Below are 57,452 nucleotides of genomic sequence, written 5' to 3'. Positions count from 1 at the left end.
GTGCCCGGCGGTGGCGACCCGGCTGATCGACACACCGGTGACCCGTACGCCGGTCAGCACCGTGCCCGGCGGCAGCGCGGCCTCGAGCAGCGAGGGCACCGTCACCGCACCGCCCTCCGGTACGCACAACCCGCCCCGGGCGAAGGCCCGCAGGGCCAGATCGGCGCAGCGGCTGGAGGTGCTGAGGTCCGGGTCGCCGAGCAGCGCGGCGAGCAGCGGCCGCAGGAAGCCCTGCACGGTACGGGCCGGCAGCCGGGCGTTCAGTGCGTCGAGCGCCGTCCGCTCCGGCCGGGCCAGCAGCCGCGGCACGGGCGTGGCCGCGAGCCGGGCGAGGGCCGCGCCGAGGCGGGCCTGGTCCAGCGAGCGGGGGGCGCTCGCGAGGGCGCGCGCGACGGTGAGCGCGCCCCCTACGCCCCAGAGCCCGTGTCCGGACCCCTTCCCCCAACGGCCGTGGTACGTCCCCACGTGCGGCGGCTCCACGGTCCTGACGAGCCGTCCGTCGTGGTGGACCAGCACCCCGGACGAGAACGGACGCAGCCTCAGACCGGCCAGGCCCGGCGTGCCGAGCAGCTCGGGCGCGGACGCCCCGAGCAACTGCCCCACCCGGTCGAGACGGAAGCCGTCCACGACCTCGGTGTCCATCCGTCCGCCCGTCCGGGCCGAGGCCTCCAGGACGGTGACGTTCAGTCCTGCGGCGGTGAGCCGGTGGGCCACGGACAGCCCCGCTATCCCGGCTCCGACGACGACGACGTCCGTGTGGCGTGCGCTACTGAGCACGTGCCCCTCCCCAGGTCGGCGCGACTGGTGGGAGGCTCATGCCCCCAACAGACCGACGGAATGCCCGAGTTCGGATCGATCCCGGGGATCGAGCCTAGGAGCGGCACCACACCGGCGACCCCCAAGCGTCCGGAAAACCCGGAGCACGGGGGTCGCACGGACCTCCCCTAGGCGGCGCGGATCGACTCGTCGATCGTCGGGAAGGCGAAGTCGAAGCCCGAGTCCAGGAGGCGGGAGGGCAGCACGCGCTGGCTGCCGAGGACGTCGGCGGCGAAGTCGCCGAGGGCGAGACGGAGCGCGGCCGCCGGGACCGGGAAGGGGGTGGGACGGCGCAGCACGCGGCCCATCGCTGCGGTGACCTCGCGGTTGGTCACCGGCTCGGGCGCCGTGAGGTTGAACGGCCCGGACAGGCCCTCGGTGTCGAGGAGATGGCGCAGCGCGGCGATCTCGTCGTGCAGCGCGATGAAGCTCCAGTACTGGTGACCGTCGCCCATCCGCCCGCCGAGCCCGGCCCTGAAGATCGGGAACAGCCGCCCCCAGGCCCCGCCCCGGCGCGCCACCACCAGGCCGGTGCGGGCGTACGCGACGCGCACCCCGGCCTCCTCCGCCGGCGCCGCGGCGGCCTCCCACTCCACGCACACCGACGGCAGGAAACCCTCGCCCGCCGGCGCGCTCTCGTCCACCGCGCGCGAGCCGGTGTCGCCGTAGTAGCCGAGCGCCGTGCCGCAGACCAGGACCCGCGGCGGCTCCGCCAGCGAGGCCACGGCCTGCGCGATCGCCCGGGTCCCGAGGACCCGGCTGTCCCGGATCTCCCGCTTGTACGCCTCGGTCCAGCGCCGCTCGCCGACACCCGCCCCGGCGAGGTGCACGACCGCCTCGCAGCCCACCAGGCCGGAGGTGTCCACGTACAGGCGCTTCGGGTCCCACTCGACCTCGTCCGCCGTCCGCGCGGGGCGGCGCACGAGGCGGCACACCTCGTGGCCGTCGGCGCGCAGGGAGCGCACCAGGGCCGTGCCGATGAGTCCGGACGCGCCGGTGACCGCGATACGGGAACGCTGCATGCGACCATCCTGCCCCGCCCGACCCTCGTGGCACAGTTACGGGCATGAACACGCCGCGCATACGGACCGCCCGCCCCGCCGACCAGGACGCCCTCGGCGCACTCGACCGCGCCGTCTGGTCCCCGCTGCACGCCGTGCTCCCCGCCCCACAGCCCCCGTACGACCCGTTCTTCGACTCCACGCACCGGCCCGAGCACTACCTCGTCGCCGAGGGGGAGCAGGGCACGGTCGACGGCTATCTGCGGCTCGTCCGCCCCACCCCGCTCGCCAGCAACGCGCACGTCCGCCAGATCCAGGGCCTCGCCGTGGCCCCGCACGCCCGCGGCCGGGGCGTCGGCCGGGCGCTGCTGCGGGCCGCGTGCGACGAGGCGCGACGCCAGGGCGCGCGCCGGATCACCCTGCGGGTCCTCGGCCACAACGCGCCGGCCCGCGCGCTGTACGAGGCGGAGGGCTTCGCCGTCGAGGGCGTGCTGCGGGACGAGTTCTTCCTGGACGGCGGGTACGTGGACGACGTGTTCATGGGCCGGGCGCTGTAAGGGAGCCGTACTCGGCCCCCTGGAGGAGCCGTACTCCGCCCGCTACGTCAACGGGCCCATCCCGCCCATCAGTTCGCGCAGGCAGCGCACCGCCAGCTCGGCCGGTGCCCCCTTGCCCCGTACCGGCGCGTCCGTCTCTGCCCAGGCCTCCAGGGCCACCCGGATCGCGTCCGTGGCCGCCGCCGCGGCGAGCCGTACCTCCAGCGGGTCCGCGTCGGGGCCTGCGAGCCCGGCCACCACGGCCCGCAGCTTCTCCTCCGACTCCTGGTTGACGCGGTACCAGACCGCGCGCAGCGCCGGGTCCGCCGCGGCGGCCCGCAGCAGTCCGCGCGTGCGGCGCAGGCCCTCCGCCGCCTCCTCGTCCGCCCCGGCGAGCGCCTCCGCGATCGAGCGCTCCAGCGCCGCCGGCACCGTCGCCCCCGGCCCGATCGCGGCGAGCGACTCCCGCCAGCGGTCCGCGCCGACCGCGAGCAGCGGCGCGACCGCGTCCTGCTTGGAGCGGAAGTACCGGTAGAAGGTGCGCAGCGCGACCCCCGCCCGCTGGGCGATGTCCTCGGCCGTCGTGCCGTCAGGACCGCGCTCGGTGAAGAGCTCGGCGGCCGCGCGGGCGATGTCGAGCTGGGTCGCGGCCTTGCGCCGCTCGGTGAGGGAGGGGGAGGGGGGCTTGGTGCTCACCGGACGAAGCCTACGCGCACGCCCGGCCGTGTGCCGGATGGGCACATCATGCACATGTGGCAAAACGTGCCACGTGGGCGTACGGTGTCTTATGTGCCGAGGCGACACCGAGGCACACCGAGACACGACGACTGCGAGAGGTCGGACAGGGACATGAACCGCTACGAAGGCCGCCGCGCGCTGATCACCGGCGGGGGTTCCGGCATCGGCCAGGCCACCGTGCTGCGTCTGCTGGCGGAGGGCGGCACCGTCGTCGCCGCCGACATCAGCGAGGCCGGACTGAAGGACACCGTGGACAAGGCCGGCGACACCGCCGGCCGCCTCACCACGCTCGTCGTCGACATCGCCGACGAGAACTCCGTACGCGCCGGCGTCGCCGCCGCCGTCGAGACCCTCGGCGGCCTGGACGTCCTGGTCAACGCGGCCGGCATCCTGCGCTCCTCGCACACCCACGAGACCCCCCTCGACGCCTTCGAGCAGGTCGTCCGGATCAACCTGACCGGCACCTTCCTCGTCATCCGCGAGGCGATCCCGGCGCTGCTGCGGGGCGACGACGCGGCCGTGGTCAACTTCTCCTCGACCTCGGCGATGTTCGCCCATCCGTACATGGCGGCCTACGCGGCCAGCAAGGGCGGCATCCAGTCGATGACCCACGCGCTCGCCGCCGAGTACGCCAAGCAGGGCATCCGCTTCACCGCCGTCCAGCCCGGATCGATCTCCTCCGGCATGACCGACGGCAGCGGCGCCAGCCGGCAGTCCGCCGGCCCCGGCCTGCCCGAGGACGCCGACATGAGCCTCTTCATGAAGCTCGCCCCCGCGCTCGGCCAGGGCTTCGCCGGGCCGGAGACCGTCGCGGGCGTCGTCGCCATGCTGGCCAGCGCGGACGGCCGGTTCGTCACCGGCACCGAGGTCCGCATCGACGGCGGCACGCACTTCTGAGGCCCCCGTACCGGGACCGTTTCGGGGGACCCGCCCCCTCCTCATCCCCCGAAGCGGTCCCACAGCCGGGGATACCGAGCCGCCAGCTCCCCGTCGTCCGTCACGTCGAACGCCACACCCTCCGGCTCACCCGGCTGCGGCGGGATACCGAGCTCCGGGGCCTCCGTGCCGGTCAGCCGCTCGTACGCCTCGTCCGCCGCGAACCCGACCTCCTCGCCGTCCCCGTCCAGCTCCGCGTCGAAGTCGCCGAGCAACTCCGCGAGCGCGTCCGGATCGTGCACCGCGCCCTCGAACACCTCCCGGCCCTGGGCGATCAGCCAGCAGCGGAAGTAGTCGAACGACTCCTCGCCCGCCCCGTCCATCAGCACCGACGCCGCGCCCCACAGATCCCACCGGTAGGCCCGGTTGTACCGCGCCTCGAAGTGCCGGGCGAAGTCCAGGACGGCATCCGGGTCCAGCTGCAGCAGCCGCTCGGTGAGCAGGTCGGCATGCTCCTCCGGATCGCCCTCCGCCGCGACCCGGGTGGAGTCGATGATCTCCCAGAACTCCGTCTCGTCCATCACGGGAACCAGCATCGGGCCTCGCCCAGGGCGACGCACCCGGAGCGACGGAAATGAAACCGGACAGCAGATGTCTGTATTCACTGTCACCGTCGAGACATGACGACAGACACGAAGCCGCTCGGCGGCAGGATCGCACTGGTCGCCGGTGCCACGCGGGGTGCGGGGCGGGCCATCGCCGTGGAGCTGGGCGCGGCCGGGGCCACCGTGTACGTGACCGGGCGCACGACCCGCGAGAAGGCCAGCGAGGTCGGGCGGACCACCGAGACCATCGAGGAGACGGCCGAGCTCGTCACCGCCGCGGGCGGCGAGGGCGTCGCCGTACCCACCGACCATCTGGAGCCCGACCAGGTCGCGGCGCTCGTCGAGCGGATCGACCGGGAGCAGGGCCGGCTCGACATCCTCGTGAACGACATCTGGGGCGGGGAGCACCTGGTGGTGGCCGGGTTCGGCAAGAAGATCCACGAGATGGCGCTGGCCGACGGGCTGCGGATGCTGGAGCTCGGCGTGAAGAGCCATCTGATCACCAGCGCGGCGGTCGTGCCGCTGCTGATCCGGAACCCGGATTCCCTGCTGGTGGAGGTCACGGACGGCACCGCGGAGTACAACGGCACTCACTACCGCGAGAACATCTTCTACGACCTCGCGAAGACCGCCCCGATCCGGATGGCGTTCGCGCTCTCCCACGACCTGAAGCCCTCCGGCGGCACCGCGGTGTCGGTCACGCCGGGCTGGCTGCGGTCGGAGCAGATGCTGGACCACTTCGGGGTGACCGAGGAGAACTGGCGGGACGCCACCGAGAAGCTCCCGGACTTCGCCGTCGCCGAGTCCCCGGTGTACCTCGGCCGCGGGATCGCCGCCCTCGCGGCGGACCCGGACCGGGCGCGCTGGAACGGGCAGTCGCTGTCCAGCGGGCAACTGGCGAAGGAGTACGGCTTCACCGACGCGGACGGGTCGCGGCCGGACGCGTGGGGCTTCATCGTCGCGAAGGAGACGGACGAGAACGTGTCGGTGGACGACTACCGCTGAGCGCCCCGCGCGCTTGGCCGGTGTGGGTGCGTCGTGGTTGCTCGCGCAGTTCCCCGCGCCCATGACGGGGCGCCTGTGTGGCTGGTCGCGCTCGTGCGGCGGAGCCGCATACGGACGCAGCCCCACGCCCCTGACGGGGCCTATCCGTAGAGCCGCGCCATGTCCCTGGCCGCTGCCGCGAAGCGACGCCGCAGGCTCTCCGGGGTCAGTACCTCCGCATCCGCGCCCAGGGGGAGGAGTTGGGTGAGGGCGACCTCCTCGCTCTCCATTCTCAGCGTCGCCGTCAGACGGCCCCGGGCGTCCCGGTCGGCCGTCGCGAGGGCCTCCTCCGCCGCCGCGCGGTCCGTCACGTACGGGAGGCGGGCGGCGCCGGCCTCCGTCAGGCGGAGGGTCACCTCCGTGCGGAGGATCGAGCGGGTGAAGGCGGCCGCCTGGTCCGACCAGAACGCCGGGAGGTCGAAGTCCGAGGCGCGGGCGAAGGGTTCGCCGGTGACGTCCACCGAGGTGAAGCGGTCCACGCGGTACGTGCGCCACGTCGTGCCGACGCGGGCGCACAGGTACCACACGCCCGCCTTCAGGACCAGGCCGTACGGGTCCAGCTCGCGCGTCACCTCGCCGTCCGGGCGCCGGTAGCGGGCCGTCACCCGGCGGTCGGTCCAGACCGCCTCGGCCAGCGGGGGCAGAAGCTCCGGGGTCTCGGGCTCCTGGTACCAGCCGGGGGCGTCCAGATGGAAGCGCTGGGCCGCCGAGCTGGGCGCGTCCCTCAGGGCCGGCGAGAGCGCGGCCGCCAGCTTCAGGCGAGCCGTCGACGACGCGTCCGCCAGGCCCATGTCGCGCAGCGCGCCCGGCAGTCCGGACAGGAACAGCGCCTCGGCCTCGTCGCGGGCCAGGCCGGTGAGCCGGGTGCGGTAGCCGCCGATCAGCCGGTAGCCGCCGGCCCGGCCCCGGTCCGCATACACCGGAACCCCCGCCTCCGAGAGGGCGAGGGCATCACGGGTGATGGTCCGTTCCGAGACCTCGAGCTCCGTCGCCAGCTCCGCCGCTGTCATCGACGGGCGGGACTGGAGGAGCAGGACCATCTTGATCAGGCGGGCGGCACGCATCCCCCCATGATGCGCGCCGCCACCGACACGGCCGGTCAGAGGCCGTAGCGCTCCCGCGCCTCCTTGACCGCCGAGGCCGGGACCTCGCCGCGGCGGGCGAGCTGGGCCAGGGCCGCGACGACGATGGACTGCGCGTCCACGCCGAAGTGGCGGCGGGCCGCCTCACGGGTGTCCGACAGACCGAAGCCGTCGGCGCCCAGCGAGGACCAGTCCTGCTCGACCCACTGCGCGATCTGGTCCGGGACCTGGCGCATGTAGTCCGAGACGGCGAGGACGGGGGACTCCACGCCCTCCAGCGCGCGCCGGACGTACGGGACGCGCTCCTCGCCGCGCAGCAGCGCCGCGTCGGCCTCCAGCGCGTCGCGCCGCAGCTCGGTCCACGAGGTGGCCGACCACACGTCCGCGCCGACGCCCCACTCCTCGGCGAGCAGCTTCTGGGCCTGCAGGGCCCAGTGGATCGCCGTGCCGGAGCCGAGCAGCTGGATGCGGGCGGCGTTCGCGGGCAGCTCCAGACCGGCGGACTCGGCGGTGTTGAAGCGGTACAGGCCCTTGAGGATGCCCTCGTCGACGCCCGCCGGCTTGGCCGGCTGCGGCATCGGCTCGTTGTAGACCGTGAGGTAGTAGAAGACGTCCTGGTCCTCGCCCGGGGCGGCCTCGCCGTACATCCTGCGCAGACCGTCCTTGACGATGGCCGCGATCTCGTAGGCGAACGCCGGGTCGTACGACAGGGCCGCGGGGTTGGTCGCCGCGATCATCGGCGAGTGGCCGTCGGCGTGCTGCAGGCCCTCACCGGTCAGGGTGGTGCGGCCGGCGGTCGCGCCGACGAGGAAGCCGCGGCCGAGCTGGTCGCCGAGCTGCCACATCTGGTCGGCGGTCCGCTGCCAGCCGAACATCGAGTAGAAGATGTAGAACGGGATCATCGCCTCACCGTGCGTGGAGTACGCGGTGGACGCGGCGATGAAGTCGGCCATCGAACCGGCCTCGGTGATCCCCTCGTTGAGGATCTGGCCGTTCTTGGCCTCCTTGTAGTACATCAGCTGGTCGCGGTCGACCGGCTCGTACGTCTGGCCCTTCGGCGAGTAGATGCCGAGCGACGGGAACAGCGACTCCATACCGAAGGTGCGGGCCTCGTCCGGGACGATCGGGACCCAGCGCTTGCCGGTCTCCTTGTCGCGGACCAGGTCCTTCACCAGGCGCACGAACGCCATCGTCGTGGCGACGTTCTGCGAGCCGGATCCCTTGTCGAAGGAGGCGAAGGTCTTGTCGGCCGGGGCCGGCAGCGGGGCGAGCGCGTGGCTGCGGCGGGCCGGGGCCGGACCGCCGAGGGCCGCGCGGCGCTCCTGCAGGTAGCGGACCTCGGCGGAGTCGGCGCCGGGGTGGCCGTACGGCACGACGCCGTCGGTGAACTGCGCGTCCGAGATCGGCAGGTCGAGCAGGTCCCGCATGTTCTTGAACTCGTCCGTGGACAGCTTCTTCATCTGGTGGTTCGCGTTCTTCGACGCGAAGCCCTCGCCCAGGGTGAAGCCCTTGACGGTCTGCGCCAGGATCACCGTCGGCGCGCCCTTGAACTCCAGGGCGGCCTTGTACGCGGCGTACACCTTGCGCGGCTCGTGACCACCGCGGGAGAGGTGGAAACACTCGAGGATCTTGTCGTCGCTCAGCAGCTGCGCCATCGCGACGAGCGCCGGGTCCTTGCCGAAGAAGTCCTGGCGGATGTAGGCGGCGTCGCGGGTCTGGTACGTCTGGACCTGCGCGTCCGGGACCTCGCGGAGGCGGCGGACCAGGGCGCCGGTGGTGTCGAGCGCGAACAGCTCGTCCCAGGCGTTGCCCCAGAGGGTCTTCACGACGTTCCAGCCGGCGCCGCGGAACTGGGCCTCCAGCTCCTGCACGATCTTGAAGTTGGCGCGGACCGGGCCGTCGAGGCGCTGCAGGTTGCAGTTGATGACGAAGGTCAGGTTGTCCAGACCCTCGCGGGCCGCCAGCGCGAGGGCGGCGGTCGACTCGGGCTCGTCCATCTCGCCGTCGCCGAGGAAGGCCCACACGTGGGAGGCGGAGACGTCCTTGATGGCGCGGTTGGTCAGGTAGCGGTTGAAGCGCGCCTGGTAGATCGCGGAGAGCGGGCCGAGACCCATGGAGACGGTGGGGAACTCCCACAGCCAGGGGAGGCGCCGCGGGTGCGGGTAGGAGGGCAGGCCGTTGCCGCCGGACTCCTGCCGGAAGTTGTCGAGGTGGGCCTCGTTCAGACGGCCGTCGAGGAAGGCGCGGGCGTAGATGCCGGGGGAGGCGTGGCCCTGGATGTACAGCTGGTCGCCGGAGCCGGGAGCGTCCTGGGCCTCCTTCCCCTTGAAGAAGTGATTGAAGCCGGTCTCGTAGAGCCAGGCCGCGGAGGCGAAGGTGGCGATGTGGCCGCCGACGCCGTGCTTGGCGCCGCGGGTGACCATCGCGGCCGCGTTCCAGCGGTTCCAGGCGGTGATCCGGCGCTCCATCTCCTCGTCGCCGTCGATGCCCGGCTCGGCGGAGGTGGGGATGGTGTTGACGTAATCGGTCTCCAGCAGCTTGGGCAGCGCGAGACCGGCGCCCTCGGCGTGCTGGAGGGTACGGCGCATCAGGTAGGCGGCCCGGTGGGGGCCGGCGGCCTTGGTGACGGCGTCCAGGGAGGCCGCCCACTCGGCGGTCTCCTCGGTGTCACGGTCCGGGAGCTGGTCGAGCTCGCTCGGAATCTTGCCTACGGGATCGGTCATGATCGCCGCCTTCCGGACAGGGATTGGGGGTGGAGATGGGGCCTTGTCTGGCAGGACAGGGCGAATGGGCCGGGTGAGGCCCGCCGAAGACTCTAAGCTCTCGATCGATGATCGATCAAAGGGTTGAGAGGAAAACCTCTCCAGATCGAGAAAGTCGGCACAGGGTGCCGCGAAAACGGGCACCGGGTGCCTTGTTTTCGCAGGTGAGGGTCGAGGTGAGTGCGTCCGCGCACGCATGAGCGGGCCCGCCCTGAGGGCAGACCCGCTCGGAGGGGAGACCCGCTCGGAGGGGAGACCCGCTCGACGAAGGCGCGGCGGAGCGCTACGCCCGCGGGGCGCAGCCCAGGACGTGGGCCTTCACCAGAGCGCCGATCTCCGGGTCGCGGCGGCGGAACGCCTCCACGAGGTCCTGGTGCTCCTCCGCGTACGACTTCTGGACCGTGCCCAGCCAGCGGATCGACAGCGCGGTGAAGACCTCGATGCCCAGGCCCTCCCAGGTGTGCAGCAGCACCCCGTTCCCGGCCGCCTTCACCAGCTCCCGGTGGAAGGCCACCGTGTGCCGCACCTGAGCCGTCCCGTCGGCCGTGGCGTCCGCCTCGTACAGCGCCGCCACGTGCGGCTCCAGGGCCGAGCAGTCGGCCGCCAGCCGCTCGGCCGCCAGCTCCGCGGCGATCTGCTCCAGGCCGGCCCGGACCGGGTAGCTCTCCTCCAGGTCGGCCGCGGTGAGGTTCCTGACCCGTACGCCCTTGTTGGGGGCCGACTCGATCAGCCGCAGCGACTCCAGCTCCCGCAGCGCCTCCCGGACCGGGGTCTGGGAGACCTCCAGCTCCGTCGCGATGCGCCGCTCCACGATCCGCTCGCCCGGCTTCCAGCGACCGCTGACGATGCCCTCCACGATGTGCTCGCGGATCTGCTCGCGCAGCGAATGGACGACGGGCATGGTCATGGGGGCAGCTCCTGAAAATAATCCGTGGCCCGAAGGGCCTCCTTGAGGGGCGGTGGTCGGGCGACGGGAGGGCCTTTGACTCTTAGACAATACGGCGGTGTCCCCGTCCGGAAACACATCCGGACGGGGACACCGCAGGTGAGGCTCGTTACGTTGCCCTTACAGGCCGAGGTCCACCTCGAACTCGCCGGCCTCCAGGATCGCCTTGACGGCGGTCAGGTAGCGGGCCGCGTCGGCGCCGTCCACCAGACGGTGGTCGTACGACAGCGTCAGGTACGTCATGTCGCGGACGCCGATGACGGTGCCCTCGGCGGTCTCGATGACGGCCGGACGCTTGACCGTGGCGCCGATGCCCAGGATGGCGACCTGGTTCGGCGGCACGATGATCGTGTCGAAGAGCGCACCGCGCGAGCCGGTGTTGGAGATGGTGAAGGTCGCACCGGCCAGCTCGTCCGGGGTGATCTTGTTGCCGCGGACCTTGGCGGCCAGATCGGCGGTCGCCTTGGAGATACCGGCGATGTTGAGGTCGCCCGCACCCTTGATGACCGGCGTCATCAGACCCTTCTCGGAGTCCACGGCGATGCCGATGTTCTCCGAGTCGAAGTAGGTGATGGTGCCCTCGTCCTCGTTGATCCGGGCGTTGATGACCGGGTGGGCCTTCAGCGCCTGGGCCGCCGCCTTCACGAAGAACGGCATCGGGGAGAGCTTGACGCCCTCACGGGCGGCGAACGCGTCCTTGGCACGGGCGCGCAGCTTCATCAGCTTGGTGATGTCGACCTCGACGACCGAGGACAGCTGGGCCTGGCCGTGCAGCGCCTTCATCATGTTGTCGCCGATGACCTTGCGCATGCGGGTCATCTTGACCGTCTGACCACGCAGCGGGGAGACCTCCAGGGCGGGGGTCTTCGGAGCGGCGGCAGCGGCGGTGGGGGCCGGGGCGGCAGCGGCGGCCTTCTTGGCCTCGGCGGCCGCGAGGACGTCCTGCTTGCGGATGCGGCCACCGACGCCGGAGCCCTTGACGGCTCCCAGGTCCACGCCGTTCTCCGCGGCCAGCTTGCGGACCAGCGGGGTCACGTACGCGCCGTCCTCCGCCGGTTCGGCGGCGGCGGGAGCCGGGGTGACCGGGGCCGGGGCGACCGGCGCCGGGGCGGCGGGCGCGGCCGGAGCCGGAGCGGCGACCGGGGCGGCCGGAGCCACCGGGGCGGGCGCCGGAGCCGGAGCCGCGGGGGCGGCCGGGGCCGGGGCGGCCGGAGCAGCGGCGGCGGGCGCCGGAGCCGGGGCGGCCGGAGCCGGAGCGGCGGCCGGAGCCGCGCCCGGGGCGCCGATGACGGCCAGCTTGGCGCCGACCTCGGCGGTCTCGTCCTCGGCGACGGTGATCTCCAGGAGAACGCCGGAGACCGGCGCCGGGATCTCGGTGTCGACCTTGTCCGTGGAGACCTCGAGCAGCGGCTCGTCGGCCTCGACGGTCTCGCCGACCGACTTCAGCCAGCGGGTGACGGTGCCCTCGGTGACCGACTCGCCCAGGGCGGGCAGGGTGACCTCGGTACCGGACACGGCGCCGGCGGGGGCGGCGGCCGGGGCCTCGGCGGCCGGGGCCGGGGCGGCGGGAGCCTCGGCCACCGGCGCGGGGGCGGCGGCCGGAGCCGGGGCCGGCGCGGCCTCGGCGGCGGGGGCCGGGGCGGCGGCGGGGGCGCCCGTGCCGTCGTCGATGATCGCCAGCTCGGCGCCGACCTCGACGGTCTCGTCCTCGGCGACCTTGATGGAGGCCAGCACGCCCGACGCGGGGGCGGGAATCTCGGTGTCGACCTTGTCGGTCGAGACCTCGAGCAGCGGCTCGTCGGCCTCGACGCGCTCACCCTCGGCCTTGAGCCAGCGGGTGACGGTGCCCTCGGTGACGCTCTCGCCGAGCGCCGGCAGGGTTACGGAAACCGGCATGGTTTCGGTTGCTCCTAACGAATTGCGGTATGTGGTCGTCGCGCCCGTGTGATGACGTGAGCGTCAGTCGTGGGAGTGCAGAGGCTTGCCGGCCAGGGCCAGGTGCGCCTCGCCGAGCGCCTCGTTCTGCGTCGGGTGGGCGTGGATGAGCTGCGCGACCTCCGCCGGCAGCGCCTCCCAGTTGTAGATCAGCTGCGCCTCGCCGACCTGCTCGCCCATGCGGTCACCGACCATGTGGACGCCGACCACGGCACCGTCCTTGACCTGGACGAGCTTGATCTCGCCCGCGGTCTTCAGGATCTTGCTCTTGCCGTTGCCCGCGAGGTTGTACTTCAGGGCGACGACCTTGTCCGCACCGTAGATCTCCTTGGCCTTCGCCTCGGTGATGCCGACGGAGGCGACCTCGGGGTGGCAGTACGTCACCCGCGGCACGCCGTCGTAGTCGATCGGCACCGGCTTCAGACCGGCCAGGCGCTCGGCCACCAGGATGCCCTCGGCGAAGCCGACGTGGGCCAGCTGGAGGGTGGGGACGAGGTCGCCCACGGCCGAGATCGTCGGCACGTTGGTGCGCATGTACTCGTCGACCAGGACGTGGCCGCGGTCCATGGCGACGCCCTGCTCCTCGTAGCCGAGACCGGCGGAGACCGGGCCGCGGCCGATGGCGACCAGGAGGACCTCGGCCTCGAAGGTCTTGCCGTCGGCCAGCGTCACCTTCACGCCGCTGTCGGTGTACTCGGCGGACTGGAAGAAGGTGCCGAGGTTGAACTTGATGCCCCGCTTGCGGAAGGCCCGCTCGAGCAGCTTGGAGCTGTTCTCGTCCTCGACCGGCACGAGGTGCTTCAGGCCCTCGATCACCGTCACGTCGGCGCCGAAGGACTTCCACGCCGAGGCGAACTCGACGCCGATGACGCCGCCGCCCAGGATGATCGCGGACTCCGGGACGCGGTCCAGGGTCAGCGCGTGGTCCGAGGAGAGGATGCGGTTGCCGTCGATCTCCAGACCGGGCAGCGACTTCGGCACGGAACCGGTGGCGAGCAGGACGTGACGGCCCTCGACACGGCGGCCGTCGACGTCGACCGAGGTCGGGGAGGAGAGCCGGCCGGCACCCTCGATGTACGTCACCTTGCGGGAGGCGACCAGACCCTGCAGACCCTTGTAGAGGCCCGAGATCACGTCGTCCTTGTACTTGTGCACGGCCTTGATGTCGATGCCCTCGAAGGAGGCCTTGACACCGAACTGCTCCGCCTCGCGCGCCTGGTCGGCGACCTCGCCGGCGTGCAGCAGGGCCTTCGTCGGGATGCAACCGTTGTGCAGGCAGGTGCCGCCGAGCTTGTTCTTCTCGATCAGTGCGACGTCCAGGCCCAGCTGCGCTCCGCGCAGCGCCGCGGCGTAACCGCCGCTACCGCCGCCGAGGATCACTAGGTCGAAAACGGTGCTGGCGTCGTTCGCCACGTCACGTCCTCCATGCATGTGCGCCGTACGCCGGTCGTCGACGACCGGGCGGCGGCTGGTGTCCGGCCGCTTTATATCGGCCCTGTGGTGGGGGCCCTGTCCTGCCGAGAACCCATCTTCGCACTTGTTGCCGGAACACGGGACGCGGGGCCGCGCTCTGAGACCGGTGTGGGCGAAAACACCCCGCCCCCGGCCGTACGACCGGGGGCGGAGTGTGTCACGTCAGGTCACCGTGCTCAGCCGAGGTCGCCCCCGGCGGTGCGCTCGGCCAGCTTCACCAGGGTGCGCACCGAGGAGCCGGTGCCGCCCTTCGGGGTGTAGCCGTACGGCGCGCCCTCGTGGAAGGCGGGGCCGGCGATGTCGAGGTGGGCCCAGGTGATGCCCTCGCCGACGAACTCCTTCAGGAACAGGCCGGCGACCAGGCCGCCGCCCATCCGCTCGCCCATGTTGGCCATGTCCGCGGTCGGCGAGTCCATGCCCTTGCGCAGGTCGGCCGGGAGCGGCATCGGCCAGGACGCCTCGCCGACCTCCTCCGCGATCTCGTGGATCTCGGTGCGGAAGGCGTCGTCGTTGGCCATGATCCCGAAGGTCCGGTTGCCGAGCGCCAGCACCATCGCACCGGTCAGGGTCGCCACGTCGACGATCGCGTCCGGGTGCTCCTCGGAGGCCCTGGTCAGCGCGTCGGCGAGGACCAGCCGGCCCTCGGCGTCGGTGTTGAGGACCTCGACGGTCTTGCCGCTGTACATGCGCAGGACGTCGCCCGGGCGGGTCGCCGAGCCGGACGGCATGTTCTCGGCGAGCGCCAGCCAGCCGGTGACGTTCACGGCGAGGCCGAGGCGGGCGGCCGCGACGACGGCGGCGAACACGGCGGCCGCACCGCTCATGTCGCACTTCATCGTCTCGTTGTGGCCGGCCGGCTTCAGGGAGATGCCGCCCGAGTCGTAGGTGATGCCCTTGCCGACCAGGGCCAGGGTCTTCTCCGCGTCCGGGTGCGTGTAGGCGATCTTCACCAGGCGCGGCGGGTTCACCGAGCCGGAGCCGACGCCCAGGATGCCGCCGTAGCCGCCCTTGGTCAGCGCCTTCTCGTCGAGCACCTGGACCTTCAGGCCGTGCTCCTTGGCGACGGCCTGCGCGGTCGCGGCGAAGGTCGCCGGGTACAGGTCGTTCGGCGGCATGTTGATCAGGTCGCGGGCGCGGTTGATCTCCTCGGCGACGACCTGCGCGCGCTCGGCCGCGGCCTTGAACGCCTTGTCGCGGGGCTTCGCGCCGAGCAGCGCCACCTCGGCCAGCGGCTTCTTGCCGTTCTTGCCGTTCTGGTCCTGGTACGCGGTGTAGGCGTACGCGCCGAGCAGCGCGCCCTCGGCGATCGCCTCGGCGTCCTCGACGGAGCCGACCGGCAGCGCGAAGCCGGCCTTCTTCGCGCCGTGCAGCGCGCGGGCGGCGACACCGGCGGCGCGGCGCAGCGCCTCGCCTGCGAAGTCGGCGCCGTCCTCGGGGGCGGAGCCGAGGCCGACGGCGAGCACGACGGGGGCCTTCAGACCGGCGGGGGCGGGCAGCTTGGTCGCCTCACCCTCGGCGCCGGCGGCGCCCAGCGTCTCCAGGACGGCGGCGAGCTTTCCGTCGAACGCCGCGTCCACGGCCTCGGCGCCGGGCGCGAGGACGAGACCCTTACCGGACTTGGCGACGCCGACCACGAGGGCGTCGGCGCGCAGCGTCGCCGCGCCGGCAGTGCTGAGAGTGAGAGCAGTCACGGTGGTGAATTCTCGCTTCCATTGAGTTCTGTGGCGGTCGAGGGATGGGCCGACCGTGCCCGCCGCATGGTATTTCGGCCGGGCAACCGCCGTGAACGAGCCTACGCTCGCTCGTCCGGTTCGCTCACGGGGGCAGCGGTTCACTCATCCGTGGTGTCTGTCCCATGTTTACCCCGCGAGCCTTCACCACTCGGCCACACTCGCCTCGTCCACGCACCTGTCCGAGGGGGAACCAGCCGATGGACCCGTCCCGCTTGTCCCGTGCGGCCCTGGCCGCCGCCGCGCTGCTCGCCACCGTCGTGCCCACCGCGGGCCCGGCCGCCGCCGCCCCGCCCGTCCCGCGGATCGACCTCACCGTCCTCGTGGTGGACGACGGCAGCGGCACCGTCGGCGCGATCGCCGCGGAACTGCAGGGCGCCGGCGTCCCGTACCGCACGCTCGACCTGAACGACCCCGACAGGCCCGTCGTCGACGCCGGGTTCCTCAGCGACACGGTCGACGGCCGGCCGCGCGCCAAGTACCAGGGCGTGGTGCTGCCGCACGAGACGCCGTTCGGCCCCGACTCGCCGGAGCAGACCGCCCTCGCCGCGTACCAGCGGACCTACGGGATCCCGCAGGTCGACGCGTACACCTGGGCGCACCCCGGGGTCGGCCTCGACTACACCAGCGAGGGCGGCTGGTCCGGCGTCCTCGACGGCGTCACCGCCACCGTCACCGCCGCCGGGCGGAGCGGGCCCTTCCGGCACCTCGACGGGCCGGTGACCTTCGAGGACAACGACCCGGCGATCTCCGAGAGTTACGGCTACGCGGGCCGCCCCCGCGAGGGCTACACCAGCTATCTCGACCTGCCCGTGGCGGGCGGCGGACGGGCCAGCCTGATCGGCGAGTACGCCCGCGACGGCCGCCGCGAACTGGTCGTCACCTTCGCCTACAACCAGCACCAGCGGCAGTTCCGGGCGCTGGCCCGCGGCATCGTCGAGTGGCTCACCCAGGGCGTCCATCTCGGCCGCAGCCGCAGCTACTTCTCCGTCCACGTCGACGACGTCTTCGCGCCGGACGCCCGCTGGAACACCGAGCGCAACTGCACCCCCGGCGACCTCGACTGCGTCGGCGAGTGGGGGCACCTCCCAGCGGTAGCTGGGGGAGGGCAGAGCGCCGACGCGATCCGGATGACCGCCGCCGACGCCGGGCACGCGGCCGCCTGGCAGAAGTCCGCCGGCTTCACCCTCGACATGGTCTACAACGGCGGCCAGGGCGAACAGTGGAAGACCGAGCACGGTGGCAGGGACGATCTCAGCACCAGGTTGATCTCTGATCGTGCCCAGTACCGCTGGATCAACCACACCTACACCCACCCCTTCCTCGGCTGTGTGCAGGACAGCAGCACCGTCCCCTGGCAGTGCGCGAAGAACGCGGCGGGCACGACCCTGTGGACGAGCCGTTCGGAGATCTCCGGGCAGATCCGCGACAACCACAACTGGGCCGTCGGCAAGGGCATCTCCGTCGACCGCGCCGAACTCGTCACCGGCGAGCACTCCGGACTGAAGACCCTGCCGCAGCAGCCCGTCGACAACCCGAACCTCGCCGGCGCGCTCGCCGACAACGGCGTCAAGTGGCTCGCCTCCGACAACTCCCGCGAGCCCGCCCAGCGCGCCGTCGGCAGCACGAGGACCGTGCCCCGGCACCCGATGAACGTGTACTACAACGTCGGCACCGCCGCCGAGATGACCGACGAGTACAACTGGATCTACACCTCGCGCGCCGACGGCGGCAGTGGGCTCTGCGAGTCGAACCCCGCCTCCACCTGCCTACCGGCACCGCTCGACACCGCCACCGGATACGCCGGGCACATCGTCCCGCAGGAGGCGCGCATCGCGCTCTCCCACATCGTGGCGAACGACCCGCGCCCGCACTACGTCCACCAGTCCAACCTCGCCGAGGAACGGCTGCTCTACCCCGTCCTCGACCGGATCCTCGCCGACTACCGCGCCCTGTTCGCCGACAACACCCCGCTGGTCAACCCGCGCCACCGCGACGTCGGCCTCGAACTGCAGCGCCGCGCCGCCTGGGCCAAGGCCCTCGCCGACGGCCAGGTCACCGCGTACCGGATCGGCAGCACCGTCACCGTCCGCACGCCCTCCGGCGTGCTCGTGCCGCTCACCGCACCCGACGGCACCCGTAAGCAACTCCTGCTCGGCACGGCGGCGTTCGGGACACCGTACGCCGGAGCCCGCTCGGACTGGACCGGTCCCGAGCCGCTGCAGAGCGCGATCACGCTCAAGCTCCCGACCACCTAGCAGCGCACGTACGTCCTGGGGGGACACGCACATGCCGAGCAGTGGCCGTCACGTCACCATGCTCACCGAAGGCACCTATCCGCACGTCCACGGGGGAGTCAGCACCTGGTGCGACCAGCTCGTCCGGGGCATGCCCGAGGTCGGTTTCCACGTACTCTCACTCACCGGCAGCGGCCGGGAGCCCGTCACCTGGGAGCTGCCGCCCAACGTCGCCCGCCACACCGTCTTCCCGCTCTGGGGCCCGCAGCCGGCCCCGCGACGACCCCTCGTCGGGCGGGAACGGCGCGGCTTCGTCGACGTGTACGAACGGTTCCTGCTGTCGCTGCTCGACCCGTCCGCCGGCTGCGACTTCGGCGAGGGCCTGTACGCCCTCGCTGCGCTCGCCCGGCGCGGACGGCTCACCGCCGCGCTGCGCAGCGAGGCGGTGCTCCGCTCGCTGATGTGGATCTGGTCCATGCCGCACCTGCCGACGGCCGCGGCCCGGCCCACCGTCCACGACGCGCTGACGGCCAACGACCTGCTGGAACACGCGCTGCGGCCGCTCGGCGCCCGGATATCCCCGGACGGCGTCGCGCACGCCGTCTCCAGCGGCCTCGCGACCCTGCCGGCGCTCGCCGCGCAGCACTTCGAGGGCGTGCCGTTCCTCCTCACCGAGCACGGCATCTACCTGCGCGAGCGCTACCTCGGCTACCGCACCGAGGCGCAGAGCTGGCCGGTCAAGGCCCTGCTGCTCGCGTTCTACCGGGAGCTCAACACCCACGGGTACCGGCGGGCCGACCTCATCACCCCCTGCAACCAGTACAACCGGCGCTGGGAGGAGCGCGGCGGCGCGCCCGCCGACCGCATCCGGACCGTCTACAACGGCGTCGACCCACGGGCCTTCCCGTACGCCGGGCCCGAGCCGGAGACGCCCACGCTGAGCTGGGCCGGGCGGATCGACCCCATCAAGGACCTGGAGACCCTGATCCGGGCGTACGCCATCGCCCGCGCCGAACTCCCGGAGCTGCGGCTGCGGTTGTTCGGCCCGGTGCCGGCCGGCGGCGAGGACTACCGGACCCGGCTGGAGAAGCTGGCGGCGGAGCTGGGCGTGGCGCACGGCATCACGTACGAGGGCCGGGTGACGGACGTGGCGCGGGCGTACGCGGCCGGGAACCTGGTCATGCTGTCCTCGATCAGCGAGGGCTTCCCCTTCTCGCTGATCGAGGCGATGTCCTGCGGCCGGGCCACGGTGTCGACGGACGTCGGCGGGGTACGGGAGGCGGTCGGCGACACCGGCCTGGTCGTCCCGCCCCGTGAACCGGCGGTCATGGCCGCCGCGATCGTGGACCTCCTGCGCGACGACGCCCGCCGCGCGGAGCTCGGCCGGCGGGCCCGGCAGCGGGTGGTGGACCGTTTCACCCTGCACCGCTCGGTCGACGGCTTCCGCGCCATCTACCGCGAACTCGGCGGCGAACCCCCGGCGCCCGAGCCGGTGGTGGAGGACTGGACCGTCCGCCTCACCGACCCCTGGCGCACCGACCTCGAGGGGAGCCACGCATGAGCGGCTCCCTCTGGCTCAAGCCCGGCGCCCGGCACGACTCCCTGCCGACGATCCCCCGCCCGCGGGGCGTCCCGGTGGACGGCGAGGGCCCGGACCCGCGCGAGGACCCGCGCCCGGCGGACGGCCGGGGCGCGGATCACGCGCCGCACGGCGAGCCCGCCGGGGAGGCACCGGCCGGCCCTGTTTTGGCCCCTGACCCGCTCGACGAACTCGCCGACCGGCTGCGGCCGTTGGCGGCCGCGGCCGTGCATCCCGACGAGATCGCCGCGATCCTCGAGTCGGACGGGATGACGGACGAGCACATCCGGCTCACCTACGGGCGGCAGGACTCCTTCGCGCTGGGCGAGGAGCTGTACGCCCGCGTCGAGCGGCGGCACCCGGGGCCCGCGGCCGTCGCCGCCGCGCCCTGGTACGCGGGGCTCGGGGGCTGTCTGCTGCGGGGGCTGGTGTTCGCGCTGCCCGGACTGGCGTACGTGCTCGGCGGGCCGCTGCTCGCCGGGGCGCCCGGCCGGTTCGCGCTGCCCGCCGGGACCGTGCCGCTGCTGGCCGGGGCGCTCGCCGGCTGGGTGTGGAACCAGGCGCTGTCCCACCGGGCGTACACCTGGCTCGGCCTCGGCGACCGGCCCGCCGCCGCGCGGACCCTGCTCACCGGCGCGCCCGCCGGGGCGCTGGCCGGCACCGTCGTCGCCATCGCGGCCACCGGACCGGGGGAGTGGGCGGCGACCGCGTTCGCCGCCGGGCAGTCGCTGTACCTCGCCGGGGCGACGGTGCTGCTGGTCCTCGGCCGGGAGCGCGCCCTGCTGTGCGCGCTCGCGCCGCTCACCGGGGCGCTGTTCGCCTTCCGGTACGACCTGCCGGACGCCCTCCGCGTCGCGCTGCTGCTCGCCTCGCTCGCCGCGACGGTCGTCTTCGCGGCGGTCGTGCTGCTGCCGGCCGCCGGGCTCGATCGGTCGCGTCGTACCGGGCCGCCGCTCGCCGCCTCGCTGCCGTACGGCCTGTTCGGCCTCGGCACCGGACTGCTGGTGCTGTACGCGGCCGTCGGCGACGTCCTCGCCTCCGACGGCCCGGCCGACGTCGTCGCCGCCCCGTCGGCGGTGGCGCTCACCCTGTCGATGGGCCCGGCGGAATGGCTGCTGCACCGCTTCCGCGGGGAGAGCAGCGCCGGGCTCCGGCTCACCACCACCGCCCGCGCGTTCCGCCGGACGGCCGTGGCCACCCTGGCGCTCTGCCTCGTCGGCTACCTCGCCGCCCTGCTGGTGCTCGCGCTCGCCGGGACGCTCGCCTGGCCGGGCGCGGGCCGGCCCGAGGCGGGGCGGCTGCTCGGGCTGTTGCTCGTGGGCGTGGTGCTCTGGCTGGGCCTGCTGCTCCAGGCGTACGGCGCGGTCCTCGGCGCCGGGCTGGTCTGCCTGCTCGCCGCGACCGCGCAGATGACCGCGCCGGCCACTGCCGGGCCGGCGATCACCGCGGCCTCCGCCGCCGTGCTCGCCGCCTGGAGCTGTGCTCTGCTGGTACGGCCGACCGCCCACCGAGCGTAGGGGGAGCCCGCCGTGATCCCGTCCCTGCTCGTCCCGTACTACGAGCATCCCGCCGAACGCCCCGAGGAATGGGCGGCGCTGGTGGCCGCCGCGCCCCGGCTGTACGGGGTGGTGCTCAACCCGGACAGCGGGCCGGGCCGCTCCGCCGACCCGGCGTTCGCCGAGGTCGCCGGGCGGCTGCGGGCGGCCGGGGTCCGGGTGCTCGGGTACACGGACGCCGACTACGGGCGCCGCCCGCACGGCGACGTCGTCGCCGACCTGCTGCGGCACCGCGACTGGTACGGCGCGGACGGCGTGTTCCTCGACCAGGTGCCGACCGGGCCGGACGCCGTCGACCGCTTCCGCCGGATCGGCGTGGCCGCCCGTGCCGCCGGGGCCCGCACCCTGGTGTTCAACCACGGGGCACAGCCGCACGCCGCGTACCTCCCGCTGGCCGATCTGCTGGTCACCTTCGAGGGCCCCTGGGACAGTTACCGGGAGCTGGACCTGCCGCCCGGTGACCGGTACTGCCACCTCGTGTACGCGGCCCCGGCGGACGCCCGGCTCACCACCGACGTGCAGTGCGCGGTGCCGGGCGGCGGGGCGCACCCCTGGGGCACGCTGCCGCATGCTCTGGAGGGCACCAGGTGAGACGTTTCCTCGCCCTGTCGGCCGTCCTGCTGCTCGCGCTGGCCGCCTGCACCGCCGCCCCGGACGACGACCGCTCGGGGGACCACTGGCGGCCCGCTCCCGGCCTGGCCTGGCAGTGGCAGCTCAGCGGCCGGCTCGACCCGGCCGTCGACGTGCCGGTGTACGACATCGACGGCTTCGACCATCCCGCCTCCGCCGTCGCCGACCTGCACGCCCGCGGCCGCAAGGTCATCTGCTACCTGTCCACCGGCGCCTGGGAGGAATTCCGCCCCGACGCCGCGAAGTTCCCCGCCGCCGTCCTCGGCCGGAGCAACGGCTGGCCGGGCGAACGCTGGCTCGACATCCGCCGCACCGACGTCCTCGAACCCCTGATGGCGGCCCGGATCGACATGTGCCGCGCCAAGGGCTTCGACGCCGTCGAGCCCGACAACATGGACGGCTACGCCAACCGCACCGGCTTCCCGCTGACCGCCGCCGACCAGCTCCGCTACAACCGGCTCATCGCCCGCCTCGCCCATGACCGGGGCCTCGCCGTCGGGTTGAAGAACGACCTCGACCAGATCCCCGACCTGCTCCCGGACTTCGACTTCGCGGTCAACGAGCAGTGCGCCGAGTACGAGGAGTGCGAGCTGCTCATCCCGTTCGTCCGGGCCGGCAAGGCCGTCTTCCACGTCGAGTACGAGCTGCCGACCAGCGCGTTCTGCCCGCAGTCCCGCAGGCTGGGCCTGAGTTCGATGCTCAAGCGGTACGACCTGGACGCCTGGCGCAGGCCCTGCTAGGGCCGGGCGAGGGTCAGCGCCACCAGCGCGGCGGTCGCCGCCGTCTCCTCCACCGCGCCGAACACGTCGCCGGTCACCCCGCCGAACCGGGCCACGCAGCGCCGCAGCAGCAGCGCCGCGGCGGCCAGCGCGGCGGCCGCGGCCAGCACGTGGCGCAGCGCGTCGTACGGCGAGAACAGCCCGCCCGCGGCCGCGCAGCCCGCCAGGACCGCGGCGGTCGCCGCCACGGCCGGACCCGTCGGCACGGTGCCGGCGACCATCGCGCCCAGGCCCTCCGGCCGGGCGGCCGGGACGCCGGAGCGGGAGGCGTGGGTGAGCGCGAGCCGCGCGACGACCGCGGCGAGCACCGCCGCGAGGGCGCCGCGCGCCCAGCCGTCCGCGTACAGCGCGGCCAGCGCGGCGACCTGGGCGAGCAGCGCGAACAGCAGGGTGATCACGCCGAACGGGCCGATGTCCGACTGCTTCATGATGCGCAGCGCGTCCTCGGCGGGCTTGCCGCTGCCGAGACCGTCCGCGGTGTCCGCGAGCCCGTCGAGGTGCAGCCCGCGGGTGAGCAGCGCGGGGACGGCGGCCGAGGCCACGGCGGCGAGCAGCGGCCCGGAGCCGAGCAGCAGCAGCGCCGCGCCGAGCCCGCCCGCGAGCAGCCCGACGACCAGGCCCGGCAGCGGCGCCCAGAGCATGCCGGACCGCGCCGCGTCCCGGTCCCAGCGGGTCACGCGGGCGGGGAGCACGGTGAGCGTGCCGAAGGCGAACCGTATGCCGTCCATGCGCGGCACAGTAGCCGCCGCCTCGGACCGGTAAGTTACGCACAACGCGACAAAGAGCCGCATAAGCGGGCGGAAGGGCTGGGCGTGGCATGGGTCACTGGTTTCACACCAACATCGTCGAGCCCGGCAAACTCCCGCTGCTCCTCGCGCTGGCCTCCTTCGTCCTGACCTTCGTGATCACCCGGACGATCACCCGGCTGATCCGGGCCGGGAAGGGCCCCTTCCGCAACGTCTCCTCCGCCGGCGGCGTGCACATCCACCACGTCGTCCCGGGCGTGGTCCTCGCGCTCGTCGGCGGCTTCGGCGCGGTCGCCACCGGCCGGGAGGGTGCCGCCGCCGCCCTGTTCGCGGTGGTCTTCGGGATCGGGGCGGGGCTGGTGCTCGACGAGTTCGCGCTGATCCTGCACCTGGACGACGTGTACTGGAGCGACGAGGGCCGCAAGAGCGTCGAGGTCGTCGTGCTCACCTTCTCCCTGGTGCTGCTGACCCTGGGCGGCTTCTCGCCGCTGGGCGTCAACGAACTCACCGGCGACGAGCGGCAGAACCGGGGCGTCTTCGTGCTCACCCTCGCGGTCAACTTCCTGTTCGTGCTGCTCACTCTGCTGAAGGGCAAGTTCCGGACGGCCGTCATCGGCACCCTCGTGCCGTTCGTGGCCATCGTGGGGTCCCTGCGCCTCGCCCGGCCCGGCTCGTTCTGGGCCCGCAGGATGTACCGCCGCCGGCCGAAGGCGCGGGCCAGGGCGGGGCTGCGGGCCTACCGCCACGACCGCCGCTGGAACCGGGCCGTACGGCGCTTTCAGGACGTGGTCGGCGGCTTCCAGGAGCGGTCCCCGCTCCGGGTCGGGCACGGCCGCTCCGACGACGGCCCGCCGGACCCCCGCTGACGCCAGGTCAGCACCGCGCAGCCCAGTGCGACCGCGGCGATCGCCGCCAGATGCTCCTTGCCGGCCAGGTTGTTCTTCACCAGCACCTCGACCACCATCGCCAGGACCACCAGACCCCCGGTGAACCAGGCCCGGTTCGCCCAGCACACGTACACCGCGAGGCCGACGACCGCCGCGGACGGGCCGGTGTCCACCACCTGCGCGTCCGAGGCGGGCAGCCCCAGCGGCCCGTCCGGGCCGAGGGCGATGCCGACGCGGGCGTACAGGGTCCCCGCCAGGGTCGCCAGGTAGGCGACGGCCAGGGTGCGCCCGCGCCCCAGGCAGATCTCCGCGATCCCGAAGACCACCAGGATCTGGGCCAGCGCCCCCCAGACCGGCAGGTCCAGCGCCGGCACGAACAGCGACAGCGGCGTCCTCACCAACGCGAGCCAGAGCGGATCGGCGGCCCGCACCGCCCCGATGTCCTGGACGGGTTGGTACCCCCAGTCCTGGTTCTGCACCAGCTGGAACACGCCGGTGAGAGAGACCGCGGCGAGCGTCAGGGGTATCGCCCTCCCCCAAGCTCTCGGCTTCGCTCGAAGGGGGAGATGTTCCCCCGTCCGCGCGACCAGCGCCGCGCGCACCGCCCCGTACAGCGCCCGCCATTCCCGCCGGAAGGACTCCCGTATCCGGGTCAACGACGGCCCTCCAGGTGCCTGCGGTGCATCCACTTCGGCAGGCCGGGGGCCTCCAGGAAGCCCTCGGCGCGGCCCGCCGCCAGGCCGATGCGCAGCAGGTCCGCGCTCTTCTCGAACAGCATGAAACGGGGCTCCCAGATCGGCCGGTACTTGGCGTTGGCGCGGTACAGCGACTCGATCTGCCACCAGCGGGAGAAGAAGCTGAGCAGCGAACGCCACATCCGCAGCACCGGTCCCGCGCCGAGCCTCGAGCCACGTTCGAAGACGGACCGGAACATCGCGAAGTTGAGCGAGACCTGCGTGATCCCGATCTCCTCGGCCTGCTGGAGCAGTTCGATGACCATGAACTCCATCAGCCCGTTGTCGGAGTCCCGGTCCCGGCGCATCAGGTCCAGCGACAGGCCCTTCGGGCCCCACGGCACGAAGGACAGCAGCGCCCGCAGCTCACCCTTCTCGTCCGTGCACTCCAGCATCACGCATTGCCCGTCGGCCGGGTCGCCGAGCCGGCCGAGCGCCATGGAGAAGCCCCGCTCGGTCTCGCCGTCCCGCCAGTCGTCGGCCTTCGCCAGCAGGACGGCCATCTCGTCCTCCGGGATGTCCTCGTGGCGCCGGACCCGGACCTCGTACCCGGCCCGCTTGACCCGGTTGTACGCCTGCCGGACCGTCCGCATCGCACGGCCCTCCAGGGTGAACTCCGCGGTGTCCACGATGGCCTCGTCACCCAGCTCCAGGGCGTCCAGGCCGTGCCGGGCGTAGATCGTGCCGGCCTCCTCGCTCGCACCCATCACGGCCGGGATCCAGCCGTGCTCGCGGGCCTCCGCGAGCCACGGCTCGATCGCGCCGGGCCAGGCCTCCGGATCGCCGATCGGATCGCCCGAGGCGAGCGAGACCCCGCCCACCACGCGGTACGCCACGGCGGCCTTCTCGCTGGGCGACCAGACCACGCTCTTCTCGCGGCGCAGCGAGAAGTAGCCCAGCGAGTCCCGGTCGCCGTGCCTGTCGAGCAGCGCGCGCAGCTTGCGCTCGTCGTCCTCGGTGAACGGGTCGACGGCCCGCCGCGCGCGGAACGCGGCGAACAGCACGGCGACCAGCAGCAGCGTCGACAGCACGTTGATGGTGACGTCGACCCAGCCGGGGGTGGAGATCGCGGGGAACCGGGAGTCGTCGGCGGCCAGCGTGATCAGCCGCATCACGCCGTACCGCCAGCGCTCCAGGAAGGTGGAGGACCCCGTCGCGGTGTTGGTGACGGTGACCAGAAAGGCCGCGAACAGCGAGGTCACCAGCAGACCCACGACCGCCACAACCGTGGCGAGCAACGGATTGGACCGGTCGCCCTTCGCGTAGAACTCCTTCCGCCCCACGCAGAGAGCCCCCACGAAGGCCGCGGTCAGGACCAGCGAGACCCAGTTCTGCGCGTGCTGCCGGATCTCCGGCAGGAACATCGCCAGCGCGAACAACAGGAGGAACAGGCCGCTGAGCACGAGGTTCAGGATCCAGGCGGCGCGCTTGCGGCGGCGCATGGTGATCGCCAGGAACAGCGTGAAGACGCCGGAGGCGAAGCCCGCGGTCAGCAGGTACGGGGTGAAGTAGTCGTCCGTGTTGTGCCTGCGGAGGTCCTGCCCCAGCGAGACCCAGACCGCGCTGAGGAAGTTCACGAACGTGACCGCGCGGAGGTACCAGACGGCGAACGCGGCAGCGCGGCGCGAGCGCGTGGCTGCAGAATCGGTGGACAAACGGACCTCTCCCATGAAAAGCGAGCATATGGGCATCGCCGGTCATGACAGAGTGCCGCCGCGGCCCGTCACGTCCCACGCGTGACGGACCCGGATCGTCCCTGGTCAGTCCTCCTCGTCCGTGGCCTCCGGACGCTCCGGCAGCTCGGCGGCGAGCGCCGCGGCGGCCTGGACGAGGGGGAGTGCGAGCAATGCCCCGGTTCCCTCACCCACTCGGACGCCGTGGTCCAGCAGCGGGTTGACCGCCATCCGGTCCAGCGCCTTGGCCTGCGCGGGCTCGCCGGAGAGCTGCCCGGCCAGCCACCAGTCCGGCGCGCGGAACGCGGCCCGCTGCGCCACGAGACCGCAGGCCGCGCCGACCACGCCGTCCAGGATCACCGGCATCCGGCGCACCGCGCTCTGCAGCAGGAAGCCGGTCATGGCCGCCAGGTCCGGGCCGCCGACAGCGGCGAGCAGCGCGAGCTGGTCACCGAGAACAGGACGGGCACGGCGCAACGCGTCACGGATCGCCGCACACTTGCGCATCCACGCCAGATCGTCGATCCCGAAGCCCCCGCGCCCGGTCACCACCGAAGCGTCCGTCCCGCACAGGGCGGCGACGAGCGTCGAGGCCGGAGTGGTCCCCCCGACACTCAGGTCCCCCAGAACGACCAGATCGGTCCCGGAGTCGGCCTCCTCGTCGGCGATGGCCATCCCCAGCTCGACGGCGGCGTTCGCCTCCTCGGGCGTCATCGCGTCCTCGACGTCGATCCGCCCGGTCCCCCGGCGCACCCGGTGCCGCACGACATCGGCGGGCAGCAGCTCGGGATCACAGTCGAGACCCGCGTCCACGACCCGTACGGGAACGTTCATGCGCCGCGCGAGCACGGCAACGGGCGCGGCCCCCTCGAGCACCTCACGCACCAGCTCGTGCGCGGTCCCCGCGGCACGACCGGACACATCGAGGCCGGCCACCCCGTGGTCACCCGCGAACAGCACCACGCGCGGCTGCTCGACGGGCCGGACCGGCACCGAGGCCTGCGCGGCCGACAGCCACTCACCGAGCTCGTCCAGCCGCCCGAGCGCCCCGGCGGGAACGCCGAGCCGCTCCCGGCGGGCTTCGGCGTCGTACCGTATCCCGCCGTCGGGTCGCTCGATCAGATCGGAGAAGTCGTCCAGGTTCAAGGGTCCGCCTTGTCATTCGTCGGGTGGGTGAACGGTACCGAACCCGGCTAGCCGCGCAGGATCAGCGACTGGCCCGCCGTCACCAGGAGGACCTGCTCGCACTCGTCGCCGAAGGCGGCGTTCAGGCGGCCCAGTTCGTCGCGGAAGCGGCGGCCGGACGAGGTGGCGGGGACCACGCCCGCCCCGACCTCGTTGGTGACCGCCACGACCGTACGCCGGGTCTCCCGCACGGCGGCGACCAGTTCGGCCATCCTCTCCCGCAGGGCCTCGCGCCCCCCGGACTCCCACTGCTCGTCCTCCCAGGCCCCGACCCGGTCCATGGCGTCCGTCAGCCACAACGCCAGGCAGTCGATCAGCAGAGCCGGGCCCTCCTCCCCGAGCAGCGGCACCAGATCCGTGGTCTCCACGGTCCGCCACGACCCCGGCCGGCGCTCCCGGTGCGCTCCGATCCGCTCCGCCCACTCCGGGTCGCCCTCGCGCGTCCCGCTGGTCGCCACGTACACGACCTCCGGGAACGACTCCAGCCGCCGCTCCGCCTCCAGCGACTTCCCGGACCGCGCCCCGCCGGTCACCAGCGTGCGCCGCGGGACCTCCGGGACGATCCGGTACGCGCCGACCGTCAGCGTCGTCCCGTCCGGCACCGCCCGGGCCCCCGCCGCCGCGAGCCGCCGGTCCAGCTCCGCGCCCGGCGGCACGTCGTGGTCCACGTGCACGGCGACCACGTCCGTCGCCGGCCCCACGGCGCCCGACGCCCGCAGCCGGGCCAGCGCGTCCGGCCGCCCGACGACGTCCGCGCAGACCGTGTCGTACGCGATCCCCTCCGGCAGCCCGGCCGGCGCGCCACCAGGGGGCAGGTACAGCAGCCGGTCCCCGTCCGGCGAGGTCACCTCGTACCCCGTACCCGGCGCGTCCATCGACACCGCCCGCACCCGGTGCCCGCTGATCAGCGTCAACTCCCGCCCGTCCGGCACCCGCCCCGCCGTGGGCAGCCCCGGCGGCAGTTCGACCGCCGGCCCGTCGTGCGGATGCGTCAACAGCACCTGACGCACACCGGCCAGCGAGTGCCCCGACCGCGCCGCGGCCAGCGCCGCCCCGGGGGTCAGGTCGAGCAGCAGCGCCCCGTCGACGAGCAGCGCGGTCGCGGCCCGCGCGTACGGGCCGAGGGAGACGGCGCAGCGGGCGCAGGGGCAGTCGGGGCGGGGAAGCCCCTCGGGGGCTCCGGTGCCGAGCAGAGTCAGTTCCACGGTCACGATCCTCCCGCGTCCCCTCCGCGGGTGCGCGCCCGGCTACGCTGCGGGCAGGAAACCGATCATCCGGGAGGCTCGCATGGCATGGACGTGGCGGTTCGAGACGGCCGACGGCACCGAGGTCGAGCCCTCGGTCGACCCCGAGGAGTTCCCGACCCAGGGCGACGCCGAGTCCTGGATCGGCGAGTACTGGCGCGACCTCCTCGCGGGCGGCGCGGAGCAGGTCGTGCTCTTCGAGGACGCGACGAAGATCTACGGCCCGATGTCCCTGAACGCCGAGGCCTGACCCCACAGAGGTGGGGGCGGTCGCCCCCCACCTCAGATCTCCCCCAACGTCACCTCGACCGACCGCGACTGCCCACCCCGCTCGTACGTCACCGTCACCTTCTCCCCGGGCTGATCGCCGGCCAGGGCTTCGGCGAGCGAGGTGATGGTCGTGATGGGATCCTCGCCGACCTTCGTGATGACGTCGCCCGCCCGGATCCCCGCATCGTCCGCGGCCCCACCCTCCGTCACCTCGACGACCGCGACGCCGACCGGCTGACCCGACTCCCGGTCGACCACGGTCCGGCCGGTGATGTTCAGCCCGGCGCGCCCGGAGTCGGTGACCCTGCCGTCCTCGATGATCTGGTCCGCGACCGTCCGCACCATCGACACCGGGATCGCGAAGCCGATCCCCGGCGCGGCGCTGTCGCCCATCCGCGGGTCCACCGCGGCGAGCGTGGGGATCCCGATGACCTCGCTCTCCAGATTGACCAGCGCGCCCCCGCTGTTGCCGGGATTGATCGCGGCGGACGTCTGCACCATGTTCGCGATCGTCGCGCCGGTGCCGCCCGCACTGCTCTCGCTCACGGTTCGCCCGACGGCCGACACGATGCCCTGGGTGACACTGCCGGACAGCCCCAGAGGCGAGCCCATCGCCAGCACGATCTGCCCCACCTCGACCTTCGTCGAGTCGCCGAACGTCGCCGCCTTCACCCCGCCCGGCACGGTGTCGAGCCGGATCACCGCCAGATCCTGAGCCGGATACGTGGCCACCAGCTTCGCACCGAGCACCGAACCACCGGTCGCCGACGTCACCCTGAAGACCCGCTCGTTCCCCACGACATGGGCGTTGGTCACGATGTGCCCCTTGTCGTCGTACACGACGCCCGACCCCAGACTGCCCCCGGACTCGACCTGCACCACGGACGGCAGCACGTCCTTGATCACCGTCTGGTAGTCGGCCTCCAGATCGGCCGCCGCAACCGGCGCGGCCTGAGTCGACCGCCCGGGAGCAGGCGCCCGCTCGGCGGTGCACCCACCGAGCAGCGCGACGGCACAGAGCGGCAGGGCCAGAAGACGAGCGGCACGGATGAACTCCATGCCCGAAGTATCCCGTCGGCCCGGAAAGGCCGCCTTGCGCTGCACGCCCGTTCAGGTCCCCGCACAACGGACGGGCCGCACCGGACGGCGGCGGGGAGCGGGGGACGTGGAGGGGGTCGCATTCGGGACGTAAAGCGTGATTTGTGGCGCAGCAGATACGGCTCCCACCACAGCGACCCGAACGCGCCGTAAATCATGCAGTCCCGAATGCGACCCCCGGAACGTCCCACGCGGCACCCACGGGCGTCAGCCCGCGCCGCCCAGGGTCAGCCCCGCACCCCGCAAGGGGTCAGCCCCCGCACCCCGCAAGGGGTCAGCCCCCGCACCCCGCAACGGGGTCAGCCCCCGCACCCCGCAAGGGGTCAGCCCCGCACCCTGCAACGGGGTCAGCCCCCGCACCCTGCAACGGGGTCAGCCCCCGCACCCCGCAAGGGGTCAGCCCCGCACCCTGCAACGGGGTCAGCCCCCGCACCCTGCAACGGGGTCAGCCCCCGCACCCTGCAACGGGGTCAGCCCCGCACCCCGCAACGGGGTCAGCCCCGCACCCCGCACAGATGCAACAACGCAGCGACCCCCCGATAGGGATCCGTCCGCCCCGCCCGCTCCTCCGCGGCCAGCAGCCGCTCCAGCTCGTCCGCGGCCGGCAGCCCCGTGTCGTGCGGCACGCCGTCCGTGAAGACCCGCACCCCGTACCAGGCGTGCAGCGGCGCCGCGATGCCGGCGAGGGTCGCGGTCAGCGCGCCCAGCCGGTCCGCGCGCACGGGCGCGCCGTACCGGTCCGCGTACGTGTCCGAGTCGAAGGCCGCCAGCGCCCCCGTCCAGTCGCCGCCGAGCCCCGGCCGCATGGCCAGCGCGTCCGCGTTCCGCACCACGAGGGACAGCAGGCCGCCGGGGGCGAGCATCCGGGCGAGCCCGGCGAGGAGCCCGTCCGGCTCGGGCACGTACATGAGCACACCGTGGCAGAGCACCACGTCGAAGCTGCCGGGCAGGAAGTGCACGCCCGTGTCGCGGCCGTCGCCCTCGATCAGCCGGACCCGCTCACGGATCCCGGCCGGCTCGCCGGACAGCGCCTCACGGGCGGTCTTGAGCAGCTCGGGTTCGGCCTCGAGGCCGGTCACGGTGTGCCCGGCGCGGGCGAGGCGCAGCAGTTGCGCGCCGTGGCCCATGCCCACGTCGAGGATCCGCAGCCGCTGCCCGACGGGGTAGCGGGCGGCGAGCTGCTCGTCGAGCTGCCGGGCGATCAGCTCGTGCCGGACTGCGTCACGCAGCCCGGCACGACCTGGAGCGTCCGGGTCCGGCGGGAAGTCCTCCGCGCCGAGGGCCGACGGAAGGTCCGCGGCGCCAGGGGCCGACGGGAAGTCCGCGCTCAGGGCCGCTCTCCGCGCTTGACCTGCGGCTTGGGCAGCCGCAGCCGGCGCATCTGGAGGGTGCGCATGAGGCCGTACGCCACCGCGCCGCGCTTGGGCTCGTTCGGGAAGCGCTCGTTGAGCTGCTTGCGCAGCCGGAACGAGAGGAAGACCGAGTCGATCACGATCATGACGATGACGCCGAGCCACAGCACCAGCGAGATCTGCTGCAGGTTGCCCGTGCGGATCATCGAGAGCACGAGGATGATCACGGCCATCGGCAGGAAGAACTCCGCGACGGCGAAGCGCGAGTCGACGTAGTCGCGCACGAAGCGGCGGACCGGGCCCTTGTCGCGGACCGGCAGATAGCGCTCGTCACCGCTGTTCAGGGCCTCGCGCTGCTTCGCCAGGTCCTGGCGGCGCACCTCGCGCTGGCGCTTCATCGCGCTCTTGCGGTCCAGCGGTGCGGTCTGCGCGCGGCGGCGCTGGGTCTGGGCCTCACTCCGCTTCGGGGTCGGGCGGCCCTTCGGGGCCTCGGGGTCGCGGGGCTGCTTGGAGAGGTCCGCCGTCACCTGGTCGGTGGGGGCCTTCTCTTCCTTCGAACGGCTACGGAACACAAGGCCAAGGGTACGTGCTGGGAGGAGTAACCCCCAGTGCGGCCGGGAACGATCCGCTAACGGCGTGCGTCTCTGCTTGCGGGTCCGGACGACCCGCGCGTTTCCCTGATCCCTCGTCTACACCCTGGGCGGGAGAACGGAGCCCGCGCAGTCGTCCTTGGGGAGGAGCGCATCCGGCCCCGAACAGTGCGGTAATGGAAGCAGGAACCGTACTGTGGGTTCTGTTGGAGTGCTGGAGCCGAGTCCGTCAGAAGGGGGCGCGCGAAGCCCATGAGCGGTGTGATGAAGCGTATGGGGATGATCTTCCGCGCGAAGGCAAACAAGGCCCTTGACCGGGCCGAGGATCCGCGCGAGACCCTCGATTACTCCTACCAGAAGCAGCTGGAGCTGCTGCAGAAGGTGCGCCGGGGCGTGGCGGACGTCGCGACCTCGCGCAAGCGCCTGGAGCTGCAGCTGAACCAGCTCCAGAGCCAGTCCTCGAAGCTGGAGGACCAGGGCCGCAAGGCGCTGGCGCTCGGCCGCGAGGACCTGGCCCGCGAGGCGCTGTCGCGGCGGGCCGCGCTGCAGCAGCAGGTCTCCGACCTCGAGGTGCAGCACCAGACGCTGCAGGGTGAGGAGGAGAAGCTGACGCTCGCCTCCCAGCGGCTGCAGGCCAAGGTCGACGCCTTCCGTACGAAGAAGGAGACGATCAAGGCGACGTACACGGCGGCGCAGGCGCAGACGCGGATCGCGGAGTCGTTCTCCGGCATCTCGGAGGAGATGAGCGACGTCGGCGTGGCGATCCAGCGGGCCGAGGACAAGACGGCGCAGCTGCAGGCGCGGGCCGGCGCGATCGACGAGCTGCTCGCCTCCGGCGCCCTGGACGACCACTCCGGGCTGGCCAAGGACGACATCCAGGCCGAGCTGGACCGGCTCTCCGGCGGCACGGACGTCGAGCTGGAGCTGCAGCGGATGAAGGCGGAGCTGGCGGGCGGTCCGTCCGCCTCGCAGCAGGCCATCGAGGGCGGTACGCAGGACCAGGCGCAGTCCCAGTCCTCGCAGCAGTCCTCCCAGCCGCGGTTCGACAAGCAGTAGCCCCGACTCTCGGTAAGGACGCGTCATGATCGTGAGGATCATGGGGGAGGGCCAGTGGGAGGTGGCGGACAGCCACTTCCCCGAGCTCAACAAGCTCGACGACGAACTGCTCGCCGAGATGGAGAGCGGCGACGGGGAGGGGTTCCGCCGCACGCTCGCCGCCCTCCTCGACGCGATCCGCCGCCTGGGCGAACCCCTGCCGGTCGACGCCCTGGAACCCTCGGAACTGATCCTTCCGTCCCCGGACGCCACCCTGGCGGAGGTCCGGGAACTCCTCTCCGACGACGGCCTGATCCCGGGCTGACCACACGCGGCTCGCGCCGCGGGCACCGGACCGACCCAGCACCGGTCCGGGACCGCGCCCGGGGTGCACCGCCGCGACCGGTCCGGCCGGGGGCGACCCGTGCCGGTCACGGGCGCGGGCTCCGCCCGCCCCGACCGGTCCGCCCGGGGAGCATCCGCCGCCACCGGCGGGACCCCAGCCCGTCGCACTCCGACGCACCGCCCCACCCGGCGCCCCCCGGCGCGGACGGTCCCGGCTCCGGACCGACCAAGACCGGCTCCGGGGAGCGGACCCCGCACCTGCCGCGCCCACGCATCCCCGCCGCCCCACCCGAGCGGCAGGAAACCGCCGCGTTCCGTCCCCCGCCCGCCGACCCGTACCGTTGCTCGACGTGACGTCCATCGGAAGCGGGCTGTCCCGGAGTCGGGACCGGCTTCGCGCGCATCCCACCGCCTTCGACGCGGGGCTCGCCCTCGCCGTGCTGGTCGCCATGATCGTCGGCTCCTTCGCGGATCCGCACGGCGGGCCCAACGGGCCCACCTTCGGCACCCGCAGCCCCTCCGCGGTCAGCGTGGTGTTCATGGTGCTCGGCGCCGCCGCGCTCGTCCTGCGCAGGCGCAGGCCGCGGGCGGTGCTCGCCGCCACCGTCGCGATCAGCCTGGCCGAGCTGGTCGTCGAGGACCCGCGCGCGCCCGTCGCGATGAGCGCGGTGATCGCGCTGTACACCGTGGCCTCCCGCACCGACCGGCCCACCACGTGGCGGGTCGGCCTGCTGACCATGACCGTGCTGACCGGTACCGCCATGTTCTTCGGCTCCTCGCCCTGGTACTCGCAGGAGAACATCGGCCTGTTCGCCTGGACCGGCATGGCGGCTGCCGCCGGCGACGCCGTACGCAGCCGGCGCGCCTTCGTCACCGCCATACGCGAGCGCGCCGAGCGCGCCGAACGCACCCGCGAGGAGGAGGCCCGGCGCCGCGTCGCCGAGGAGCGGCTCCGCATCGCCCGCGATCTGCACGACGTCGTCGCCCACCACATCGCCCTGGTCAACGTGCAGGCCGGCGTTGCCACGCACGTCATGGACAAGCGCCCGGACCAGGCCAAGGAGGCCCTCGCCCACGTACGGGACGCCAGCCGCTCCGCACTGGACGAGCTGCGCGCCACCGTCGGGCTGCTGCGGCAGTCCGGTGACCCGGAGGCCCCCACCGAACCGGCCCCCGGCCTCGCCCGCCTCGACGAGCTGCTCGACACCTTCCGCCACGCCGGACTGCCCGTCGAGCTGGCCCGCGCCGACGACGACGGCGCGCTGCCGGCGGCCGTCGACCTCGCCGCGTACCGGATCATCCAGGAGGCCCTGACCAACGTGCGCAAGCACGCCGGACCGGACGCGAAGGCCGAGGTCAGCGTCGTACGGGTCGGCCGCACCGTGGAGATCACCGTCATCGACGACGGCGTCCCGCAGACGGCAGTCCACGACCGGACCGCCGCCCACGACCCGACCGCCCCCCACCCCGAGCCCTCCGGCGGCCACGGCCTCCTCGGCATGCGTGAACGCGCCGGCGCACTCGGCGGCACCCTCACCGCCGCCCCCCGGTACGGCGGCGGCTTCCGCGTGCAGGCGATACTGCCGGTGACCGCCCGCACCGGGGCGGGCGGCCAGGACGGGGAGGACGCATGACGATCCGGGTACTGCTCGCCGACGACCAGGCCCTGCTCCGCAGCGCCTTCCGGGTGCTCGTGGACTCCGAACCGGACATGGAGGTCGTCGGCGAGGCCGCCGACGGCGCGCAGGCCGTCGCGCTCGCCCGCGCCGAGAAGGCCGACGTCGTCCTGATGGACATCCGGATGCCCGGTACCGACGGCCTCGCCGCCACCCGCGCGATCACCGCCGACCCGGAGCTCGCGCAGGTCCGGATCGTCATGCTGACCACCTTCGAGGTGGACGAGTACGTGGTGCAGTCGCTGCGCGCCGGCGCGTCCGGCTTCCTCGGCAAGGGCGCGGAGCCGGAGGAGCTGCTGAACGCCATCCGGATCGCCGCGGCGGGCGAGGCCCTGCTCTCCCCGGCCGCCACCAAGGGGCTGATCGCCTCCTTCCTCGCGCAGGGCGGCGGAGCGGACGGCTCCGACGGCGCACGCGCCCACTCGGAGCGGCTGACCGCGCTGACCGGCCGCGAGACGGAGGTGCTGGTCCTCGTCGCGGGCGGGCTGTCGAACGACGAGATCGCCGACCGTCTCGAGGTCAGCCCCCTCACCGTCAAGACGCATGTCAACCGCGCGATGGCCAAGCTGGGCGCCCGCGACCGGGCGCAATTGGTGGTCATTGCCTACGAATCGGGCCTGGTACGCCCGAGGGTGGACTAGCCCGAGCGCCCCGTCTACTCCGTACGGAGTAGGCGGCGGATAAGGATCTGGACCTGGGGCCGACGGAACGGACCGGTTCCGTGCCGGAGGGTAGAGGCGGGCACCTGACCGAGACCTGGCTGAGCTTCGGGCGGGGCGGGGCGCCCGCTTCCTGCGTACGCACGCCACAGAAGAGAGACCCCATGTCCTGGCTGTCCAGATTCAGCCTCGCGCAACGGGCCCTGATAGGGCTGATGTCGATCGTGGCGATCGTCTTCGGTGCGATCGCCATCCCGCAGCTCAAGCAGCAGCTGCTGCCCTCCATCGAACTGCCGATGGTGTCGGTCCTCGCCCCCTACCAGGGCGCCTCCCCCGACGTGGTCGAGAAGCAGGTCGTCGAACCGCTCGAGAACACCCTGAAGGCCGTCGACGGCATCAAGGGCATCACGGCCACCGCCTCCGAGGGCAACGCCGTCATCATGGCCACCTTCGACTACGGCGACGAGGGCACCGAGCAGCTCGTCGCCGACGTCCAGCAGGCCGTCAACCGGGCCCGGATCGCGCTGCCCGACTCCGTCGACCCGCAGGTCGTGGCCGGCTCCACGGACGACATCCCGACCGTCGTCCTCGCCGTCACCTCCGACAAGGACCAGCAGGCGCTCGCCGACCAGCTGCAGCGCACGGTCGTCCCGGCCGTCGAGGACGTCGACGGTGTCGGCCAGGTCTCCGTCGACGGCGTGCAGGAGCTCCAGGTCTCCGTCACCCCGAACGACGCGAAGCTCGCCGCCGCCGGGTTCAACGCCATGACCCTCGCCGAGGCCCTCAAGGCCGGCGGCGCGACGATCCCGGCCGGCTCGTTCTCCGAGGAAGGCAAGAGCCGCACCGTGCAGGTCGGCGGCGGCTTCACCTCGCTGCAGCAGATCCAGGACCTGCGGCTGACCCCGCAGGCCGGCACGGTCGGCAGCCGGGCCGACGCAGGCAAGGCCCCGAAGCCGGTCCGGCTCGGCGACGTGGCGACCGTGAAGCAGCAGGAGTCCGCCCGCGCCTCCATCACCCGCACCAACGGCAAGCCCAGCCTCGCCGTCGTGGTCACCATGGACAAGGACGGCAGCGCCGTCGCCATCTCCGACGCGGTCAAGGACAAGTTGCCCGAGCTGCGCAAGGACCTCGGCGCCGGCGCGGAGCTGACGGTCGTCTCCGATCAGGGCCCGGCGGTCTCCAAGTCCATCTCCGGCCTCACCACGGAGGGCGCGCTCGGCCTGCTCTTCGCGGTGATCGTGATCCTGGTCTTCCTCGCCTCGATCCGCTCCACCCTCGTCACCGCGGTCTCCATCCCGCTGTCGGTGGTGCTGGCGCTGATCGTCCTGTGGACCAGGGACCTCTCCCTGAACATGCTCACCCTGGGCGCGCTCACCATCGCCATCGGCCGGGTCGTCGACGACTCGATCGTGGTCCTGGAGAACATCAAGCGGCACCTCGGCTACGGCGAGGAGCGCCAGGCGGCGATCATCACGGCGGTCCGCGAGGTGGCCGGCGCGGTCACCTCCTCCACCCTCACCACCGTCGCCGTCTTCCTGCCGATCGGCCTGGTCGGCGGCATGGTCGGCGAGCTGTTCGGCTCCTTCAGCCTGACGGTCACGGCGGCGCTGCTGGCGTCCCTGCTCGTCTCGCTCACCGTGGTCCCGGTCCTGTCGTACTGGTTCCTGCGCGCCCCCAAGGGCACGTCCGAGGACCCGGACGAGGCGCGCCGCGCGGCGGAGGAGAAGGAGGCCCGGAGCCGCATGCAGCGCATGTACGTCCCGGTGCTGCGCTTCGCGACCCGTCGCCGCCTCACCAGCGCGGCGATCGCGATCGTCGTCCTGATCGGCACCTTCGCGATGGCCCCGCTCCTGAAGACCAACTTCTTCGACCAGGGCGAGCAGGAGATCCTCTCCGTCAAGCAGGAACTGGCCCCCGGCACCAGCCTGGGCGCGGCCGACGAGGCCGCGAAGAAGGTCGAGAAGGTGCTCGGGTCCACGAAGGGCGTCGAGGACTACCAGGTCACCGTCGGCTCGTCCGGCTTCATGGCCGCCTTCGGCGGCGGCACCGGCGCCAACCAGGCGTCGTACCAGGTCAAGCTGGAGGACTCCGCCTCGTACGAGAAGGTCCGCGAGGCGATCGACACCGAGCTGGCCAAGCTGGACGGCATCGGCGACACCACCATCGCGGCCGGCGACGGCTTCAACAACCAGGACCTCAGCGTGGTCGTGAAGGCGGCCGACCGCGACGTCCTGAAGCAGGCGTCCGAGGCGGTCCGCACGGAGGTCGCGAAGCTCGACGACGTCACCGACGTCCAGAGCGACCTGGCCCAGTCCGTCCCGCGGATCTCGGTCAAGGCGACCCCGAAGGCGGCCGAGGCCGGCTTCAACGACACCACCCTCGGCCTGGCCGTGGCCCAGGCGGTCCGCGGCACCCCGGCCGGCACGGCGGTCCTCGACGACACCGAGCGGGACGTCGTCGTCACCTCGGCCAAGCCCGCCACCACCCTCGCGCAGCTCAAGGCGCTGCCGCTCGGCCCGGTGAAGCTCGGCGACGTCGCCGAGGTGAAGGTGGTCCCGGGTCCGGTCTCGATGACCCGGATCGACGGCGCCCGCGCCGCGACGATCACCGCCAAGCCGACCGGCGACAACACCGGCGCGGTCAGCGCCGAGCTCCAGTCGAAGCTCAACGCCCTGGACCTGCCGGACGGCGCGACCGCGTCCATCGGCGGTGTCTCGGAGGACCAGTCGGAGGCGTTCCTCCAGCTCGGCCTGGCGATGCTCGCGGCGATCGCGATCGTCTTCATGCTGCTGGTCGCGACCTTCAAGTCCCTGGTCCAGCCGCTGATCCTGCTGGTCTCCATCCCGTTCGCGGCGACCGGCGCGATCGGTCTGCTGATCGCCACGGACACGGCGATGGGTGTCCCGGCGATGATCGGCATGCTGATGCTGATCGGCATCGTGGTCACCAACGCGATCGTGCTGATCGACCTGATCAACCAGTACCGCGCCCAGGGTCTCGGCATCGTCGAGGCGGTCGTCGAGGGCGGCCGGCACCGGCTCCGCCCGATCCTGATGACGGCCCTGGCCACGATCTTCGCGCTGCTGCCGATGGCGCTCGGCATCACCGGGCAGGGCGGCTTCATCGCCCAGCCGCTGGCGGTGGTCGTGATCGGCGGCCTGGTCACCTCGACCCTGCTGACCCTTCTCCTGGTCCCGACCCTCTACGCGATGGTGGAGCTCCGCAAGGAGCGCCGCGCGAAGAAGAAGGCGGCCAAGCGCGCCCGGAAGAACGGCGACGGCTTCGACAACCCGGAGCAGCCGGAGACGACTCCGGTGGAGGGCTCGCTCCTGGACGCCCTGGACGCCTGATCCGTCAGCGCACACGACGGTGCCCCGCAGCCGGCCGGCTGCGGGGCACCGCTCGTTCTCCGGGGCTACGGAAGCGCCAGCATCCGCTCCAGCGCGAGCTTCGCGAAGCTCTCCGTCTCCTTGTCGACCTCGATGCGGTTGACCAGGTTGCCCTCGGCCAGCGACTCCAGGGTCCAGACCAGGTGCGGCAGGTCGATGCGGTTCATCGTGGAGCAGAAGCAGACCGTCTTGTCGAGGAAGACGATCTCCTTGCCCTCCGGGGCGAACCGGTTCGCCAGCCGGCGGACCAGGTTCAGCTCCGTGCCGATCGCCCACTTCGAGCCGGCCGGGGCCGCCTCCAGGGCCTTGATGATGTACTCCGTCGAGCCCACGTAGTCCGCGGCGGCGACGACCTCGTGCTTGCACTCCGGGTGGACCAGCACGTTCACGCCCGGGATGCGCTCGCGCACGTCGTTGACCGAGTCCAGGCTGAACCGGCCGTGCACCGAGCAGTGGCCGCGCCACAGGATCATCTTGGCGGCGCGCAGTTCCTCGGCGGTCAGGCCGCCGTTCGGCTTGTGCGGGTTGTAGACCACGCAGTCGTCCAGGGACATGCCCATGTCGCGGACGGCGGTGTTGCGGCCCAGGTGCTGATCCGGCAGGAAGAGCACCTTTGTTGCGCCGGGCTCTCCCTGCTCGAAGGCCCAGTCCAGCGCGCGCTTGGCGTTCGACGACGTACAGATGGTGCCGCCGTGCTTGCCGGTGAAGGCCTTGATGTCGGCCGAGGAGTTCATGTACGAGACGGGCACGGTGACGTCGGCGATGCCGGCCTCGGTCAGCACGTCCCAGCACTCGGCGACCTGCTCGGCGGTGGCCATGTCGGCCATGGAGCAGCCGGCGGCCAGGTCGGGCAGGACGACCTTCTGGTCGTCGCCGGTGAGGATGTCCGCCGACTCGGCCATGAAGTGCACACCGCAGAAGACGATGTACTCCGCCTCCGGGCGCGCGGCCGCGTCACGGGCGAGCTTGAAGGAGTCGCCGGTGACATCGGCGAACTGGATGACCTCGTCGCGCTGGTAGTGGTGGCCGAGGACGAAGACCTTGTCGCCGAGCTTCTCCTTGGCCGCGCGGGCGCGCGCCACCAGGTCCGGGTCGGACGGCGAGGGCAGGTCGCCCGGGCACTCCACGCCGCGCTCGCTCTTCGGGTCGGCCTCGCGGCCGAGCAGCAGGAGGGCGAGCGGCGTCGGCTGGACGTCCAGGGGCTGGGCGGTGGTCACGTCACACACCCTTTCTTTTCTGCGGAGATCGTTGTTGCGGAGACGGAGTCCGTCGACGCGGTATCGCTTATCGTCGAAATGACGCTATCTATCATAACCGCTTCACGTCACTTTGACGATGGCCATAGTGTCGGTGTGACGAATTCCCCGTCTCCGTCGCGGTACCTGGAACCCCGGGCCGGTGTGCGAGCATGAAGGGGAAAGACTAGGGCTCCACCCGGAATGAATCCGGGGCCCCGCCGGTTGCAAACGTCGGCAAGCAGTCTCCGTACAAACCGGGAGAGAAGCAGATGTCCGTATCGGACGAGAAGACCACTGTCAGCGACGGCATCCTCCTGTCCGACGCCGCCGCGGCCAAGGTCAAGGCCCTGCTCGAGCAGGAAGGCCGCGACGACCTCGCGCTGCGCGTCGCCGTACAGCCCGGTGGCTGCTCCGGCCTCCGTTACCAGCTCTTCTTCGACGAGCGTTCGCTCGACGGCGACGTCGTCAAGGACTTCGACGGCGTGAAGGTCGTCACCGACCGCATGAGCGCCCCGTACCTCGGCGGTGCCTCGATCGACTTCGTCGACACCATCGAGAAGCAGGGCTTCACGATCGACAACCCGAACGCCACGGGCTCCTGCGCCTGCGGCGACTCGTTCAGCTAAGCCGTAGCGGTAGTCGTACGCCGAAGGCGGCGGTCCCGGATCACCCGGGCCGCCGCCTTCGTCGTGTCCGTACGCACCGCCCTCCGCGCGTACCGCCCGCGTCCTACTTCGGGCCCTGCTTCGGCACCACGCCGCCGCTTGCCGCGTCCACGACCTGCCGGTCGCCCAGCGGCGCCTTCAGCGTCACCGACTCGGTGATCTCCTTGGCCAGCATGATGCAGGCCCGGCCCGGCTGCCGCGGGGTCTCCGTGATCGTCAGCGTCACCCGGCCGGCGCTCTCCGCGGCCGTCAGCCCGTAGTCGCTGCACACCCCGCCCCAGAAGGTCGCCGACAGCGTCCGCCCGGTGCCGTCCACCGTGTACGACTGCAGCTGCCGCGGCGGGGCAGCGTCGTCGGAGGGGATCGGCACCGTCTTCGTCGGGGCCGGCTTCGGCTTCGGGCTCAGGTACTCCGGCGCCACCGCCGTCTGCACCACCGTGTGCGTGGCCCCCGTGCCCTTCGGCGCGACCTCGAACAGCCAGGACGGCACCAGCGCCTCCCGGCCGTCGGCGAACTGCGCGGCGAGCCCGAGGACCGCGTTCTTCACGGTCAGCTCCTGCGCCGGCACCCGGTCGAGCTTCATGTCACAGGGGTTCTGGGGCTTGGCCTGCCTGCTGTCCGTCGAGGCCGGCGGGTCCGTGGCGCAGCCGCCGATGTCCACCGGGTCGGTGCCCCGGGCCGCCTCGTTCAGCTGCGCCAGCGCCTTGTCGGCGTCGACCACCGGGTACGTGGCCGACTTCACCGGCTCCTTCAGCCGCCCGCTGCCGCCGGACAGCTCGCCGTCCGGGCCCACCCGCAGCCCCGTCGCCCAGCCGTACGTGGGCAGCCCGCCGTACACCGGATCGGCGTTCACCACCCGCTCGTCGCCCATCACCTGGCGGGCGTCCACCTTGGCGTCGTCCTGGCCCAGCGCCTTCAGGACCGGCGCCGCGGCCGCCTTCGCCTGCGCCTCGCTCACCGGGGTGCCGCCGGGCAGCCTCGCGCCCGGAGGCGGGCACTTCGTGCCCTCCATGCAGGCGTCACTCCGCTGCGCGTCCACCCGGGTGAACGTCCACGAACCCGGCGCGTCCACGGCCACGTCGAGCCGCGCGCCCGTGCCGTCCTTCTGCGGGGCGATCCGCCACTGCCCGCCGCTCAGCACGGGCGTGCCGGAGACGCCGAGCGCCTTCGCCAGCTCGTCCACCTCGGCGGCGGTCACCTTGCCCTGCGGGCGCAGCACCGGGGCCGTGGCGGGGCCGTCCGGCAGCTCGCCGGCGGCCTGGTACACCGCGCCGCTCGGGTCCGGCTCGCCCGGGGCGATGCCGGGGCCCTGCCCGTCGCCGTTCCCGCCGAGGACCAGGGGCGGGGGAGCGCCGGCCGTGTCCCCGACCGCCGCCTTGTCGTCCGTACCGCCGCCCGCCGCGGTGCTCGCCCAGTACGCGCCACCGCCGCCGACCAGCAGCGCGGCCGCCGCGACCGAGGCCACGACCAGCCGCGACCGCCGCCGGGGCGCGTCGTCCGCGCCGCCCGCGACGGTCACGTCAGGGGTGTCATGCGTGCCCGGCGTGTCCGGTGTGGGGTCCGTACCGCTCACCGCATCGCTCCTTCGTCCTTCGTGCTCCTCCGACAGGAGACACCGGTGGGACGGAACGGGCGAGCGAGCGGTTCCCTTCGGCCGTCCCCTAGCCGCCGATCACGTCGTCGGCCAGCCGCGCCGAGTCCGGCGAGACGACGATCCGGTGGATCAGCGCGGGGGAGACGGGCGAGACGGGGGCGGCGTGCTCGTGGGCGGTCCAGTGCGGGGCCATCCGGGCGCAGTCGCCGCGGAGCTCGGCCAGAGTGATCTCGGACTCGTCGCGCTCGCGCGGAGCGGTGTGGTTCGCCATAGGCGCACCGTAAGCACGCCCGGCCCGAAGAAAAAAGGCCTACTCTGGGGTAGTTTCCCCTGTTCGGCTCGGACCACCACACCGGATAGCGTGGATCGTCAACGCCTTTTCGTATCCGTCAGGAGCGCCAGCCGTGCGTATCGCAGTCACCGGCTCCATCGCCACCGACCACCTCATGACCTTCCCCGGAAGGTTCGCCGACCAGCTGGTCGCGGACCAGCTGCACACGGTCTCCCTCTCCTTCCTCGTCGACAACCTCGACGTGCGCAGGGGCGGCGTGGGTCCCAACATCTGCTTCGGCATGGGGCAGCTCGGCGGCAACCCGATCCTCGTGGGGGCGGCCGGGTACGACTTCGACGAGTACCGCGCCTGGCTCGACCGGCACGGTGTGGACACCGGCTCGGTGCGGATCTCCGAGGTGCTGCACACCGCGCGCTTCGTCTGCACCACGGACAAGGACCACAACCAGATCGGCTCCTTCTACACCGGCGCGATGAGCGAGGCCCGGCTGATCGAGCTCAAGGCCGTCGCGGACCGCGTCGGCGGGCTCGACCTGGTGCTGATCGGCGCGGACGACCCCGAGGCGATGCTGCGGCACACCGAGGAGTGCCGGACCCGGGCCATCCCGTTCGCCGCGGACTTCTCGCAGCAGATCGCCCGTATGAACGGCGACGAGATCCGGACGCTGCTCGACGGCGCGACGTACCTCTTCTCCAACGAGTACGAGAAGGGGCTCATCGAGTCGAAGACCGGCTGGACCGAGCAGGAGATCCTCGGCCGGGTCGGCCACCGGGTCACCACCCTCGGCTCGCGCGGCGTCCGCATCGAGCGGGTCGGCGAGCAGGCCATCGAGGTCGGCTGCCCGGAGGAGGAGGCGAAGGTCGACCCGACCGGCGTCGGCGACGCGTTCCGCGCGGGCTTCCTGACGGGTCTGCAGTGGGGCGTCGGCCTGGAGCGGGCGGCGCAGGTGGGCTGCATGCTGGCGACGCTCGTGATCGAGACGCTGGGAACCCAGGAGTACCAGCTGCGGCGGGCGCACTTCATGGACCGGTTCACGAAGGCGTACGGGCACGAGGCGGCGGCCGAGGTGCGGGCCCACCTGGGCTGACGCCCCCCGGGGCGGTGCGGGTGCGGGGGCCGTCGGCCCCCGCACCCCCGCCGGCGCTCCGCGCGGGGTGCGTTGTCGACTGCGGGGCCGTCGTGGCCGGTCGCGCGCACGCGGCGGAGCCGCACCTCGTCACTGCCCCGCGCCCCTACCGGGGCGCCCCCGCCCTCACACCAACCTGCGGACCACGTACGCCGTCCCGCCCTTCTCCGACTTCTCCTCTCCTACGTACTCCTGGCCCCGCATCTCGCACCAGGCCGGGATGTCCAGGCGGGCGGCCTCGTCGTCCGAGAGGACCGTCACCCTGCCGCCCACCGGGACGGTGCCGATGACCTTGGCCAGTTCGATGACCGGGATCGGGCAGCGGCGGCCCAGGGCGTCGATCACCAGGGTGTCCGACTGCACGGCCGGGCGGGGCTCCGGTGCCGGGGCGCCCAGGTGCTCGCGGACCGCGGCCACCACCCCGGGCAGCGCCCGGAGGAACGCGTCCACCTCGTCCTCCGTCGTGCCCGTCGGGAGCGACACGCGGACGTTGCCCTCGCTCAGTACTCCCATCGCGCGCAGTACGTGGCTGGGCGTCAGCGTCGAACTCGTGCACGACGAACCCGACGAAACGGAGAAACCGGCCCGGTCCAGTTCGGCCAGCACCGTCTCCCCGTCGACATAGAGACAGGAGAAGGTGACCAGGTGCGGGAGCCGCCGCACCGGGTCGCCGACGACCTCCACGTCCGGGACCAGCTCGGGCACCCGCGTCCGGATGCGGTCGACGAGGGCCCGGAGCCGTACCGACTCCGCCGCCGCCTCGTCCCGTACCGCCCGCAGGGAGGCCGCCGCCGCCACGATCGCCGGGATGTTCTCGAAGCCGGGCGCCCGGCCCGACTCCCGTTCGTCCGCCGGTCCTTGGGCCGCGAACCGCACGCCCTTGCGCACCGCGAGCAGCCCCACCCCGGCCGGCCCGCCCCACTTGTGCGCGCTGCCGGCGAGCAGCGACCAGCCCTCGGCGACCCGGCCCCAGCCCAGCGACTGCGCCGCGTCCACCAGCAGCGGTACGCCCGCCTCCCGGCACGCCGCGGCGACCTCGGCCACCGGCTGCTCGGTGCCCACCTCGTGGTTGGCCGACTGGAGACAGGCCAGCGCGGTGTCCGGGGTCAGCGCCGCCGCGAAGACCGCGGCGTCCACCGCCCCCGACCGCCCGACCGGGACCTGCGCCACCGACCCGCCGGCCGCCTCGTGCGTCTCGCCGGCGTGCAGGACGGAGGAGTGCTCCACCGCCGAGACCACCAGCCGGGAGCCGACCCGCCGGCGGCCCGCGAGGGCTCCCGCGATCCCGGAGTGCACCGCGTGTGTCCCCGAAGGAGTGAACACCAACTCGTCCGGGCGGCAGCCGACCGCCTCCGCCGCGGTCTCCCGCGCCGCGTCGAGCAGCAGCCGGGCGCGGCGTCCCTCCCGGTACAGCCGGGCCGGGTCGGCCCAGCCCTCGTCCAGGGCGGCCTGCAGCGCCTGACGGGCGACGGGGTGCAGCGGAGCGGCGGAAGCGGCGTCGAAATACGGCATCCGGCCACGCTAGCCCGCGTCGGGCGAGGGGTCGTCAGTTGCCCCCGGCGCACCGCCGATCCGTCCCCCGAAGGACGAGCCGCAGCCCTCCCCGGAACGCCGGAGTCCACCCCTTCGGGGACTCGGACGGCGCGTTGGGCACCCTCCCCGCGCGACCCCAAATAGCGTCCAGTAGGGTTTGGTCCGCATAAACATCCAAACCCCTGCCCGCGGCCGGGGCGGCGACCGACCAGCGAGACGGACGGCCGTGGCCGACCAGCGGGCCGAGACTCTCGGGAAGGCGCTACGTGAGTCCCAACGGCTCCGACCGCTCGTCGCGGCGCCCGATGCGGCGGAAGCTGCCGCAGGTGCTGACTGCGGGCCTGATCCTGGCAACCGCCACCGGTTGCACATACAAGGACTTCCCCCGCCTTGGAATGCCCACCCCGGTAACGGAGCAGGCTCCTCGGATCCTCTCCCTCTGGCAGGGCTCGTGGGCGGCAGCGATCGCCACGGGCGTGCTGGTCTGGGGCCTGATCCTGTGGTCGGTCTTCTTCCACCGGCGCAGCCGCACCAAGGTCGAGGTACCTCCGCAGACCCGGTACAACATGCCCATCGAGGCGCTGTACACGGTCACGCCCCTCATCATCGTGTCGGTGCTCTTCTACTTCACCGCGCGCGACGAGTCGAAGCTCCTCGAGCTCACTCCGAAGCCGCCCCACACGGTCAACGTGGTCGGCTACCAGTGGAGCTGGGGCTTCAACTACATCGAGAACGTCCCCGGTGTGCAGGGTGACGCCAAGACGGACAAGAACCTCTCGGCCATTCCGGACAAGTTCACCAAGGACTTCCCGGACAACGCCGGCGGCGTCTACGACTTCGGCATCCCCGGCACGCGGAACCCGCAGACCGGCAACCCGGGTCCGACCCTGTGGCTGCCGAAGGGTGAGAAGGTCCGGTTCGTCCTGACCTCCCGTGACGTCATCCACTCCTTCTGGGTGGTCCCCTTCCTCATGAAGCAGGACGTCATCCCCGGGCACACCAACTCCTTCGAGGTGACCCCGACGCAGGAGGGCACCTTCATGGGCAAGTGTGCCGAGCTGTGCGGTGTCGACCACTCCCGGATGCTCCTCAACGTCAAGGTGGTCTCTCCGGAGCGCTACCAGCAGCACCTGAAGGAGCTGGCGGAGAAGGGGCAGACCGGCTACATCCCGTCTGGCATTGAGCAGACGGACCCGGCCAGGAATGCGGAGACGAACAAACTGTGAGCATCCTCAACGAACCCCAGGGTGCCGCCGCAGCGACCGACTCGTACGAGAACGAGCTGCCGGTACGGCGTAAGCAGCCCGGCAATGTCGTGGTGAAGTGGCTCACCACCACCGATCACAAGACGATCGGCACGCTCTACCTGGTCACGTCGTTCGTGTTCTTCTGCATCGGCGGTCTCATGGCGCTCTTCATGCGCGCCGAGCTGGCCCGTCCGGGTACGCAGATCATGTCGAACGAGCAGTTCAACCAGGCGTTCACGATGCACGGCACGATCATGCTGCTGATGTTCGCGACGCCGCTGTTCGCCGGTTTCGCGAACTGGATCATGCCGCTGCAGATCGGCGCGCCCGACGTGGCGTTCCCGCGGCTGAACATGTTCGCGTACTGGCTGTACCTCTTCGGCTCGATCATCGCGGTGGCCGGCTTCCTCACCCCGCAGGGTGCGGCCGACTTCGGCTGGTTCGCCTACTCCCCGCTCTCGGACGCGGTCCGCTCGCCGGGCGTCGGCGCCGACCTGTGGATCATGGGTCTGGCCTTCTCCGGCTTCGGCACGATCCTCGGCTCGGTCAACTTCATCACCACGATCATCTGCATGCGCGCTCCGGGCATGACGATGTTCCGCATGCCGATCTTCGTCTGGAACGTGCTGCTGACCGGTGTCCTGGTCCTGCTCGCCTTCCCGGTCCTCGCGGCGGCGCTGTTCGCCCTCGAGGCGGACCGCAAGTTCGGGTCGCACATCTTCGACCCGTCCAACGGCGGCGCGCTGCTCTGGCAGCACCTGTTCTGGTTCTTCGGTCACCCCGAGGTGTACATCATCGCGCTGCCGTTCTTCGGCATCGTCTCGGAGATCATCCCGGTCTTCAGCCGCAAGCCGATGTTCGGTTACATCGGTCTGGTGGCCGCGACGATCGCGATCGCCGGCCTGTCCGTGACCGTGTGGGCGCACCACATGTACGTGACCGGTGGCGTGCTGCTCCCGTTCTTCTCGTTCATGACGTTCCTCATCGCGGTCCCGACCGGTGTGAAGTTCTTCAACTGGATCGGCACGATGTGGAAGGGCTCGCTGTCCTTCGAGACGCCGATGCTCTGGACGATCGGCTTCCTGGTCACCTTCACCTTCGGTGGTCTGACCGGTGTCATCCTGGCCTCGCCGCCGATGGACTTCCACGTCTCGGACTCGTACTTCGTGGTGGCGCACTTCCACTACGTGGTGTTCGGCACCGTCGTGTTCGCGATGTTCGCCGGCTTCCACTTCTGGTGGCCGAAGTTCACCGGCAAGATGCTGGACGAGCGCCTCGGCAAGATCACCTTCTGGACGCTGTTCATCGGCTTCCACGGCACGTTCCTGGTCCAGCACTGGCTGGGCGCCGAGGGCATGCCGCGCCGTTACGCGGACTACCTGGACGCCGACGGCTTCACCGCCCTGAACACGGTCTCGACGATCGCCTCGTTCCTGCTCGGCCTGTCGATCCTGCCGTTCATGTACAACGTCTGGAAGACGGCCAAGTACGGCAAGAAGATCGAGGTCGACGACCCGTGGGGCTACGGCCGTTCGCTCGAGTGGGCGACGTCCTGCCCGCCGCCGCGGCACAACTTCCTCACCCTGCCGCGGATCCGGTCCGAATCCCCGGCGTTCGACCTGCACCACCCCGAGATCGCGGCGCTCGACCAGCTCGAGAACCACGGCGGCGAGAAGGTCCTCGCGGGTGAGAAGGAGACCGGCAAGTGAAGATCCAGGGCAAGATGTTCATCTGGCTGAGCGTCTTCATCCTCGCCATGGCTGTGCTCTATGGCGTGTGGTCGAAGGAGCCGGCCGGTACCACGGCGCTCTTCCTGGCGTTCGCTCTGTGCATCATGGTCGGCTACTACCTGGCCTTCACGGCCAAGCGGGTCGACGCCATGGCGCAGGACGACAAGGAGGCCGACGTCGCGGACGAGGCCGGTGAGGTGGGCTTCTTCGCCCCCCACAGCTGGCAGCCGCTCTCGCTGGCCGTCGGTGGCGCGCTGGCCTTCCTCTCCGTCGCGATCGGGTGGTGGCTGATGTACTTCTCCGCCCCGATCATCCTGGTCGGCATCTTCGGCTGGGTGTTCGAGTTCTACCGCGGCGAGAACCAGAACCAGTAGCACCGCGCAGTACGCCCGAGGGGCCCGGACGCTTCGTCAACGAAGCGTCCGGGCCCCTCGTTTGCATCACTGGACGCGCGGGCGCCTACGACTGTTCTTACGGTGATGTCATGAACGACACGCCGCGCATTCGGACTGTTTTGAGCTGCACCCTGCTCGCCGCCGCGGTGACCGCCGTGGCGAGCGGATGCGGCGGTGCGGACGGCCATCCGCTGTCGGCGAAGCCCTACGACGCCACCCGCCAGATCGCCTTCAACACCCCCTCGGGCAACGGCCGGGTCAACCCGGACAAGCCCCTGGAGGTGACCGCCAAGGGCGGCGACGGCCGGATCACCGACGTCACCGCCGTCGACGAGTCGGGCCGCCACCTGGCCGGCGAACTCTCCGTGGACGGCGCGCGCTGGCGCTCCACGGCCTCCCTGACGGCCGGGACGCGCTACACCGTCCGGGTGGCCACCGAGGACGACGACGGCGCCCCAGGCGTCCGTACGCTGACGTTCGAGACGTCCCCGACCAAGGGGGCGCTGACGGTGAAATTCGGCCCGGAGGCGGGCAAGTACGGCGTCGGGCAGCCCATCACCGCCGAACTGAACCGCCCGGTCAAGGACAAGGCCGCCCGCGCGGTCGTCGAGCGGGCCCTGAAGGTCCGCTCCGCCCCGGCCGTCGAGGGCGGCTGGCACTGGGTCGACGACAAGAAGCTGCACTACCGGCCGAAGGAGTACTGGCCCACCGGCGCGACCGTCGACGTCTCCGGCAACCTGGCCGGCCTGAAGGTCGCCGACGGGCTCTACGGCGCCCCGGCCAAGCCGCTGAAGCTCACCATCGGCGACCGCATCGAGGCCGTCGCCGACGCGGGCTCCTTCACCATGACCGTGCGCAAGAACGGGAAAGTGATCAACACCATTCCGGTGACCACCGGCAAACCGGGCTTCTCCACCCGCAACGGCATCAAGGTGGTGCTGGGCAAGGAGTACTTCGTCCGGATGCGCAGCACCACCGTCGGCATCGCGGAGGGCAGCTCCGAGTCGTACGACCTGCCCGTCTACTACGCGACGCGGGTCACCTGGAGTGGTGAATACGTCCACGCCGCGCCGTGGTCCGTCGGCTCCCAGGGCTACGCCAACGTCAGCCACGGCTGTGTCGGCATGTCGACCAGCAACGCCCAGTGGTTCTTCGAGACCGTGCGCCCCGGAGACATCGTCCGGACCGTCAACAGCGCCGGCGACACCATGGACACCTTCGGCAACGGCTTCGGCGACTGGAACATGCCCTGGGACAAGTGGGTCAAGGGCAGCGCCCTGACCGGGAACGGCGGAATCTCCGTGTTCCCGGCCTCCACGGCCCGTCTGCGGCCGTCGGTCTGACCCTCGTAAGGGTTACGCGTCCACCGCGAGCCGGGCCCGCAGCAGCCCCGCCAGGGCGTCGGTGAAATCCACCGGCTCCACCGGCAGGGTGACCGCCGCGTCGGCCCGGCTCCAGGTGGCCAGCCAGGCGTCCTGGGGGCGCCCGATCAGCAGCAGTACCGGCGGGCAGCGGAAGACCTCGTCCTTGATCTGCCGGCAGACGCCCATGCCGCCCGCAGGCACGGCCTCACCGTCCAGGACGCACACGTCGATCCCGCCCGCCTCCAGGCGCGCGAGGACCGCGGGCAGCGTCGCGCACTCGACGAACTCGACCGGGGGGACGTCGGAGGCGGGCCTGCGCCCGGCCGCCAGGCGCACCTGCTCCCGCGTGTTCGCGTCGTCGCTGTAGACCAGGACCGTGGCGCTCGACTGCATCGTTCCTCCGTGAAGGTCATCAACCGATGCGCCGGATGCTACTCCGACCCACACCCCGTCAACAGCCGTTCAACACCTGTTCGAAGGGTGCTTCGCTGGGCCGTTCGGGCTGGACACGAGGGCCTGACACTCCGAACGGCACCCCCCGGAGTGAGGGCGGGATAAGCGACCGACATAATGTCGGTCGTGGCGACAGCAACGACAGTAGATACCGGGCACGCGCACCCGTCGGTCAATCGACCGAACCTCACCAGCGTCGGAACCATCATCTGGCTGAGTTCCGAGCTGATGTTCTTCGCGGCCCTCTTCGCGATGTACTTCACCCTGCGATCGGTGACGGGTGCCGAGTTCTGGACGGAAAAGGCAGACGCCTTGAACTTCCCGTTCTCGGCGACCAACACCACGATCCTGGTGCTCTCCTCCCTCACCTGCCAGCTCGGCGTCTTCGCCGCCGAGCGGGGCGACGTGAAGAAGCTCCGGACGTGGTTCATCATCACGTTCGTGATGGGTGCGATCTTCATCGGCGGCCAGGTCTTCGAGTACACCGAGCTGGTCAAGCACGAGGGGCTCTCGCTCTCGTCGGACCCGTACGGCTCCGTGTTCTACCTGACCACCGGCTTCCACGGCCTGCACGTGACGGGCGGACTCATCGCCTTCCTGCTGGTCCTGGGCCGGACGTACGCCGCCAAGAGGTTCACTCACGAGCAGGCAACCGCCGCCATCGTCGTGTCCTACTACTGGCACTTCGTCGATGTCGTCTGGATCGGCCTCTTCGCCACGATCTACATGATCAAGTAGTCGGACGTCCTCACCGGCGAACCGACACATCCAGCAAGCATCGACGCAGAAGATCCTGACACCGGGGTAATCCGTGAAAAAGCTCTCCGCACGACGACGCCATCCGCTGGCGGCGCTCGTCGTCCTCCTCTTCGCGCTGGCGGCCACTGGGGGGCTGTACGCCGCGTTCGCGCCCGCGGACAAGGCACAGGCCGACGAGACCGCCCAGTCCCTCGCCATCGAGGAGGGCAAGAAGCTCTACGCCGTAGGCTGCGCCAGCTGCCACGGAACCGGCGGTCAGGGCACCTCTGACGGCCCGTCCCTGGTCGGCGTCGGCTCCGCGGCCGTGGACTTCCAGGTCAGCACCGGCCGTATGCCGGCGCAGCAGCCGGGCGCCCAGGTGCCCAAGAAGAAGAACATCTACTCGAACGCGGACATCGACCGGCTCGCGGCGTACATCGCCTCGCTCGGCGCCGGCCCGATCACGCCGACCGAGAAGCAGTACAGCCCCGAGGGCGCCGACATCGCCAAGGGCGGCGAGCTGTTCCGCTCCAACTGCGCCCAGTGCCACAACTTCACCGGTGAGGGCGGCGCGCTGACGCACGGCAAGTACGCCCCGAGCCTTGAGGGCGTGAGCCCGAAGCACCTCTACGAGGCCATGCAGACCGGCCCGCAGAACATGCCCTCCTTCCCCGACACGACGATGCCGGAGAAGGAGAAGAAGGACATCATCGCGTACGTCCAGGCGGTCAACAGCGACAAGACCGACAACCCGGGCGGCCTCAAGCTCGGCGGCCTCGGCCCGGTCTCGGAGGGCCTGTTCGCCTGGATCTTCGGGCTGGGTGCCCTGATCGCCGTTGCCGTCTGGGTCGCGGCCCACACCGCTAAGGCCAAGAAGTCATGAGTAGCCAAGAGATTCCAGAAGAGAACCTGCCCGCAGCGCAGGACACCGCGCACGGCGCGGTGAAGGTCGCCGACGACCCGTTCGCCGACCCGGGCCTTCCGCCCCACAAGCCGCGCATCCAGGACATCGACGAGCGGGCCGCCCGGCGGTCCGAGCGTGCGGTCGCCTTCATGTTCGTGCTGTCGATGCTGGCCACCGTCGCCTTCATCGCCTCGTACGTGATCTTCCCGGTCGACCAGATCGTCTACATCTGGCCGTTCGGCCGGGTGAGCGCGCTCAACTTCGCGCTCGGCTGGAGCCTCGGCCTCGCCCTGTTCTTCATCGGCGCGGGCGCGGTCCACTGGGCCCGCACCCTGATGTCCGACGTCGAGGTGGCCGACGAGCGCCACCCGATCGCGGCCTCGCCGGAGGACAAGGCGAAGGTCATGGCGGACTTCGCGGCCGGCGCCGACGAGTCCGGCTTCGGCCGTCGCAAGCTGATCCGCAACACCATGTTCGGTGCGCTCACGCTGGTGCCGCTCTCCGGCATCGTGCTGCTGCGCGACATGGGCCCGCTGCCGGAGAAGAAGCTCCGCACCACCCTGTGGGCGAACGGCAAGCAGCTCATCAACATGAACACGCACGAGCCGCTGCGTCCCGAGGACGTCGCGGTCGGTTCGCTGACCTTCGCGATGCCCGAGGGTCTGTCGGAGCACGACCACGACTTCCAGGTCCAGATCGCCAAGGCCGCCCTGATGATCGTCCGGATCCAGCCGGAGGACATCAAGGACCGCCGTGAGCTCGAGTGGTCGCACGAGGGCATCGTCGCCTTCTCGAAGATCTGCACCCACGTGGGCTGCCCGATCTCGCTGTACGAGCAGCAGACGCACCACGTGCTCTGCCCGTGCCACCAGTCCACCTTCGACCTGTCCGACGGCGCCCGCGTCATCTTCGGCCCGGCCGGTCACGCCCTTCCGCAGCTGCGGATCGGTGTGAACGACAAGGGCAACCTCGAGGCGCTCGGCGACTTCGACGAGCCCGTCGGTCCTGCCTTCTGGGAGCGCGGATGAGCACTGTGACGGATACGAAGAAGAAGGCCCCCGCCGGTGAGCGGGTGGCCGACTGGGCCGACGGTCGCCTGGGGATCTACACGCTGGCCAAGGCCAACATGCGGAAGATCTTCCCGGACCACTGGTCCTTCATGCTGGGCGAGATCTGCCTCTACAGCTTCATCATCATCATCCTGACGGGCGTCTATCTGACGCTGTTCTTCCACCCGTCGATGAACGAGGTGGAGTACCACGGCAGCTACGTCCCGCTGCAGGGACAGCTGATGTCCGAGGCGTTCAACTCGACCATGCACATCTCCTTCGATGTGCGCGGTGGTCTGCTCATCCGGCAGATCCACCACTGGGCGGCGCTGATCTTCCTCGCCGGCATGTTCGTGCACATGATGCGCGTGTTCTTCACCGGCGCGTTCCGCAAGCCGCGTGAGATCAACTGGCTGTTCGGCTTCCTGCTGTTCTTCCTGGGCATGTTCACCGGCTTCACCGGTTACTCGCTCCCGGACGACCTGCTCTCCGGCACCGGTGTCCGCTTCATGCAGGGCGCGATCCTGTCGGTGCCGATCGTCGGCACCTACCTGTCGATGTTCCTGTTCGGCGGAGAGTTCCCCGGCGGCGACTTCGTGGCCCGGTTCTACTCGGCCCACGTCCTGCTGCTCCCGGGCATCATGCTCGGCCTGGTGGTCGCGCACCTGATCCTCGTGGTCGTGCACAAGCACACCCACTACGCGGGTCCGGGCCGTACCAACAAGAACGTGGTCGGCATGCCGCTGCTGCCGGTGTACATGGCCAAGGCCGGAGGCTTCTTCTTCCTGGTCTTCGGTGTCATCGCGATCATCGCGGCGATCGCCTCGATCAACCCGATCTGGGCGCTCGGCCCGTACCGGCCGGACCAGGTGTCCACCGGCGCACAGCCCGACTGGTACATGGGCTTCGCCGAGGGTCTGATCCGTGTCATGCCGGGCTGGGAGATCGACTTCGCGGGCCACACGCTGGTCCTCGGCGTGATGATCCCGCTGGCGATCTTCCCGGCGGTCCTCGCGGCCATCGCGGTCTACCCGTTCATCGAGTCCTGGATCACGGGCGACAAGCGCGAGCACCACATCGCGCAGCGCCCGCGCAACGCTCCGACGCGCACCGGCTTCGGTGTCGCCTGGATCACCGCGTACATGGTCATGCTCGTGGGCGGCGGCAACGACATCTGGGCGACGCACTTCAACCTCTCGATCAACTCGATCACCTGGTTCGTGCGGATCGCGTTCTTCGTCGGCCCGGTCATCGCCTTCATCGTGACCAAGCGGATCTGCCTGGGTCTCCAGCGCCGCGACCGCGACAAGGTGCTGCACGGCCGCGAGTCCGGCATCATCAAGCGCCTGCCGCACGGTGAGTTCGTCGAGGTCCACACGCCGCTCAGCCAGGGCGAGCTGCACCTGCTCACCGCGCACGAGCAGCACGAGCCGGCCGAGCTGCCGCCCGCCGTCGACGAGAACGGGGTCGAGCGCAAGATCGGCCGCATGGAGAAGCTGCGGGTCAAGCTCAACAAGGGCTACTACGGCGAGGGCAGCCAGATCGCCAAGCCCACCGCCGAGGAGTACAAGGAGATCCAGAGCGGCCACGGCCACCACTGATCACCTGCACCACCCGACCTGAGGTCGCCACGGCAGGAGCCCCGTCCATTCGCTGGACGGGGCTCTTTGCCGTCCCCGGGGGTCGATAGGGTGGGAGTGGAATTTTCCCGGTACGAGATCAGGAGCGACCATGAGCGCTGTGACCCCCGCTGGAGGCACCACCACGGCGGACCGCTCCTGGCCCGTCGTCCTGAACGGCCTGCTCGACGGCCGCGACCAGAGCGCGGAGGACACCGCCTGGGCCATGGACCGGATCCTGCGCGGCGAGGCCACCGACGCGCAGATCGCCGGCTTCGCGGTCGCGCTGCGCGCCAAGGGCGAGACGGTGGAGGAGATCACCGGACTCGTCCGCACCATGTACGCCCACGCCAACCTGATCGAGGTCCCCGGGCCCTCCGTGGACATCGTCGGCACCGGCGGCGACGGGGCGAAGACGGTCAACATCTCCACCATGTCGGCGATCGTGGTGGCCGGTACCGGCGCCAAGGTCGTCAAGCACGGCAACCGGGCCGCGTCCTCCGCCTCCGGCGCGTCCGACGTCCTGGAGAAGCTCGGCGTCAACCTGGAGCTGACCCCGAAGCGGGTCGCCGAGGTCGCCGAGGAGGCCGGCATCACCTTCTGCTTCGCGGTGAAGTTCCACCCCGCGCTGCGGCACGTCGCCGCGGCCCGCAGGGAACTCGGCATCCGGACCACCTTCAACTTCCTCGGCCCGCTCACCAACCCGGCGCGCGTGGAGGCCCAGGCGACCGGCGTGGCCGACCGGCGGATGGCCCCGATCATGGCCGGAGTCCTGGCCGAACGCGGCTCGTCCGCGCTGGTCTTCCGCGGCGACGACGGCCTGGACGAGCTGACCACCACCGCCACGTCCACGGTGTGGGTGGTCCGCGACGGCGCGGTCCGCGAGGAGTCCTTCGACCCGCGGGACGTCGGCATCGACCTCGTCCCCGTCGAAGCGCTGCGCGGCGCCGACGCCTCGTACAACGCCGACGTCGCCCGTCGGCTGCTGACCGGCGAGACCGGCCCGGTGCGGGACGCCGTCCTGCTCAACTCGGCGGCCGCGCTGGCCGCGCTGAACCCGGGCGAGGGCACCCTTGCGGAGCAATTGCGCGCCGGGATCGAGCAGGCCGCCGAGTCGATCGACTCCGGGGCCGCCCGCCAGGCCCTGGAGCGCTGGATCGCGGTGAGCAACGCGTAGACGCGCCGTCGCGCGGCCCCGTCCGGATGACGGACGGGGTTGCGCGGTACGCGAGCAGTGGCATACGTTCAGCAACAGGTCATGAGTGACAGCCTCGAAGCCCCGGCTGGCTGTCCGGCAACCCTCCGTCCGTGGCGGGGTGCCCCGGGTGAAGACCGGGCCGTGGACAGCAAGGTCCACGGCAAGCGCGGACCCCTGCGCCAACCCTGGGGTCCTGGTCCTCAAGGGAGCAGTCTCGTGAGCAAGCGAATGCGATAGGGCTTCCCGGCCCCTTCTCCGCACCCCCTTATTCCTTTTTCCGTGCGCCTCCGCGGCGACGCGTCGTCCGCGTCGCTCCGTGTCGAGGCGCCGAATTCGCCTGCCTCGTCCGGGAGTTCGCCATGTCTGTTTCCGCCGTCGCCACCACCGCCGCCGCCACCGATGCCGCTGTCCGCGAGCCGCTGCCCGTCCTCGGCCGGGACGTGACCGTTCCGCTCGTCACGGGCGGTGAGGTGGCGTACGCGGCGCTGGACTACGCGGCCAGTGCCCCGGCGCTGCAGCGGGTGTGGGACGACGTGGCGGCGTACGCCCCGTACTACGGCAGCGTGCACCGCGGTGCCGGGTACCTCTCGCAGTTGTCCACCGACCTGTTCGAGAACAGCCGGGCCACGGTGGCGGAGTTCCTGGACTGCCGGGACGGCGACCAGGTCGTCTTCACCCGCTCGACCACCGACTCGCTCAACCTGCTGGCCGCCGTACTCCCCGAGGGCTGCCAGGTGTTCGTCTTCGAGACCGAGCACCACGCCTCCCTGCTGCCCTGGCAGGACGCCCAGGTCACGTACCTGAACGCTCCGCGCACCCCGCAGCAGGCCGTCGACACCCTGGAGCGCGCCCTGGCCGACCGGGATCCTCACGGCCCGGCGCTGGTCTGCGTGACGGGTGCGTCGAACGTGACCGGTGAGCTGTGGCCGGTCCGTGAACTCGCCGCCGCGGCGCACGCGCACGGCGCGCGGATCGTCCTCGACGCCGCGCAGCTGGCCCCCCACCACGCGGTCTCCGTGCGGGAGTCGGACGTGGACTGGGTGGCGTTCTCCGGCCACAAGCTGTACGCGCCGTTCGGCGCCGGCGTCCTGGCCGGCCG

General features: G+C 71.9%; 50 protein-coding genes and 1 riboswitch (2 of these 51 cut by a window edge). Of the genes, 27 read left to right on the top strand and 23 right to left on the bottom strand.

All coding sequences use genetic code 11. The features are described from left to right. Window positions 1-777, bottom strand: partial view of an NAD(P)/FAD-dependent oxidoreductase gene (locus tag ABZO31_RS08690; protein ID WP_406860525.1) — the 5' portion only. Its footprint begins 570 nt before the window's first position; the window shows 777 of its 1,347 coding nt (coding positions 1-777); the start codon lies at window positions 775-777; the stop codon falls past the left edge of the window. A gap of 167 nt (window positions 778-944) precedes the next feature. Further along, window positions 945-1,838: a TIGR01777 family oxidoreductase gene (locus ABZO31_RS08685; protein ID WP_406860524.1), complete on the bottom strand. Its 894-nt coding sequence runs from the start codon at window positions 1,836-1,838 to the stop codon at window positions 945-947. A gap of 44 nt (window positions 1,839-1,882) precedes the next feature. Between ABZO31_RS08685 and ABZO31_RS08680 the strand changes: the two genes are divergently transcribed. After that, window positions 1,883-2,374 (top strand): GNAT family N-acetyltransferase, encoded by a 492-nt coding sequence (locus ABZO31_RS08680; protein WP_406860523.1) that lies wholly within the window; start codon window positions 1,883-1,885, stop codon window positions 2,372-2,374. 42 nt (window positions 2,375-2,416) lie between these two features. Here the strand turns inward: ABZO31_RS08680 and ABZO31_RS08675 are convergent, their stop codons facing one another. Then, entirely contained in the window at window positions 2,417-3,049 is a 633-nt protein-coding gene (locus tag ABZO31_RS08675; RefSeq protein ID WP_406860522.1) for a TetR family transcriptional regulator, read from the bottom strand. A gap of 153 nt (window positions 3,050-3,202) precedes the next feature. Between ABZO31_RS08675 and ABZO31_RS08670 the strand changes: the two genes are divergently transcribed. Beyond that, window positions 3,203-3,988, top strand: coding sequence for an SDR family NAD(P)-dependent oxidoreductase (locus tag ABZO31_RS08670; protein ID WP_406860521.1), 786 nt, complete (start codon window positions 3,203-3,205; stop codon window positions 3,986-3,988). Between the two features lie 41 nt (window positions 3,989-4,029). Here ABZO31_RS08670 and ABZO31_RS08665 read toward each other — a convergent pair whose 3' ends face one another. Next, window positions 4,030-4,548, bottom strand: a complete 519-nt coding sequence (locus tag ABZO31_RS08665; RefSeq protein ID WP_406865296.1) for a DUF4240 domain-containing protein — start codon at window positions 4,546-4,548, stop codon at window positions 4,030-4,032. Window positions 4,549-4,647: 99 nt separating this feature from the next. Here ABZO31_RS08665 and ABZO31_RS08660 point away from each other — a divergent pair, with 99 nt between their 5' ends. Then, entirely contained in the window at window positions 4,648-5,577 is a 930-nt protein-coding gene (locus ABZO31_RS08660; protein ID WP_406860520.1) for an SDR family oxidoreductase, read from the top strand. Between the two features lie 140 nt (window positions 5,578-5,717). Here the strand turns inward: ABZO31_RS08660 and ABZO31_RS08655 are convergent, their stop codons facing one another. The 6 genes from ABZO31_RS08655 to ABZO31_RS08630 all read right to left on the bottom strand — a co-directional run bounded on the left by ABZO31_RS08655 (window position 5,718) and on the right by ABZO31_RS08630 (window position 15,505). Further along, window positions 5,718-6,680: a helix-turn-helix transcriptional regulator gene (locus ABZO31_RS08655; RefSeq protein WP_406860519.1), complete on the bottom strand. Its 963-nt coding sequence runs from the start codon at window positions 6,678-6,680 to the stop codon at window positions 5,718-5,720. A gap of 35 nt (window positions 6,681-6,715) precedes the next feature. Beyond that, on the bottom strand, window positions 6,716-9,421 hold the full coding sequence (gene aceE, locus ABZO31_RS08650; RefSeq protein ID WP_406860518.1) for a pyruvate dehydrogenase (acetyl-transferring), homodimeric type: 2,706 nt from the start codon (window positions 9,419-9,421) through the stop codon (window positions 6,716-6,718). A gap of 322 nt (window positions 9,422-9,743) precedes the next feature. Beyond that, window positions 9,744-10,367, bottom strand: coding sequence for a GntR family transcriptional regulator (locus ABZO31_RS08645; protein ID WP_406860517.1), 624 nt, complete (start codon window positions 10,365-10,367; stop codon window positions 9,744-9,746). Window positions 10,368-10,526: 159 nt separating this feature from the next. After that, window positions 10,527-12,302: a 2-oxoglutarate dehydrogenase, E2 component, dihydrolipoamide succinyltransferase gene (sucB, locus tag ABZO31_RS08640; RefSeq protein ID WP_406860516.1), complete on the bottom strand. Its 1,776-nt coding sequence runs from the start codon at window positions 12,300-12,302 to the stop codon at window positions 10,527-10,529. 63 nt (window positions 12,303-12,365) lie between these two features. Further along, on the bottom strand, window positions 12,366-13,754 hold the full coding sequence (lpdA, locus tag ABZO31_RS08635) for a dihydrolipoyl dehydrogenase (RefSeq protein WP_406860515.1): 1,389 nt from the start codon (window positions 13,752-13,754) through the stop codon (window positions 12,366-12,368). A gap of 236 nt (window positions 13,755-13,990) precedes the next feature. After that, a complete protein-coding gene (locus ABZO31_RS08630) occupies window positions 13,991-15,505 on the bottom strand; it encodes a leucyl aminopeptidase (RefSeq protein ID WP_406860514.1) in 1,515 nt (504 codons plus the stop codon). A 239-nt stretch (window positions 15,506-15,744) separates the two neighbouring features. On the opposite strand from ABZO31_RS08630, the gene ABZO31_RS08625 reads away from it, so the two are divergent. Genes ABZO31_RS08625 through ABZO31_RS08605 form a run of 5 tightly spaced genes read left to right on the top strand, consistent with a single transcriptional unit; the run spans window position 15,745 to window position 22,286 of the window. Then, complete coding sequence (locus ABZO31_RS08625) at window positions 15,745-17,802, top strand: hypothetical protein (RefSeq protein WP_406860513.1); 2,058 nt, start codon at window positions 15,745-15,747, stop codon at window positions 17,800-17,802. Window positions 17,803-17,833: 31 nt separating this feature from the next. Continuing rightward, a complete protein-coding gene (pelF, locus tag ABZO31_RS08620; RefSeq protein ID WP_406860512.1) occupies window positions 17,834-19,342 on the top strand; it encodes a GT4 family glycosyltransferase PelF in 1,509 nt (502 codons plus the stop codon). Further along, window positions 19,339-20,877, top strand: a complete 1,539-nt coding sequence (locus ABZO31_RS08615; RefSeq protein ID WP_406860511.1) for a hypothetical protein — start codon at window positions 19,339-19,341, stop codon at window positions 20,875-20,877. The genes pelF and ABZO31_RS08615 overlap by 4 nt, the downstream gene beginning before the upstream one ends. 15 nt (window positions 20,878-20,892) lie before the next feature. After that, on the top strand, window positions 20,893-21,507 hold the full coding sequence (locus tag ABZO31_RS08610) for a spherulation-specific family 4 protein (protein ID WP_406865295.1): 615 nt from the start codon (window positions 20,893-20,895) through the stop codon (window positions 21,505-21,507). Beyond that, entirely contained in the window at window positions 21,504-22,286 is a 783-nt protein-coding gene (locus ABZO31_RS08605; protein ID WP_406860510.1) for an endo alpha-1,4 polygalactosaminidase, read from the top strand. The genes ABZO31_RS08610 and ABZO31_RS08605 overlap by 4 nt, the downstream gene beginning before the upstream one ends. Here ABZO31_RS08605 and ABZO31_RS08600 read toward each other — a convergent pair. Further along, window positions 22,283-23,053, bottom strand: a complete 771-nt coding sequence (locus ABZO31_RS08600; RefSeq protein ID WP_406860509.1) for an adenosylcobinamide-GDP ribazoletransferase — start codon at window positions 23,051-23,053, stop codon at window positions 22,283-22,285. The genes ABZO31_RS08605 and ABZO31_RS08600 overlap by 4 nt on opposite strands. A gap of 89 nt (window positions 23,054-23,142) precedes the next feature. Between ABZO31_RS08600 and ABZO31_RS08595 the strand changes: the two genes are divergently transcribed. Then, window positions 23,143-23,937 (top strand): hypothetical protein, encoded by a 795-nt coding sequence (locus tag ABZO31_RS08595; RefSeq protein ID WP_406860508.1) that lies wholly within the window; start codon window positions 23,143-23,145, stop codon window positions 23,935-23,937. On the opposite strand, the gene ABZO31_RS08590 is transcribed toward ABZO31_RS08595, so the two are convergent. The 4 genes from ABZO31_RS08590 to ABZO31_RS08575 form a co-directional block, all read right to left on the bottom strand. Next, window positions 23,850-24,605, bottom strand: a complete 756-nt coding sequence (locus tag ABZO31_RS08590) for a hypothetical protein (protein ID WP_406865294.1) — start codon at window positions 24,603-24,605, stop codon at window positions 23,850-23,852. The two genes, ABZO31_RS08595 and ABZO31_RS08590, sit on opposite strands and share 88 nt — an antisense overlap. 5 nt (window positions 24,606-24,610) lie before the next feature. Further along, a complete protein-coding gene (locus ABZO31_RS08585; RefSeq protein ID WP_406860507.1) occupies window positions 24,611-26,362 on the bottom strand; it encodes a phosphatidylglycerol lysyltransferase domain-containing protein in 1,752 nt (583 codons plus the stop codon). Window positions 26,363-26,452: 90 nt separating this feature from the next. Further along, a complete protein-coding gene (gene cobT / locus ABZO31_RS08580) occupies window positions 26,453-27,511 on the bottom strand; it encodes a nicotinate-nucleotide--dimethylbenzimidazole phosphoribosyltransferase (protein WP_406860506.1) in 1,059 nt (352 codons plus the stop codon). A 47-nt stretch (window positions 27,512-27,558) separates the two neighbouring features. After that, window positions 27,559-28,755, bottom strand: a complete 1,197-nt coding sequence (locus ABZO31_RS08575; RefSeq protein WP_406860505.1) for a bifunctional adenosylcobinamide kinase/adenosylcobinamide-phosphate guanylyltransferase — start codon at window positions 28,753-28,755, stop codon at window positions 27,559-27,561. Between the two features lie 82 nt (window positions 28,756-28,837). On the opposite strand from ABZO31_RS08575, the gene ABZO31_RS08570 reads away from it, so the two are divergent. Further along, complete coding sequence (locus ABZO31_RS08570; protein ID WP_406860504.1) at window positions 28,838-29,044, top strand: hypothetical protein; 207 nt, start codon at window positions 28,838-28,840, stop codon at window positions 29,042-29,044. A gap of 32 nt (window positions 29,045-29,076) precedes the next feature. Here ABZO31_RS08570 and ABZO31_RS08565 read toward each other — a convergent pair whose 3' ends face one another. From ABZO31_RS08565 to ABZO31_RS08555, 3 genes are all read right to left on the bottom strand, one after another. Further along, window positions 29,077-30,123, bottom strand: a complete 1,047-nt coding sequence (locus ABZO31_RS08565; protein ID WP_406865293.1) for a S1C family serine protease — start codon at window positions 30,121-30,123, stop codon at window positions 29,077-29,079. A gap of 533 nt (window positions 30,124-30,656) precedes the next feature. Further along, window positions 30,657-31,391 carry a class I SAM-dependent methyltransferase gene (locus ABZO31_RS08560; RefSeq protein ID WP_406865292.1) on the bottom strand — a complete coding sequence of 245 codons (735 nt, stop codon included), beginning with the start codon at window positions 31,389-31,391 and terminating at the stop codon, window positions 30,657-30,659. A gap of 98 nt (window positions 31,392-31,489) precedes the next feature. After that, window positions 31,490-32,086, bottom strand: a complete 597-nt coding sequence (locus ABZO31_RS08555) for a DUF3043 domain-containing protein (protein WP_406860503.1) — start codon at window positions 32,084-32,086, stop codon at window positions 31,490-31,492. A gap of 270 nt (window positions 32,087-32,356) precedes the next feature. Here ABZO31_RS08555 and ABZO31_RS08550 point away from each other — a divergent pair, with 270 nt between their 5' ends. The 5 genes from ABZO31_RS08550 (at window position 32,357) to ABZO31_RS08530 (ending at window position 39,169) form a co-directional block, all read left to right on the top strand. Continuing rightward, on the top strand, window positions 32,357-33,160 hold the full coding sequence (locus tag ABZO31_RS08550; RefSeq protein ID WP_406860502.1) for a PspA/IM30 family protein: 804 nt from the start codon (window positions 32,357-32,359) through the stop codon (window positions 33,158-33,160). Between the two features lie 25 nt (window positions 33,161-33,185). Further along, on the top strand, window positions 33,186-33,464 hold the full coding sequence (pspAA, locus tag ABZO31_RS08545) for a PspA-associated protein PspAA (protein WP_406860501.1): 279 nt from the start codon (window positions 33,186-33,188) through the stop codon (window positions 33,462-33,464). A 370-nt stretch (window positions 33,465-33,834) separates the two neighbouring features. Then, entirely contained in the window at window positions 33,835-35,118 is a 1,284-nt protein-coding gene (locus ABZO31_RS08540; RefSeq protein WP_406860500.1) for a sensor histidine kinase, read from the top strand. Next, entirely contained in the window at window positions 35,115-35,801 is a 687-nt protein-coding gene (locus ABZO31_RS08535) for a response regulator (protein WP_406860499.1), read from the top strand. Before ABZO31_RS08540 ends, ABZO31_RS08535 begins: the two co-directional genes overlap by 4 nt. A 182-nt stretch (window positions 35,802-35,983) precedes the next feature. Beyond that, complete coding sequence (locus tag ABZO31_RS08530) at window positions 35,984-39,169, top strand: efflux RND transporter permease subunit (protein ID WP_406860498.1); 3,186 nt, start codon at window positions 35,984-35,986, stop codon at window positions 39,167-39,169. 65 nt (window positions 39,170-39,234) lie between these two features. Here the strand turns inward: ABZO31_RS08530 and nadA are convergent, their stop codons facing one another. After that, window positions 39,235-40,425: a quinolinate synthase NadA gene (gene nadA / locus ABZO31_RS08525; RefSeq protein ID WP_406860497.1), complete on the bottom strand. Its 1,191-nt coding sequence runs from the start codon at window positions 40,423-40,425 to the stop codon at window positions 39,235-39,237. A 290-nt stretch (window positions 40,426-40,715) separates the two neighbouring features. Between nadA and ABZO31_RS08520 the strand changes: the two genes are divergently transcribed. Then, complete coding sequence (locus ABZO31_RS08520; RefSeq protein ID WP_318107256.1) at window positions 40,716-41,072, top strand: HesB/IscA family protein; 357 nt, start codon at window positions 40,716-40,718, stop codon at window positions 41,070-41,072. A 103-nt stretch (window positions 41,073-41,175) separates the two neighbouring features. Here the strand turns inward: ABZO31_RS08520 and ABZO31_RS08515 are convergent, their stop codons facing one another. After that, window positions 41,176-42,684, bottom strand: a complete 1,509-nt coding sequence (locus ABZO31_RS08515) for a hypothetical protein (protein WP_406860496.1) — start codon at window positions 42,682-42,684, stop codon at window positions 41,176-41,178. 88 nt (window positions 42,685-42,772) lie between these two features. After that, complete coding sequence (locus ABZO31_RS08510) at window positions 42,773-42,976, bottom strand: hypothetical protein (protein ID WP_406860495.1); 204 nt, start codon at window positions 42,974-42,976, stop codon at window positions 42,773-42,775. 133 nt (window positions 42,977-43,109) lie between these two features. On the opposite strand from ABZO31_RS08510, the gene ABZO31_RS08505 reads away from it, so the two are divergent. Continuing rightward, window positions 43,110-44,084 carry a carbohydrate kinase family protein gene (locus tag ABZO31_RS08505; RefSeq protein WP_406860494.1) on the top strand — a complete coding sequence of 325 codons (975 nt, stop codon included), beginning with the start codon at window positions 43,110-43,112 and terminating at the stop codon, window positions 44,082-44,084. Between the two features lie 165 nt (window positions 44,085-44,249). Here the strand turns inward: ABZO31_RS08505 and ABZO31_RS08500 are convergent, their stop codons facing one another. Further along, the gene (locus ABZO31_RS08500) at window positions 44,250-45,635 is read right to left on the bottom strand and encodes a cysteine desulfurase/sulfurtransferase TusA family protein (RefSeq protein WP_406860493.1); all 1,386 of its coding nucleotides are present in this window, start codon (window positions 45,633-45,635) and stop codon (window positions 44,250-44,252) included. A 287-nt stretch (window positions 45,636-45,922) separates the two neighbouring features. Between ABZO31_RS08500 and coxB the strand changes: the two genes are divergently transcribed. From coxB to ABZO31_RS08480, 4 genes are all read left to right on the top strand, one after another. Continuing rightward, complete coding sequence (gene coxB, locus ABZO31_RS08495) at window positions 45,923-46,882, top strand: cytochrome c oxidase subunit II (RefSeq protein ID WP_406860492.1); 960 nt, start codon at window positions 45,923-45,925, stop codon at window positions 46,880-46,882. Beyond that, a complete protein-coding gene (ctaD, locus tag ABZO31_RS08490) occupies window positions 46,879-48,612 on the top strand; it encodes a cytochrome c oxidase subunit I (protein WP_406860491.1) in 1,734 nt (577 codons plus the stop codon). The genes coxB and ctaD overlap by 4 nt, the downstream gene beginning before the upstream one ends. Then, window positions 48,609-49,007 carry a cytochrome c oxidase subunit 4 gene (locus ABZO31_RS08485; protein ID WP_406860490.1) on the top strand — a complete coding sequence of 133 codons (399 nt, stop codon included), beginning with the start codon at window positions 48,609-48,611 and terminating at the stop codon, window positions 49,005-49,007. Before ctaD ends, ABZO31_RS08485 begins: the two co-directional genes overlap by 4 nt. Window positions 49,008-49,117: 110 nt before the next feature. Further along, window positions 49,118-50,371 (top strand): L,D-transpeptidase, encoded by a 1,254-nt coding sequence (locus ABZO31_RS08480; protein ID WP_406860489.1) that lies wholly within the window; start codon window positions 49,118-49,120, stop codon window positions 50,369-50,371. A 12-nt stretch (window positions 50,372-50,383) separates the two neighbouring features. Here ABZO31_RS08480 and ABZO31_RS08475 read toward each other — a convergent pair whose 3' ends face one another. After that, window positions 50,384-50,785, bottom strand: coding sequence for a hypothetical protein (locus ABZO31_RS08475; protein WP_406860488.1), 402 nt, complete (start codon window positions 50,783-50,785; stop codon window positions 50,384-50,386). Window positions 50,786-50,962: 177 nt separating this feature from the next. On the opposite strand from ABZO31_RS08475, the gene ABZO31_RS08470 reads away from it, so the two are divergent. The 6 genes from ABZO31_RS08470 to ABZO31_RS08445 form a co-directional block, all read left to right on the top strand. After that, window positions 50,963-51,583 carry a cytochrome c oxidase subunit 3 gene (locus ABZO31_RS08470; RefSeq protein WP_406860487.1) on the top strand — a complete coding sequence of 207 codons (621 nt, stop codon included), beginning with the start codon at window positions 50,963-50,965 and terminating at the stop codon, window positions 51,581-51,583. Window positions 51,584-51,656: 73 nt separating this feature from the next. Continuing rightward, window positions 51,657-52,466, top strand: a complete 810-nt coding sequence (locus ABZO31_RS08465; protein WP_406860486.1) for a c-type cytochrome — start codon at window positions 51,657-51,659, stop codon at window positions 52,464-52,466. Beyond that, a complete protein-coding gene (locus ABZO31_RS08460) occupies window positions 52,463-53,515 on the top strand; it encodes a ubiquinol-cytochrome c reductase iron-sulfur subunit (RefSeq protein ID WP_406860485.1) in 1,053 nt (350 codons plus the stop codon). The genes ABZO31_RS08465 and ABZO31_RS08460 overlap by 4 nt, the downstream gene beginning before the upstream one ends. Then, window positions 53,512-55,137 (top strand): cytochrome b, encoded by a 1,626-nt coding sequence (locus ABZO31_RS08455; protein ID WP_406860484.1) that lies wholly within the window; start codon window positions 53,512-53,514, stop codon window positions 55,135-55,137. The genes ABZO31_RS08460 and ABZO31_RS08455 overlap by 4 nt, the downstream gene beginning before the upstream one ends. 130 nt (window positions 55,138-55,267) lie before the next feature. Further along, window positions 55,268-56,332 (top strand): anthranilate phosphoribosyltransferase, encoded by a 1,065-nt coding sequence (gene trpD / locus ABZO31_RS08450; protein ID WP_406860483.1) that lies wholly within the window; start codon window positions 55,268-55,270, stop codon window positions 56,330-56,332. Window positions 56,333-56,409: 77 nt separating this feature from the next. Next, a riboswitch (SAM riboswitch) is annotated at window positions 56,410-56,526 on the top strand. Window positions 56,527-56,712: 186 nt separating this feature from the next. Beyond that, a protein-coding gene (locus ABZO31_RS08445) for an aminotransferase class V-fold PLP-dependent enzyme (RefSeq protein ID WP_406860482.1) crosses the window boundary here: on the top strand, window positions 56,713-57,452 show its 5' portion. Its footprint extends 640 nt past the window's final position; the window shows 740 of its 1,380 coding nt (coding positions 1-740); it begins with the start codon at window positions 56,713-56,715; its stop codon lies off the right edge, out of view.

It is taken from the genome of Streptomyces solicamelliae, from assembly GCF_045348655.1.
Taxonomy (GTDB): domain Bacteria; phylum Actinomycetota; class Actinomycetes; order Streptomycetales; family Streptomycetaceae; genus Streptomyces; species Streptomyces solicamelliae.
Note: the sequence above shows the minus strand (reverse complement) of the source record. Positions and strands in the feature narration are given on the sequence as shown.

Coding starts and splice junctions, on each gene's coding strand:
- ABZO31_RS08585 (WP_406860507.1), bottom strand. CDS start 26,362: ATGGGAGAGGTCCGTTTGTCCACCGATTCTGCAGCCACGCGCTCGCGC.
- ABZO31_RS08475 (WP_406860488.1), bottom strand. CDS start 50,785: ATGCAGTCGAGCGCCACGGTCCTGGTCTACAGCGACGACGCGAACACG.
- ABZO31_RS08570 (WP_406860504.1), top strand. CDS start 28,838: ATGGCATGGACGTGGCGGTTCGAGACGGCCGACGGCACCGAGGTCGAG.
- ABZO31_RS08595 (WP_406860508.1), top strand. CDS start 23,143: ATGGGTCACTGGTTTCACACCAACATCGTCGAGCCCGGCAAACTCCCG.
- ABZO31_RS08500 (WP_406860493.1), bottom strand. CDS start 45,635: ATGCCGTATTTCGACGCCGCTTCCGCCGCTCCGCTGCACCCCGTCGCC.
- aceE (WP_406860518.1), bottom strand. CDS start 9,421: ATGACCGATCCCGTAGGCAAGATTCCGAGCGAGCTCGACCAGCTCCCG.
- ABZO31_RS08625 (WP_406860513.1), top strand. CDS start 15,745: ATGGACCCGTCCCGCTTGTCCCGTGCGGCCCTGGCCGCCGCCGCGCTG.
- ABZO31_RS08480 (WP_406860489.1), top strand. CDS start 49,118: ATGAACGACACGCCGCGCATTCGGACTGTTTTGAGCTGCACCCTGCTC.
- ABZO31_RS08470 (WP_406860487.1), top strand. CDS start 50,963: ATGTCGGTCGTGGCGACAGCAACGACAGTAGATACCGGGCACGCGCAC.
- ABZO31_RS08460 (WP_406860485.1), top strand. CDS start 52,463: ATGAGTAGCCAAGAGATTCCAGAAGAGAACCTGCCCGCAGCGCAGGAC.
- ABZO31_RS08670 (WP_406860521.1), top strand. CDS start 3,203: ATGAACCGCTACGAAGGCCGCCGCGCGCTGATCACCGGCGGGGGTTCC.
- ABZO31_RS08615 (WP_406860511.1), top strand. CDS start 19,339: ATGAGCGGCTCCCTCTGGCTCAAGCCCGGCGCCCGGCACGACTCCCTG.
- ABZO31_RS08680 (WP_406860523.1), top strand. CDS start 1,883: ATGAACACGCCGCGCATACGGACCGCCCGCCCCGCCGACCAGGACGCC.
- ABZO31_RS08520 (WP_318107256.1), top strand. CDS start 40,716: ATGTCCGTATCGGACGAGAAGACCACTGTCAGCGACGGCATCCTCCTG.
- ABZO31_RS08685 (WP_406860524.1), bottom strand. CDS start 1,838: ATGCAGCGTTCCCGTATCGCGGTCACCGGCGCGTCCGGACTCATCGGC.
- pspAA (WP_406860501.1), top strand. CDS start 33,186: ATGATCGTGAGGATCATGGGGGAGGGCCAGTGGGAGGTGGCGGACAGC.
- ABZO31_RS08535 (WP_406860499.1), top strand. CDS start 35,115: ATGACGATCCGGGTACTGCTCGCCGACGACCAGGCCCTGCTCCGCAGC.
- pelF (WP_406860512.1), top strand. CDS start 17,834: ATGCCGAGCAGTGGCCGTCACGTCACCATGCTCACCGAAGGCACCTAT.
- ABZO31_RS08655 (WP_406860519.1), bottom strand. CDS start 6,680: ATGCGTGCCGCCCGCCTGATCAAGATGGTCCTGCTCCTCCAGTCCCGC.
- ABZO31_RS08455 (WP_406860484.1), top strand. CDS start 53,512: ATGAGCACTGTGACGGATACGAAGAAGAAGGCCCCCGCCGGTGAGCGG.
- ABZO31_RS08600 (WP_406860509.1), bottom strand. CDS start 23,053: ATGGACGGCATACGGTTCGCCTTCGGCACGCTCACCGTGCTCCCCGCC.
- ABZO31_RS08510 (WP_406860495.1), bottom strand. CDS start 42,976: ATGGCGAACCACACCGCTCCGCGCGAGCGCGACGAGTCCGAGATCACT.
- ABZO31_RS08645 (WP_406860517.1), bottom strand. CDS start 10,367: ATGACCATGCCCGTCGTCCATTCGCTGCGCGAGCAGATCCGCGAGCAC.
- ABZO31_RS08660 (WP_406860520.1), top strand. CDS start 4,648: ATGACGACAGACACGAAGCCGCTCGGCGGCAGGATCGCACTGGTCGCC.
- sucB (WP_406860516.1), bottom strand. CDS start 12,302: ATGCCGGTTTCCGTAACCCTGCCGGCGCTCGGCGAGAGCGTCACCGAG.
- ABZO31_RS08530 (WP_406860498.1), top strand. CDS start 35,984: ATGTCCTGGCTGTCCAGATTCAGCCTCGCGCAACGGGCCCTGATAGGG.
- ABZO31_RS08550 (WP_406860502.1), top strand. CDS start 32,357: ATGAGCGGTGTGATGAAGCGTATGGGGATGATCTTCCGCGCGAAGGCA.
- trpD (WP_406860483.1), top strand. CDS start 55,268: ATGAGCGCTGTGACCCCCGCTGGAGGCACCACCACGGCGGACCGCTCC.
- ABZO31_RS08565 (WP_406865293.1), bottom strand. CDS start 30,123: ATGGAGTTCATCCGTGCCGCTCGTCTTCTGGCCCTGCCGCTCTGTGCC.
- ABZO31_RS08665 (WP_406865296.1), bottom strand. CDS start 4,548: ATGGACGAGACGGAGTTCTGGGAGATCATCGACTCCACCCGGGTCGCG.